This is a genomic window from Paraburkholderia sediminicola, assembly GCF_902859805.1.
Lineage (GTDB): Bacteria > Pseudomonadota > Gammaproteobacteria > Burkholderiales > Burkholderiaceae > Paraburkholderia > Paraburkholderia sediminicola.
Map to the genome: position 1 here is coordinate 1 of NZ_CADIKC010000013.1, position 55593 is coordinate 55593.

At 59.8% G+C, this 55593-nt stretch carries 60 protein-coding genes and 4 tRNA genes (1 of these 64 only partly in view); 59 read left to right on the forward strand and 5 right to left on the reverse strand.

Annotated features, from left to right (window positions below; translation table 11 throughout):
• Positions 1-214: 214 nt before the first annotated feature.
• The 49 genes from R8871_RS32280 (at position 215) to dsbD (ending at position 38197) form a co-directional block, all read left to right on the forward strand.
• Positions 215-300, forward strand: a tRNA-Tyr gene (locus R8871_RS32280).
• A 41-nt stretch (positions 301-341) separates the two neighbouring features.
• Positions 342-415: transfer RNA gene (locus R8871_RS32285), tRNA-Gly, on the forward strand.
• Between the two features lie 16 nt (positions 416-431).
• Positions 432-506 (forward strand) — tRNA-Thr (locus tag R8871_RS32290).
• Between the two features lie 63 nt (positions 507-569).
• Positions 570-1760, forward strand: a complete 1191-nt coding sequence (gene tuf, locus R8871_RS32295) for an elongation factor Tu (protein ID WP_063497539.1) — start codon at positions 570-572, stop codon at positions 1758-1760.
• Positions 1761-1825: 65 nt separating this feature from the next.
• Positions 1826-1901: transfer RNA gene (locus R8871_RS32300), tRNA-Trp, on the forward strand.
• 36 nt (positions 1902-1937) lie between these two features.
• A complete protein-coding gene (gene secE / locus R8871_RS32305; RefSeq protein ID WP_046567533.1) occupies positions 1938-2318 on the forward strand; it encodes a preprotein translocase subunit SecE in 381 nt (126 codons plus the stop codon).
• Position 2319: 1 nt separating this feature from the next.
• Positions 2320-2877 (forward strand): transcription termination/antitermination protein NusG, encoded by a 558-nt coding sequence (nusG, locus tag R8871_RS32310; protein WP_007180147.1) that lies wholly within the window; start codon positions 2320-2322, stop codon positions 2875-2877.
• A gap of 165 nt (positions 2878-3042) precedes the next feature.
• Entirely contained in the window at positions 3043-3474 is a 432-nt protein-coding gene (gene rplK / locus R8871_RS32315) for a 50S ribosomal protein L11 (RefSeq protein WP_025496715.1), read from the forward strand.
• Positions 3475-4173: a 50S ribosomal protein L1 gene (rplA, locus tag R8871_RS32320; RefSeq protein WP_011490061.1), complete on the forward strand. Its 699-nt coding sequence runs from the start codon at positions 3475-3477 to the stop codon at positions 4171-4173. It begins immediately after the preceding gene.
• 302 nt (positions 4174-4475) lie between these two features.
• Entirely contained in the window at positions 4476-4979 is a 504-nt protein-coding gene (gene rplJ, locus R8871_RS32325; RefSeq protein ID WP_054043370.1) for a 50S ribosomal protein L10, read from the forward strand.
• A gap of 63 nt (positions 4980-5042) precedes the next feature.
• Positions 5043-5417 carry a 50S ribosomal protein L7/L12 gene (gene rplL / locus R8871_RS32330; protein WP_054043372.1) on the forward strand — a complete coding sequence of 125 codons (375 nt, stop codon included), beginning with the start codon at positions 5043-5045 and terminating at the stop codon, positions 5415-5417.
• A gap of 370 nt (positions 5418-5787) precedes the next feature.
• The gene (rpoB, locus tag R8871_RS32335; RefSeq protein ID WP_054043374.1) at positions 5788-9894 is read left to right on the forward strand and encodes a DNA-directed RNA polymerase subunit beta; all 4107 of its coding nucleotides are present in this window, start codon (positions 5788-5790) and stop codon (positions 9892-9894) included.
• 21 nt (positions 9895-9915) lie between these two features.
• Positions 9916-14154, forward strand: a complete 4239-nt coding sequence (gene rpoC, locus R8871_RS32340) for a DNA-directed RNA polymerase subunit beta' (RefSeq protein ID WP_175054081.1) — start codon at positions 9916-9918, stop codon at positions 14152-14154.
• Positions 14155-14405: 251 nt separating this feature from the next.
• Positions 14406-16253 carry a DNA helicase RecQ gene (recQ, locus tag R8871_RS32345; RefSeq protein ID WP_093647722.1) on the forward strand — a complete coding sequence of 616 codons (1848 nt, stop codon included), beginning with the start codon at positions 14406-14408 and terminating at the stop codon, positions 16251-16253.
• A gap of 221 nt (positions 16254-16474) precedes the next feature.
• The gene (gene rpsL, locus R8871_RS32350; protein ID WP_006998493.1) at positions 16475-16855 is read left to right on the forward strand and encodes a 30S ribosomal protein S12; all 381 of its coding nucleotides are present in this window, start codon (positions 16475-16477) and stop codon (positions 16853-16855) included.
• Positions 16856-17037: 182 nt separating this feature from the next.
• The gene (rpsG, locus tag R8871_RS32355) at positions 17038-17508 is read left to right on the forward strand and encodes a 30S ribosomal protein S7 (RefSeq protein WP_006053291.1); all 471 of its coding nucleotides are present in this window, start codon (positions 17038-17040) and stop codon (positions 17506-17508) included.
• A gap of 134 nt (positions 17509-17642) precedes the next feature.
• Positions 17643-19745 carry an elongation factor G gene (gene fusA / locus R8871_RS32360; RefSeq protein ID WP_175054082.1) on the forward strand — a complete coding sequence of 701 codons (2103 nt, stop codon included), beginning with the start codon at positions 17643-17645 and terminating at the stop codon, positions 19743-19745.
• Positions 19746-19792: 47 nt separating this feature from the next.
• Positions 19793-20983 carry an elongation factor Tu gene (gene tuf / locus R8871_RS32365; RefSeq protein WP_063497539.1) on the forward strand — a complete coding sequence of 397 codons (1191 nt, stop codon included), beginning with the start codon at positions 19793-19795 and terminating at the stop codon, positions 20981-20983.
• 127 nt (positions 20984-21110) lie between these two features.
• Positions 21111-21422, forward strand: a complete 312-nt coding sequence (gene rpsJ / locus R8871_RS32370; RefSeq protein ID WP_006998489.1) for a 30S ribosomal protein S10 — start codon at positions 21111-21113, stop codon at positions 21420-21422.
• Positions 21423-21623: 201 nt separating this feature from the next.
• Entirely contained in the window at positions 21624-22283 is a 660-nt protein-coding gene (rplC, locus tag R8871_RS32375) for a 50S ribosomal protein L3 (RefSeq protein ID WP_007180137.1), read from the forward strand.
• Positions 22283-22903, forward strand: coding sequence for a 50S ribosomal protein L4 (gene rplD / locus R8871_RS32380; RefSeq protein WP_007180136.1), 621 nt, complete (start codon positions 22283-22285; stop codon positions 22901-22903). The genes rplC and rplD overlap by 1 nt, the downstream gene beginning before the upstream one ends.
• On the forward strand, positions 22900-23214 hold the full coding sequence (rplW, locus tag R8871_RS32385; protein WP_007180135.1) for a 50S ribosomal protein L23: 315 nt from the start codon (positions 22900-22902) through the stop codon (positions 23212-23214). The genes rplD and rplW overlap by 4 nt, the downstream gene beginning before the upstream one ends.
• A 2-nt stretch (positions 23215-23216) precedes the next feature.
• Entirely contained in the window at positions 23217-24044 is an 828-nt protein-coding gene (rplB, locus tag R8871_RS32390) for a 50S ribosomal protein L2 (RefSeq protein WP_063497538.1), read from the forward strand.
• 10 nt (positions 24045-24054) lie between these two features.
• Complete coding sequence (rpsS, locus tag R8871_RS32395; RefSeq protein WP_054036552.1) at positions 24055-24330, forward strand: 30S ribosomal protein S19; 276 nt, start codon at positions 24055-24057, stop codon at positions 24328-24330.
• Positions 24331-24337: 7 nt separating this feature from the next.
• On the forward strand, positions 24338-24670 hold the full coding sequence (gene rplV, locus R8871_RS32400) for a 50S ribosomal protein L22 (protein ID WP_197070230.1): 333 nt from the start codon (positions 24338-24340) through the stop codon (positions 24668-24670).
• 11 nt (positions 24671-24681) lie between these two features.
• Positions 24682-25488 carry a 30S ribosomal protein S3 gene (gene rpsC / locus R8871_RS32405; protein ID WP_012434570.1) on the forward strand — a complete coding sequence of 269 codons (807 nt, stop codon included), beginning with the start codon at positions 24682-24684 and terminating at the stop codon, positions 25486-25488.
• Between the two features lie 2 nt (positions 25489-25490).
• Complete coding sequence (gene rplP, locus R8871_RS32410; RefSeq protein WP_007180131.1) at positions 25491-25907, forward strand: 50S ribosomal protein L16; 417 nt, start codon at positions 25491-25493, stop codon at positions 25905-25907.
• 10 nt (positions 25908-25917) lie between these two features.
• Positions 25918-26112 carry a 50S ribosomal protein L29 gene (rpmC, locus tag R8871_RS32415; RefSeq protein WP_007180130.1) on the forward strand — a complete coding sequence of 65 codons (195 nt, stop codon included), beginning with the start codon at positions 25918-25920 and terminating at the stop codon, positions 26110-26112.
• Positions 26109-26381: a 30S ribosomal protein S17 gene (gene rpsQ, locus R8871_RS32420; protein WP_007180129.1), complete on the forward strand. Its 273-nt coding sequence runs from the start codon at positions 26109-26111 to the stop codon at positions 26379-26381. The genes rpmC and rpsQ overlap by 4 nt, the downstream gene beginning before the upstream one ends.
• Positions 26382-26670: 289 nt before the next feature.
• Positions 26671-27039 (forward strand): 50S ribosomal protein L14, encoded by a 369-nt coding sequence (rplN, locus tag R8871_RS32425; RefSeq protein WP_006052212.1) that lies wholly within the window; start codon positions 26671-26673, stop codon positions 27037-27039.
• Positions 27040-27048: 9 nt separating this feature from the next.
• Complete coding sequence (gene rplX, locus R8871_RS32430; protein WP_028199569.1) at positions 27049-27357, forward strand: 50S ribosomal protein L24; 309 nt, start codon at positions 27049-27051, stop codon at positions 27355-27357.
• Positions 27358-27374: 17 nt separating this feature from the next.
• Positions 27375-27914: a 50S ribosomal protein L5 gene (gene rplE, locus R8871_RS32435; RefSeq protein ID WP_006052214.1), complete on the forward strand. Its 540-nt coding sequence runs from the start codon at positions 27375-27377 to the stop codon at positions 27912-27914.
• A 7-nt stretch (positions 27915-27921) separates the two neighbouring features.
• Complete coding sequence (gene rpsN, locus R8871_RS32440; protein WP_006052215.1) at positions 27922-28227, forward strand: 30S ribosomal protein S14; 306 nt, start codon at positions 27922-27924, stop codon at positions 28225-28227.
• Between the two features lie 14 nt (positions 28228-28241).
• Entirely contained in the window at positions 28242-28637 is a 396-nt protein-coding gene (gene rpsH, locus R8871_RS32445) for a 30S ribosomal protein S8 (RefSeq protein WP_006052216.1), read from the forward strand.
• An 18-nt stretch (positions 28638-28655) separates the two neighbouring features.
• Positions 28656-29186, forward strand: coding sequence for a 50S ribosomal protein L6 (rplF, locus tag R8871_RS32450; protein WP_028199570.1), 531 nt, complete (start codon positions 28656-28658; stop codon positions 29184-29186).
• 12 nt (positions 29187-29198) lie between these two features.
• The gene (rplR, locus tag R8871_RS32455; RefSeq protein WP_006052218.1) at positions 29199-29564 is read left to right on the forward strand and encodes a 50S ribosomal protein L18; all 366 of its coding nucleotides are present in this window, start codon (positions 29199-29201) and stop codon (positions 29562-29564) included.
• A gap of 14 nt (positions 29565-29578) precedes the next feature.
• Complete coding sequence (gene rpsE, locus R8871_RS32460) at positions 29579-30097, forward strand: 30S ribosomal protein S5 (protein WP_006052219.1); 519 nt, start codon at positions 29579-29581, stop codon at positions 30095-30097.
• A 10-nt stretch (positions 30098-30107) separates the two neighbouring features.
• Positions 30108-30290, forward strand: coding sequence for a 50S ribosomal protein L30 (gene rpmD / locus R8871_RS32465; protein WP_007180126.1), 183 nt, complete (start codon positions 30108-30110; stop codon positions 30288-30290).
• A 29-nt stretch (positions 30291-30319) separates the two neighbouring features.
• Positions 30320-30754, forward strand: coding sequence for a 50S ribosomal protein L15 (gene rplO / locus R8871_RS32470; protein WP_175054083.1), 435 nt, complete (start codon positions 30320-30322; stop codon positions 30752-30754).
• 46 nt (positions 30755-30800) lie between these two features.
• The gene (secY, locus tag R8871_RS32475) at positions 30801-32147 is read left to right on the forward strand and encodes a preprotein translocase subunit SecY (protein ID WP_063497536.1); all 1347 of its coding nucleotides are present in this window, start codon (positions 30801-30803) and stop codon (positions 32145-32147) included.
• A gap of 8 nt (positions 32148-32155) precedes the next feature.
• Positions 32156-32374 (forward strand): translation initiation factor IF-1, encoded by a 219-nt coding sequence (gene infA / locus R8871_RS32480; protein ID WP_004521905.1) that lies wholly within the window; start codon positions 32156-32158, stop codon positions 32372-32374.
• 20 nt (positions 32375-32394) lie between these two features.
• Complete coding sequence (gene rpmJ, locus R8871_RS32485) at positions 32395-32511, forward strand: 50S ribosomal protein L36 (RefSeq protein ID WP_004199844.1); 117 nt, start codon at positions 32395-32397, stop codon at positions 32509-32511.
• A gap of 41 nt (positions 32512-32552) precedes the next feature.
• On the forward strand, positions 32553-32918 hold the full coding sequence (rpsM, locus tag R8871_RS32490) for a 30S ribosomal protein S13 (protein ID WP_012434566.1): 366 nt from the start codon (positions 32553-32555) through the stop codon (positions 32916-32918).
• A gap of 28 nt (positions 32919-32946) precedes the next feature.
• Complete coding sequence (rpsK, locus tag R8871_RS32495) at positions 32947-33351, forward strand: 30S ribosomal protein S11 (protein WP_006052224.1); 405 nt, start codon at positions 32947-32949, stop codon at positions 33349-33351.
• A 156-nt stretch (positions 33352-33507) separates the two neighbouring features.
• Positions 33508-34131: a 30S ribosomal protein S4 gene (gene rpsD / locus R8871_RS32500; protein ID WP_007180123.1), complete on the forward strand. Its 624-nt coding sequence runs from the start codon at positions 33508-33510 to the stop codon at positions 34129-34131.
• 124 nt (positions 34132-34255) lie between these two features.
• Entirely contained in the window at positions 34256-35233 is a 978-nt protein-coding gene (locus R8871_RS32505) for a DNA-directed RNA polymerase subunit alpha (RefSeq protein ID WP_006052226.1), read from the forward strand.
• A gap of 181 nt (positions 35234-35414) precedes the next feature.
• Positions 35415-35807: a 50S ribosomal protein L17 gene (gene rplQ, locus R8871_RS32510; protein WP_006052227.1), complete on the forward strand. Its 393-nt coding sequence runs from the start codon at positions 35415-35417 to the stop codon at positions 35805-35807.
• 190 nt (positions 35808-35997) lie between these two features.
• Positions 35998-36330: a divalent-cation tolerance protein CutA gene (gene cutA / locus R8871_RS32515; RefSeq protein WP_407673241.1), complete on the forward strand. Its 333-nt coding sequence runs from the start codon at positions 35998-36000 to the stop codon at positions 36328-36330.
• Positions 36323-38197, forward strand: a complete 1875-nt coding sequence (dsbD, locus tag R8871_RS32520; RefSeq protein ID WP_175054084.1) for a protein-disulfide reductase DsbD — start codon at positions 36323-36325, stop codon at positions 38195-38197. The genes cutA and dsbD overlap by 8 nt, the downstream gene beginning before the upstream one ends.
• Before the next feature lie 167 nt (positions 38198-38364).
• On the opposite strand, the gene hemB is transcribed toward dsbD, so the two are convergent.
• Positions 38365-39363 carry a porphobilinogen synthase gene (hemB, locus tag R8871_RS32525; RefSeq protein WP_175054085.1) on the reverse strand — a complete coding sequence of 333 codons (999 nt, stop codon included), beginning with the start codon at positions 39361-39363 and terminating at the stop codon, positions 38365-38367.
• Between the two features lie 251 nt (positions 39364-39614).
• Complete coding sequence (gene yihA, locus R8871_RS32530) at positions 39615-40268, reverse strand: ribosome biogenesis GTP-binding protein YihA/YsxC (protein WP_175054086.1); 654 nt, start codon at positions 40266-40268, stop codon at positions 39615-39617.
• Between the two features lie 217 nt (positions 40269-40485).
• Between yihA and R8871_RS32535 the strand changes: the two genes are divergently transcribed.
• The 5 genes from R8871_RS32535 to msrQ all read left to right on the forward strand — a co-directional run bounded on the left by R8871_RS32535 (position 40486) and on the right by msrQ (position 46599).
• Positions 40486-41139 (forward strand): c-type cytochrome, encoded by a 654-nt coding sequence (locus R8871_RS32535; protein WP_093643380.1) that lies wholly within the window; start codon positions 40486-40488, stop codon positions 41137-41139.
• Positions 41140-41253: 114 nt separating this feature from the next.
• Positions 41254-43476, forward strand: a complete 2223-nt coding sequence (locus R8871_RS32540; protein WP_175054087.1) for a cytochrome c biogenesis protein ResB — start codon at positions 41254-41256, stop codon at positions 43474-43476.
• A gap of 4 nt (positions 43477-43480) precedes the next feature.
• Positions 43481-44692, forward strand: a complete 1212-nt coding sequence (gene ccsB, locus R8871_RS32545) for a c-type cytochrome biogenesis protein CcsB (RefSeq protein WP_175054088.1) — start codon at positions 43481-43483, stop codon at positions 44690-44692.
• A gap of 198 nt (positions 44693-44890) precedes the next feature.
• Complete coding sequence (gene msrP, locus R8871_RS32550) at positions 44891-45886, forward strand: protein-methionine-sulfoxide reductase catalytic subunit MsrP (protein ID WP_175054089.1); 996 nt, start codon at positions 44891-44893, stop codon at positions 45884-45886.
• An 11-nt stretch (positions 45887-45897) separates the two neighbouring features.
• Positions 45898-46599: a protein-methionine-sulfoxide reductase heme-binding subunit MsrQ gene (gene msrQ / locus R8871_RS32555; protein WP_175054090.1), complete on the forward strand. Its 702-nt coding sequence runs from the start codon at positions 45898-45900 to the stop codon at positions 46597-46599.
• 82 nt (positions 46600-46681) lie between these two features.
• Here msrQ and lysA read toward each other — a convergent pair whose 3' ends face one another.
• Together lysA and lptM are read right to left on the reverse strand one after the other, a co-directional pair.
• Positions 46682-47944, reverse strand: a complete 1263-nt coding sequence (gene lysA, locus R8871_RS32560) for a diaminopimelate decarboxylase (protein ID WP_175054091.1) — start codon at positions 47942-47944, stop codon at positions 46682-46684.
• A 9-nt stretch (positions 47945-47953) separates the two neighbouring features.
• Positions 47954-48298, reverse strand: a complete 345-nt coding sequence (lptM, locus tag R8871_RS32565; RefSeq protein WP_175054092.1) for an LPS translocon maturation chaperone LptM — start codon at positions 48296-48298, stop codon at positions 47954-47956.
• A gap of 35 nt (positions 48299-48333) precedes the next feature.
• On the opposite strand from lptM, the gene cyaY reads away from it, so the two are divergent.
• On the forward strand, positions 48334-48651 hold the full coding sequence (gene cyaY / locus R8871_RS32570) for an iron donor protein CyaY (RefSeq protein ID WP_054036574.1): 318 nt from the start codon (positions 48334-48336) through the stop codon (positions 48649-48651).
• Positions 48652-48848: 197 nt separating this feature from the next.
• On the opposite strand, the gene R8871_RS32575 is transcribed toward cyaY, so the two are convergent.
• Positions 48849-51254, reverse strand: coding sequence for a penicillin-binding protein 1A (locus R8871_RS32575; RefSeq protein ID WP_175054093.1), 2406 nt, complete (start codon positions 51252-51254; stop codon positions 48849-48851).
• A 255-nt stretch (positions 51255-51509) separates the two neighbouring features.
• Here R8871_RS32575 and pilM point away from each other — a divergent pair, with 255 nt between their 5' ends.
• From pilM to R8871_RS32595, 4 genes are all read left to right on the forward strand, one after another.
• Complete coding sequence (gene pilM / locus R8871_RS32580; RefSeq protein WP_175054094.1) at positions 51510-52502, forward strand: type IV pilus biogenesis protein PilM; 993 nt, start codon at positions 51510-51512, stop codon at positions 52500-52502.
• Complete coding sequence (locus tag R8871_RS32585; protein WP_175054172.1) at positions 52502-53224, forward strand: fimbrial assembly protein; 723 nt, start codon at positions 52502-52504, stop codon at positions 53222-53224. Before pilM ends, R8871_RS32585 begins: the two co-directional genes overlap by 1 nt.
• On the forward strand, positions 53221-54144 hold the full coding sequence (locus tag R8871_RS32590; protein WP_175054095.1) for a hypothetical protein: 924 nt from the start codon (positions 53221-53223) through the stop codon (positions 54142-54144). Before R8871_RS32585 ends, R8871_RS32590 begins: the two co-directional genes overlap by 4 nt.
• A 212-nt stretch (positions 54145-54356) precedes the next feature.
• Positions 54357-55593: the 5' portion of a type IV pilus secretin PilQ gene (locus R8871_RS32595; protein WP_175054096.1), read on the forward strand. Its footprint extends 380 nt past the window's final position; only the first 1237 of its 1617 coding nucleotides appear in the window; it begins with the start codon at positions 54357-54359; its stop codon lies beyond the right edge, outside the window.

The window sequence follows — 55593 nt, forward strand, 5'->3', positions numbered from 1 at the left end:
AACGACTCCACGCCGATGATAGTGCGGATTCCCGTGTGAAAGTAGGTAATCGTCAGGCTCCCCTGCAGCATCAGAAACCCCACCCCATAAAGGTGGGGTTTCTGCGTTTACGGTCGGAGCTGGAATCACCATATAAGTGAGAGCTATGAGTTTGGAACGGTCAAGCGAGCCTTGACAGCAAGCGGTTGTTCCCTCATAATCATCAGTTCTCTGCGGAGGGGTGCCCGAGTGGCTAAAGGGGGCAGACTGTAAATCTGTTGGCTTACGCCTACGTTGGTTCGAATCCAACCTCCTCCACCAGAATGCAAGCTGTAGCAGTAGTTGGGAATCCATGGATCCTTGCGGGTGTAGCTCAATGGTAGAGCAGAAGCCTTCCAAGCTTACGACGAGGGTTCGATTCCCTTCACCCGCTCCAGTAACAAAGAAGTAGCGCCCATGTGGCTCAGTGGTAGAGCACTCCCTTGGTAAGGGAGAGGTCGGCAGTTCGATCCTGCCCATGGGCACCAGAAGTACTCGGTGATTGTTTGCGCGCGGCGCAACGTACGGATAAATCCTCTTAGGAGTCGAAAATGGCCAAGGGTAAGTTTGAGCGGACCAAGCCGCACGTGAACGTCGGCACGATCGGTCACGTTGACCACGGCAAGACCACGCTGACGGCAGCGATCACGACGGTGCTGACCAAGAAGTTTGGCGGCGAAGCAAAGGCATACGACCAGATCGACGCGGCGCCGGAAGAAAAGGCACGTGGTATCACGATCAACACGGCGCACGTCGAGTACGAAACGGCTAACCGCCACTACGCACACGTCGACTGCCCGGGCCACGCTGACTATGTGAAGAACATGATCACGGGCGCAGCGCAGATGGACGGCGCGATCCTGGTGTGCTCGGCTGCAGACGGCCCGATGCCGCAAACGCGTGAGCACATCCTGCTGGCGCGTCAGGTTGGCGTTCCGTACATCATCGTGTTCCTGAACAAGTGCGACATGGTGGACGACGCTGAGCTGCTGGAACTCGTCGAGATGGAAGTTCGCGAACTTCTGTCGAAGTACGACTTCCCGGGCGACGACACGCCGATCATCAAGGGTTCGGCCAAGCTGGCGCTGGAAGGCGACACGGGCGAGCTGGGCGAAGTGGCGATCATGAACCTGGCCGACGCGCTGGACACGTACATCCCGACGCCGGAGCGCGCAGTTGACGGTGCGTTCCTGATGCCGGTGGAAGACGTGTTCTCGATCTCGGGTCGCGGCACGGTGGTGACGGGTCGCGTTGAGCGCGGCGTCGTGAAGGTTGGCGAGGAAATCGAAATCGTCGGTATCAAGCCGACGGTGAAGACGACCTGCACGGGCGTGGAAATGTTCCGCAAGCTGCTCGACCAGGGTCAGGCAGGCGACAACGTGGGTATCCTGCTGCGCGGCACGAAGCGTGAAGACGTGGAGCGTGGCCAGGTTCTGGCGAAGCCGGGTTCGATCAACCCGCACACGCACTTCACGGCTGAAGTGTACGTGCTGAGCAAGGACGAAGGCGGCCGCCACACGCCGTTCTTCAACAACTATCGTCCGCAGTTCTACTTCCGTACAACGGACGTGACGGGCTCGATCGAGTTGCCGAAGGACAAGGAAATGGTCATGCCGGGCGACAACGTGTCGATCACGGTGAAGCTGATCAACCCGATCGCGATGGAAGAAGGTCTGCGCTTCGCAATCCGCGAAGGCGGCCGTACGGTCGGCGCAGGTGTGGTTGCCAAGATTCTCGAGTAACGCCAGAAAGTTCTCGTTGATCGGTAGTTTCGGGGTTGGCGGTGTCGTCAACCCCAAAATGGTTTAGGGGTATAGCTCAACTGGCAGAGCGTCGGTCTCCAAAACCGAAGGTTGGGGGTTCGATTCCCTCTGCCCCTGCCAACTCTCGCGTCGTTTATGGCGCTTCGTTAAGGTGTTATGGCGAATCCTTCCGTCGAAACTGTAAATACATCCGGCGACAAGCTGATGCTCGTCGCGGGCGTATTGTTGGTCTTGGCCGGGTTCGTGGGGTTCTTCTGGCTCAGCGGCCAGGAATGGTACGTCCGCGGAGCCGCCTTGGCTGTTGGCGCTATCGCTGGTGTTGCAGTCGGTCTTCTCTCCGCGCCTGGCAAGGGTTTCATCGCTTTCGCCAAAGACTCGTACAAAGAAGTTCGCAAGGTTGTCTGGCCGACTCGTAAAGAGGCCACCCAGACAACGCTCGTAGTGTTCGGCTTCGTGTTCGTCATGGCGATCTTTCTTTGGATCAGCGATAAATCCATCGAATGGGCGATTTTCTCGGTGATTCTGGGTTGGAAATGATATGAGCGATACTCCGGCATCCCCGAGCGGTAAACGTTGGTACGTGGTGCACGCCTACTCCGGCATGGAGAAGAGCGTGCAACGTGCGCTTCAAGAGCGCATCGAACGTGCCGGCATGCAAGACCAGTTTGGTCAAATCCTCGTTCCGACTGAAGAAGTGGTCGAGGTGAAAGGCGGTCACAAATCAGTGACCGAACGTCGTTTCTTCCCGGGTTATGTCCTGGTGGAAATGGAAATGACGGACGAAACGTGGCATCTCGTGAAGAACACGGCAAAGGTGACGGGTTTCGTAGGCGGTGCGCGTAATCGTCCGAGCCCGATTTCCCCGCGGGAAGTCGAGAAGATCATGTCGCAAATGCAGGAAGGCGTGGAAAAGCCGCGTCCGAAGACCCTGTTCGAAGTAGGCGAGATGGTGCGGGTGAAGGACGGTCCGTTCACGGATTTCAACGGCAGCGTCGAGGAAGTGAACTACGAAAAGTCGCGCGTCCGTGTTTCCGTTACAATCTTCGGCCGCGCAACGCCGGTCGAGCTGGAATTCGGCCAGGTCGAAAAGTTGTAATCCAAAATTCTACGGGGCGCACCGGTCGGTGCGTTCCGTATTTCGCGCTTACGGTCCGCGTAATGGCCGTTGAGGAGCGTAAGTAGTCTGTTTTTCGGCGAACGCGCGTTACTACTCACTGAATGTCCGCTTGTACTAGGGCGGCGTTCCTAAGAGGTTTTCAAAATGGCAAAGAAAATCATCGGCTTTATCAAGCTGCAGATTCCTGCAGGTAAAGCCAACCCGTCGCCGCCGGTCGGTCCGGCACTGGGCCAGCGCGGCCTGAACATCATGGAGTTCTGCAAGGCGTTCAACGCGCAGACTCAAGCTATGGAACCGGGTCTGCCGATTCCGGTCGTGATCACCGCGTTCGCGGACAAGAGCTTCACGTTCGTTCTGAAGACGCCGCCGGCTACGGTTCTGATCAAGAAGGCAGCGAAGATCGACAAGGGTTCGGCCAAGCCGCACACCGACAAGGTCGGCAAGATCACCCGCGCTCAAGCTGAAGACATCGCCAAGACCAAGATGCCCGATCTGACGGCAGCTGATCTGGACGCAGCGGTTCGTACGATCGCTGGTAGCGCCCGCTCGATGGGCATCACCGTGGAGGGCGTGTAAATGGCTAAGCTTTCAAAACGTCTGCAAGCATTTGCAGCCAAGGTTGATCGTCAAAAGCTGTACGCGATCGACGAAGCTCTGTCGCTCGTGAAGGAATGCGCAAGCGCGAAGTTCGACGAGTCGATCGACGTTGCAGTGCAACTCGGCATCGACGCGAAGAAGTCGGACCAAGTTGTTCGTGGCTCGGTCGTGCTGCCGGCTGGTACCGGTAAGTCGGTTCGCGTGGCTGTGTTTGCACAAGGCGAAAAGGCTGAGCAAGCTCGTGCAGCTGGCGCAGAAGTCGTCGGTATGGAAGACCTGGCTGAACAAGTCAAGGCTGGTAAGCTGGACTTCGATATCGTGATCGCTTCGCCGGACACGATGCGCGTTGTCGGTACGCTTGGTCAGATCCTCGGCCCGCGCGGCCTGATGCCGAACCCGAAGGTTGGCACGGTTACGCCGGACGTCGCGACTGCAGTCAAGAACGCCAAGGCTGGTCAGGTGCAATTCCGTGTCGACAAGGCCGGTATCATCCACGCCACGATTGGCCGTGCTTCGTTCGAGCCGACGGCTCTGCGCAGCAACCTGAACGCTCTCGTCGACGCGCTGCAAAAGGCGAAGCCGGCAACGAGCAAGGGTGTCTACCTGCGTAAGGTTGCACTGTCGAGCACGATGGGCGTTGGCGTTCGCGTCGACCAGGCATCGCTCGCAGCACAGTAATAAATTTCATCGCCTCGATGTGAGTCGAGGCGGTTTTATGGGCTTTGGGCGGTCGCAAGATGGCAGTCTGCATTGAGCGACCGGTTGTCAAAGACCGTTGGCGGGAACGCAGCAGGTAGGCGAACCCTTAATGCAAAGCCAACGCAGATGGCGAACCCGAAAAGGTTTTGTAGTGATGAAGCTGGTTGAGATTCGCAGCGATGTGGGTTTCAGGCGGTCGAAATACTCCTGACTGGTCGGACGCCGTTATTGAACGCGGTACACAAGGCGCACGCTGCGTGTATCGAATCTGGAGGTTAACCGTGCCACTCAATAAAGAAAGCAAGCAGGCCGTCGTCGCTGAGGTTGCCGCGCAAGTCGCGAAAGCCCAGACCGTGGTTCTGGCTGAGTATCGTGGGATCACGGTTGGCGATCTGACCAAGCTGCGCGCGAAAGCGCGTGAGCAACAGGTTTACCTTCGCGTGTTGAAAAACACGTTGGCGCGTCGCGCTGTCGAAGGTACCCCGTTTGCTTCTTTGGCAGAGCAGATGACCGGTCCCCTGATCTACGGCATCTCGGAAGATGCTATTGCTGCTGCTAAGGTCGTCAACGACTTCGGCAAGAGCAATGACAAGTTGATCATCAAGGCTGGTTCCTACGAAGGCAAGGTGATGGACAAGGCTGGCGTGCAAGCGCTGGCAAACATCCCGAGCCGCGAAGAACTGCTCTCCAAGCTGTTGTACGTTATGCAAGCACCTGTTTCCGGCTTTGCGCGCGCTCTGGCCGCGCTGGCAGAAAAGAAACAAGGCGAAGAAGCTGCTGCTTAACGCACTTCAGTCGAGCGTGATTGATCGCTGGCTGTATCCGAATTCAATTTAGGAGTATTTCAAATGGCAATCGCAAAAGATGACATCCTCGAGGCAGTAAGCTCGATGTCGGTTCTGGAACTGAACGAGCTGGTTAAGGCGTTCGAAGAAAAGTTTGGCGTGTCGGCAGCTGCTGTTGCAGTGGCAGGCCCGGCAGGCGGCGGCGCTGCTGCTGCTGCTGAAGAGCAAACCGAATTCACGGTCAACCTGACGGAAGTCGGCGCGAACAAGGTTTCGGTCATTAAGGCTGTTCGTGAACTGACGGGTCTCGGCCTGAAGGAAGCGAAGGACCTGGTCGACGGTGCACCGAAGCCTGTTAAGGAATCGGTACCGAAGGCTGCTGCTGAAGAAGCCAAGAAGAAGTTGGAAGAAGCCGGCGCGAAGGCTGAAATCAAGTAAGTTTCGGCGCGTTGTGCGAAGGCTGGCGGTTTTCCACCGCCGGCCTTTTTGTGCTTTGTGGGAACCATGTTTTTGTCAGCCAGTTTCGGCAAGAACAGGGATCCCAGAAGCCAAAGAAAATCGCCTATCGGCAATATCGACCGGCGCTTCTCTTTGTCTTCTGAAGCGACTGCAGAAGGCAAGTTTGGTCGGGTAGCGGGCAACATAGGCATCCGCTGCCGTCAGCCAGCGGTTGGTAGCGGCCAACCACCAAGCTTCTAGGCTCGTTCAAGCCATCGGACGGCCATCGGGTCTCAGTCGGTGAACACTCGGGTTGTCTCATCAAGGTATCCTGCCTCGACAACAATGCCCGCCGTGATTCGGAGATCGTATGCAATATTCCTTCACCGAGAAGAAGCGCATTCGCAAGAGTTTTGCGAAGCGCCCCATCGTTCACCAAGTACCTTTCCTGCTGGCTACCCAGCTTGAATCATTCAGCACGTTTCTGCAAGCAGACACGTCGTCCACGCAACGCAAGCCGGAAGGCCTGCAGGCTGCGTTTACATCCGTTTTCCCGATCGTTTCGCACAACGGTTTTGCGCGTCTCGAGTTCGTCAGCTACATGCTGTCGCCGCCGGCATTCAACATCAAGGAATGTCAGCAGCGCGGTTTGACGTACTGCTCCGCACTGCGCGCGAAAGTGCGCCTGGTGCTGCTCGACAAGGAATCGCCGAGCAAGCCGGTCGTCAAGGAAGTGAAGGAACAGGAAGTGTACATGGGCGAAATTCCGCTCATGACGCCGACGGGTTCGTTCGTCATCAACGGCACGGAACGTGTGATCGTTTCGCAGCTGCATCGTTCGCCGGGCGTGTTCTTCGAACACGACAAGGGCAAGACGCACAGCTCGGGCAAGCTCCTGTTCTCGGCCCGTATCATTCCTTACCGCGGTTCGTGGCTCGACTTCGAATTCGATCCGAAGGACGTGCTGTACTTCCGCGTTGACCGCCGTCGCAAGATGCCGGTCACGATCCTGCTGAAGGCGATTGGCCTGACGCCGGAACAGATCCTCGCAAACTTCTTCGTGTTCGACAATTTCACGCTGATGCCGGAAGGCGCGCAGATGGAATTCGTGCCGGAGCGTCTGCGTGGTGAAGTCGCGCGCTTTGACATCACTGATCGTGATGGCAACGTGATCGTCCAGAAGGACAAGCGGATCAACGCCAAGCACATTCGCGATCTCGACAACGCGAAGACGAAGTTCATCTCGGTGCCGGAAGACTATCTGCTCGGCCGCGTGCTCGCGAAGAACGTCGTCGACGGCGACACGGGTGAAGTCATCGCTAACGCGAACGACGAAATCACCGAAACCGTCCTCGAAAAGCTCCGCGAATCGAAGATCAAAGACATCCAGACGCTCTACACGAACGATCTGGATCAAGGTCCGTACATCTCGTCGACGCTGCGTATCGACGAAACCGCGGACAAGATGGCTGCACGCATTGCGATCTACCGCATGATGCGTCCGGGCGAACCGCCGACCGAAGAAGCGGTCGAGGCGCTGTTCAACCGTCTGTTCTACAGCGAAGACGCATACGACCTGTCCAAGGTGGGTCGTATGAAGTTCAACCGCCGTGTCGGTCGCGACGAAATCGTCGGCCCGATGACGCTGCAAGACGACGACATCCTCGCCACGATCAAGATCCTGGTCGAGCTGCGTAACGGCAAGGGCGAAGTGGACGACATCGACCACTTGGGCAATCGTCGTGTGCGTTGCGTCGGCGAACTGGCGGAAAACCAGTTCCGCGCAGGTCTCGTGCGTGTCGAACGTGCTGTGAAGGAACGCCTCGGCCAGGCCGAAAGCGAAAACCTGATGCCGCACGACCTGATCAACTCGAAGCCGATTTCGTCGGCGATTCGCGAGTTCTTCGGTTCGTCGCAGCTGTCGCAGTTTATGGACCAGACCAACCCGCTGTCGGAAATCACCCACAAGCGCCGTGTCTCGGCACTTGGTCCGGGCGGTTTGACGCGTGAGCGCGCCGGCTTTGAAGTTCGCGACGTGCACCCGACCCACTATGGCCGTGTGTGCCCGATTGAAACGCCGGAAGGTCCGAACATCGGCCTGATCAACTCGCTCGCACTGTACGCGCACCTGAACGAATACGGCTTCCTCGAAACGCCGTATCGCAAGGTTGTGGACAGCAAGGTGACCGATCAGATCGACTACCTGTCGGCGATCGAAGAAGGCCGTTACGTGATCGCTCAGGCGAACGCGGCGGTGGCTGCTGATGGCTCGCTGACTGACGAACTGGTGTCGTCGCGTGAAGCAGGCGAAACGCTGATGGTTACGCCGGACCGCATCCAGTACATGGACGTGGCGCCGTCGCAGATCGTCTCGGTCGCAGCTTCGCTGATTCCGTTCCTCGAGCACGATGACGCGAACCGCGCATTGATGGGTTCGAACATGCAGCGTCAGGCTGTGCCGTGTCTGCGTCCTGAAAAGGCCGTGGTCGGTACGGGTATCGAACGCACGGTGGCAGTCGACTCGGGTACGACGGTTCAGGCATTCCGCGGTGGCGTGGTCGATTACGTCGACGCAGGCCGTATGGTGATCCGCGTGAACGACGATGAAGCCGTTGCTGGCGACGTCGGCGTGGACATCTACAACCTGATCAAGTACACGCGTTCGAACCAGAACACGAACATCAACCAGCGCCCGATCGTGAAGGTCGGCGATATCGTGTCGCGTGGCGACGTGCTGGCTGACGGTGCATCGACCGACCTCGGCGAACTGGCTCTCGGCCAGAACATGCTGGTCGCGTTCATGCCGTGGAACGGCTACAACTTCGAAGATTCGATCTTGATCTCGGAGAAGGTGGTTGCTGACGACCGTTACACGTCGATCCACATCGAAGAACTGAACGTCGTAGCTCGCGATACGAAGCTCGGACCGGAAGAAATCACGCGCGACATCTCGAACCTGGCTGAAGTGCAACTCGGCCGTCTCGATGAGTCGGGCATCGTCTACATCGGCGCCGAAGTCGAAGCAGGCGACGTGCTGGTCGGTAAGGTCACGCCGAAGGGCGAAACCCAGCTGACGCCGGAAGAAAAGCTGCTGCGCGCGATCTTCGGTGAAAAGGCTTCGGACGTGAAGGATACGTCGCTGCGCGTGCCGTCGGGCATGAGCGGCACGGTCATCGACGTGCAAGTGTTCACGCGTGAAGGCATTCAGCGCGACAAGCGTGCGCAACAGATCATCGACGATGAACTGAAGCGTTATCGCCTCGACCTGAACGACCAGCTGCGTATCGTTGAAGGCGATGCATTCCAGCGTCTCGCACGTATGCTGACCGGCAAGGTCGCGAACGGCGGTCCGAAGAAGCTCGCGAAGGGTACGAAGATCGAACAGGCTTACCTGGAAGATCTCGACCACTACCATTGGTTCGACATCCGCCTCGCGGACGAAGAAGCAGCGGCACAGCTCGAAGCGATCAAGGACTCGATCGAACAGAAGCGTCACCAGTTCGATCTGGCGTTCGAAGAAAAGCGCAAGAAGCTCACGCAAGGCGACGAACTGCCGCCGGGCGTGCTGAAGATGGTCAAGGTGTATCTGGCTGTGAAGCGTCGTCTGCAGCCCGGCGACAAGATGGCCGGCCGTCACGGTAACAAGGGTGTGGTGTCGAAGATAGTTCCGATCGAAGACATGCCGTACATGGCCGATGGCCGTCCGGCTGACGTCGTTCTGAACCCGCTCGGCGTGCCGTCGCGGATGAACGTGGGTCAGGTTCTCGAAGTGCATCTGGGTTGGGCCGCGAAGGGTCTCGGCTGGCGTATTGCAGAAATGCTGCAACGTCAGGCGAAGATCGCTGAACTCCGCGAATTCCTGACCAAGATCTACAACGAGTCGGGCCGCGCTGAAGAGCTGGACAGCTTCACGGACGACGAAATCGTCGAACTGGCGAAGAACCTGCGCGAAGGCGTTCCGTTTGCCACGCCGGTGTTCGACGGTGCGACGGAAGAAGAAATGTCGCGCGCGCTGGATCTGGCATTCCCGGACGACATCGCGAAGAACCTCGGCATGACGCCGTCGAAGAACCAGGTGCGTCTGTATGACGGCCGCACGGGTGAGATGTTCGAACGTACGGTGACTGTCGGTTACATGCACTACCTGAAGCTGCACCACCTGGTCGACGACAAGATGCACGCGCGTTCCACGGGCCCGTACTCGCTCGTGACGCAGCAGCCGTTGGGCGGTAAGGCGCAGTTCGGTGGCCAGCGTTTCGGTGAAATGGAAGTGTGGGCGCTCGAAGCGTACGGCGCATCGTACGTGTTGCAAGAAATGCTGACGGTGAAGTCGGATGACGTGGCGGGCCGGACCAAGGTGTATGAGAACCTGGTCAAGGGCGATCACGTGATCGACGCCGGCATGCCGGAATCCTTCAACGTGCTCGTGAAGGAAATCCGCTCGCTCGGTATCGATATCGACCTCGACCGCAACTAATCGGACTACGGAGAGAAAGCAATGAAAGCTCTGCTCGATCTATTCAAGCAAGTCCAACAGCCTGAAGTTTTTGACGCGATCAAGATCGGTCTGGCCTCGCCAGACAAGATCCGTTCGTGGTCGTTCGGTGAAGTCAAGAAGCCGGAAACCATCAACTACCGGACGTTCAAGCCGGAACGCGATGGTCTGTTCTGCGCGAAGATTTTCGGCCCGATCAAAGACTACGAATGCCTTTGCGGCAAGTACAAGCGCCTGAAGCATCGTGGCGTGATCTGTGAAAAGTGCGGCGTCGAAGTGACGCTCGCGAAGGTGCGTCGCGAACGGATGGGCCACATTGAGCTGGCCTCGCCGGTCGCTCACATCTGGTTCCTGAAGTCGCTGCCGTCGCGTCTGGGCATGGTGCTCGACATGACGCTGCGCGACATCGAACGCGTGCTGTACTTCGAAGCATACGTGGTGATCGATCCGGGCATGACGCCGCTGAAAGCGCGGCAGATCATGACGGAAGAGGATTACTACAACAAGGTCGAAGAGTACGGTGACGAATTCCGTGCCGAGATGGGCGCGGAAGGCGTTCGCGAACTGCTGCGCGCGATCAACATCGACGAACAGGTCGAGATGCTGCGCACCGAACTCAAGAACACGGGTTCGGAAGCGAAGATCAAGAAGTACGCGAAGCGCCTGAAGGTGCTCGAGGCTTTCCAGCGTTCGGGCATCAAGCCTGACTGGATGGTGCTCGAAGTCCTGCCGGTGCTGCCGCCGGAACTGCGTCCGCTGGTGCCGCTGGATGGCGGCCGCTTCGCGACGTCGGACCTGAACGACCTGTATCGCCGCGTGATCAACCGTAACAACCGGTTGAAGCGTCTGCTCGAACTGAAGGCGCCTGAAATCATCGTCCGCAACGAAAAGCGGATGCTGCAGGAAGCCGTCGATTCGCTGCTCGATAACGGTCGTCGCGGTAAGGCAATGACCGGCGCGAACAAGCGTCCGCTGAAGTCGCTCGCTGACATGATCAAGGGTAAGGGCGGTCGTTTCCGTCAGAACTTGCTCGGTAAGCGCGTTGACTACTCGGGCCGTTCGGTGATCGTGGTCGGCCCGACGCTCAAGCTGCATCAGTGCGGTCTGCCGAAGCTGATGGCGCTCGAACTGTTCAAGCCGTTCATCTTCAACAAGCTCGAAGTGATGGGTGTTGCTACCACCATCAAGGCTGCGAAGAAGGAAGTCGAGAACCAGACGGCCGTGGTGTGGGACATCCTCGAAGAGGTGATCCGCGAGCATCCGGTCATGCTGAACCGTGCGCCGACGCTGCACCGTCTTGGCATTCAGGCTTTCGAGCCGGTGCTGATCGAAGGTAAGGCTATCCAGCTGCACCCGCTCGTTTGCGCGGCGTTCAACGCCGACTTCGACGGTGACCAGATGGCTGTGCACGTGCCGCTGTCGCTCGAAGCGCAGATGGAAGCGCGTACGCTGATGCTGGCGTCGAACAACATCCTGTTCCCGGCTAACGGCGATCCGTCGATCGTGCCGTCGCAGGATATCGTGCTCGGCCTGTACTACGCGACGCGTGAAGCAGTGAACGCCAAGGGCGAAGGCCTGACGTTCACCGGCGTGTCGGAAGCACTGCGTGCTTACGAGAATAAGGAAGTGGAACTGGCCTCACGCGTCAACGTGCGGATCACGGAAATGGTCCACAACGAAGACAAGTCGGAAGGCGCACCGGCATTCGTGCCGAAGATCTCGCTGTACGCGACGACCGTCGGCCGCGCAATCCTGTCGGAAATCCTTCCGCCGGGCCTGCCGTTCTCGGTGCTGAACAAGCCGCTGAAGAAGAAGGAAATTTCGCGCCTCATCAACACCGCATTCCGCAAGTGCGGTCTGCGTGAAACGGTGATTTTCGCCGACCAGTTGATGCAGTCGGGTTTCCGTCTGGCAACGCGCGCCGGTATTTCGATTTGCGTGGACGACATGCTCGTGCCGCCGCAGAAAGAACAGATCGTCGGCGACGCAGCGAAGAAGGTGAAGGAATACGACCGTCAATACATGTCGGGTCTCGTCACGTCGCAAGAACGCTATAACAACGTGGTCGACATCTGGTCGGCAACGTCGGAAGCGGTCGGCAAGGCGATGATGGAGCAGCTGTCGACGGAACCGGTGGTCGATCGCGACGGCAACGAAACGCGTCAGGAGTCGTTCAACTCCATCTACATGATGGCTGACTCGGGTGCTCGTGGTTCCGCAGTTCAGATTCGTCAGCTGGCCGGTATGCGTGGCCTGATGGCGAAGCCGGACGGCTCGATCATCGAGACGCCGATTACGGCGAACTTCCGTGAAGGCCTGAACGTGTTGCAGTACTTCATCTCGACCCACGGTGCACGTAAGGGTCTGGCTGATACGGCACTGAAGACGGCAAACTCGGGTTACCTGACGCGTCGTCTCGTCGACGTGACGCAGGATCTGGTGGTGGTCGAAGACGATTGCGGTACGTCCAACGGCGTCGCCATGAAGGCGTTGGTCGAAGGCGGTGAAGTCGTCGAAGCGCTGCGTGACCGTATCCTCGGTCGCGTGACGGTGGCTGACGTCGTCAACCCGGAAACGCAGGAAACGCTGTACGAAACGGGCACGTTGCTCGACGAAGACGCGGTCGAAGAAATCGAACGCCTCGGCATCGACGAAGTGCGCGTGCGTACGCCGCTGACTTGCGAAACGCGTTACGGTCTGTGCGCAGCCTGCTATGGCCGCGACCTGGGTCGTGGCTCGTCGGTCAACGTTGGTGAAGCAGTTGGCGTGATCGCTGCTCAGTCGATCGGTGAACCGGGCACGCAGCTCACGATGCGTACGTTCCACATCGGTGGTGCGGCATCGCGTGCAGCAGTGGCTTCGTCGGTTGAAGCCAAGTCGAACGGTACGGTTCGTTTCACGGCGACCATGCGTTACGTCACCAACGCGAAGGGCGAGCAGATCGTCATCTCGCGTTCGGGCGAAGCGATGATCACCGACGACCACGGCCGCGAGCGTGAACGTCACAAGGTGCCGTACGGCGCGACGCTGTTGCAACTGGACGGCGCGCAGATCAAGGCCGGCACGCAACTGGCGACGTGGGATCCGATGACGCGTCCGATCATCACCGAGTACGGTGGTACGGTGAAGTTCGAAAACGTCGAAGAAGGCGTGACGGTTGCCAAGCAGATCGACGATGTGACGGGTCTCTCGACGCTGGTCGTGATCGACGTGAAGCGCCGCGGTTCGCAAGCGTCGAAGACGGTGCGTCCGCAGGTCAAGCTGCTCGACGCGAACGGCGAAGAAGTCAAGATCCCGAACACCGAGCACTCGGTGCAGATCGGCTTCCAGGTCGGCGCTCTGATCACCGTGAAGGACGGTCAGCAAGTGCAGGTCGGTGAAGTGCTGGCACGTATCCCGGTTGAATCGCAAAAGACTCGCGACATTACCGGTGGTCTGCCGCGTGTGGCCGAACTGTTCGAAGCGCGCTCGCCGAAGGACGCCGGTATTCTGGCGGAAGTCACGGGCACGACGTCGTTCGGTAAGGACACGAAGGGCAAGCAGCGTCTCGTTATCACGGACCTCGAAGGCAATCAGCACGAGTTCCTGATCGCGAAGGAAAAGCAGGTTCTGGTGCACGATGGTCAGGTCGTCAACAAGGGCGAAATGATTGTCGACGGTCCGGCTGATCCGCACGACATTCTGCGTTTGCAGGGCGTCGAAGCGCTGGCGCGCTACATCGTTGACGAAGTGCAGGACGTGTATCGTCTGCAGGGCGTGAAGATCAATGACAAGCACATTGAAGTGATCGTCCGTCAGATGCTGCGCCGCGTGCAGATCGTCGATAACGGTGACACGCGCTTCATCATGGGCGAACAGGTCGAGCGCTCGGATATGCTCGACGAAAACGACCGGATGGCTGCGGAAGGCAAGATCCCGGCAACCTACGACAACGTGCTGCTCGGTATTACGAAGGCATCGCTGTCGACCGATTCGTTCATCTCCGCTGCGTCGTTCCAGGAAACGACCCGCGTGTTGACCGAAGCGGCGATCATGGGCAAGCGCGACGATCTGCGCGGGCTGAAGGAAAACGTGATCGTTGGTCGTCTGATTCCGGCTGGTACGGGTCTCGCGTTCCACAAGGCACGCAAGAGCAAGGAACTGTCCGACCGCGAGCGTTTCGATCAGATCGCAGCGGAAGAGTCGTTCGAATTCGGTACGCCGGAAACCCCGGCTGCCGAACAGCAGCACTCAGGCGAGTAAGTCCGGGCGGCGCAAGCCGCTTGGGCTCACCAGCCAGCGAAGCCGCTCAGTTTCGACTGAGCGGTTTTTTTTTGTCGGCAGGAGTTCGTGCTTTAGCACTTGCTCCTGTCCCACGTACCGCGGGCGCCTCATTTTGTGCGTTTTTTGCGGATTCGTCGGCCGAACGGCTAACGTTGTCGCAAAGCGCAGGCGCAGCACGAATGCGTTGGTAAAATTCGTGTCACCGGCATCACGCTGCTTCTCTCCAATTCATGTCCCGTCCGCTCGAAATCCTCAACGAAGTTTTTGGCTACCCCGCATTCCGAGGACAGCAGGGCGAAATTGTCGAACACGTCGCCGGCGGCGGCGATTGTCTCGTGCTGATGCCAACGGGCGGCGGCAAATCGTTGTGCTATCAGATCCCATCGTTGGTGCGCCGCGAAGCGGGCTGCGGAGCGGGGATCGTGGTGTCCCCGCTGATCGCACTGATGCAGGACCAGGTCGCTGCACTGAAGGAAGTCGGCGTTAGAGCCGCATATTTGAACTCGACGCTGTCGAGCGCCGAAGCGATGGCCACCGAGCGTGCGCTGCGCGAAGGCGAAATCGATTTGCTGTACGTGGCGCCGGAACGGCTGATGACGCCTCGTTTCCAGGAGTTGCTCGAGCGCACGCGCATCGGGCTGTTCGCTATCGACGAAGCGCATTGCGTGTCGCAATGGGGGCACGATTTCCGTCCTGAATATATTCAGCTGTCGGTGCTGCACGAGCGCTTTCCGAACGTGCCGCGCATCGCGCTCACCGCAACCGCCGACGCGATCACGCGCGACGAAATCATCCACCGTCTCGCACTCGATGACGCGCGCATCTTCGTCTCCAGTTTCGATCGCCCCAACATCCGCTATCGCATCGTCGAAAAGGACAATGCGCGCACGCAATTGCTCGACTTCATTCGCGCCGAACACTCGAAACCGGACGGCACGACCGACGCAGGCGTTGTCTATTGCCTGTCGCGTCGCAAGGTCGAAGAAACCGCGGAGTGGCTGAAAGAGAAGGGAATGCGCGCGTTGCCTTACCACGCCGGCATGGAGTTCGAAATCCGCCAGAAGCATCAGGAGATGTTCCAGCGCGAGGAGGGCATCGTGATGTGCGCGACGATCGCATTCGGCATGGGGATCGACAAGCCGGACGTGCGCTTCGTGGCTCACCTTGATTTACCGAAGAGTGTCGAAGGTTACTACCAGGAAACCGGCCGCGCTGGTCGCGACGGCATGCCGGCGAACGCCTGGATGGCGTACGGTCTGGGCGACGTCGTGCAGCAGCGCAAGATGATTGACGAGTCCGACGCCGACGACGCGCATAAACGCGTGCAGACCGGCAAGCTCGACGCATTGCTCGGGTTGTGCGAAGCGGCGACCTGCCGCCGGGTGCGGCTGCTCGCGTATTTCGGCGAGTCGAGCAAGCCGTGCGGCAACTGTGACAACTGCATCGAGCCGCCGGATACTTGGGACGCGACACGTGAGGCGCAGATGGCGCTGTCATGTGTGTTCCGCGCGCAACGGGCGAGCGGATTTCACTTCGGTGCTGGGCATCTGATCGATATTCTGCGTGGCAACCGTAGCGAGAAGATCCTGCAGCGCGGCCACGAGAAGCTCACAACCTTCGGGATCGGGGCGGCGCTCGGCGAGCCGGAGTGGCGCGCCATTTTTCGCCAGCTGGTCGCATTTGGCTACCTCGCTGTCGACCATGAAGGCTTCGGCTCGCTGGTGCTGACCGAAGCCGCCAAAGCGGTGCTGAAGAGCGAACAGAACGTAACAATGCGCCGCTATGTCAAGCCGACGCGTACCCGCCAGTCTTCCAGCCGCACCAGCGAGCGCGCCGATCCGACGATCGGCATGGGCCCGCGCGAACGTGCACGCTGGGAGCGCCTGCGCGCCTGGCGCACGGAGACTGCGAAAAGCGACGGCGTGCCCGCCTACGTCATCTTCCACGACGCTACGCTGGCCGAAATCGCCCGCAACGGCCCTGATTCCATTGAGGATTTGCGCGGTATTCCAGGCATGGGCGCCCGCAAACTGGACCGTTTCGGCGACGAGTTGCTGGAAGTCGTCGGCGCCGACTGAGCGCCGGCGAGCGCAATTTCAGGTCGGCAGGCGTGCGAAACATCGCAACCTGTTGACTCCCTTAGCATTTTCGGAATATTATGCTAGGTTCCGGTTCTTGGAATGCCTGTGTGCGAAGTCAATTCGTGCGCTGATCCCTCGGTCCGGAAGTTCGATGCGCAATCGTTTCTGCTTTGCCCGGAAACAGATGCGTCGATTTTGTTCAATTTCAGGAATAAACAATGCCAACCATCAATCAACTGGTTCGCAAAGGCCGCGCGTCGGAAACGACGAAGAGCAAGAGCCCGGCTTTGCAGGACTGCCCCCAGCGTCGCGGCGTGTGCACCCGTGTGTACACCACGACGCCGAAGAAGCCTAACTCGGCACTCCGTAAGGTTGCCAAGGTTCGTCTGACGAACGGCTTCGAAGTTATTTCGTACATCGGTGGTGAAGGCCACAACCTGCAGGAACACTCGGTCGTGCTGATTCGCGGCGGCCGTGTTAAGGACTTGCCGGGTGTGCGTTACCACATGGTTCGTGGCTCGCTGGATACCCAGGGCGTCAAGGATCGTAAGCAGGCTCGCTCGAAGTACGGTGCGAAGCGCGCCAAGGCTGGCAAGTAATTAGCCGGTCAGTGTAGTTTCAGGTCGCCTGTAAAGGCGGTAATAGCGGTGGTGCCGGAATCGCCGGTGCTGTCGAGTAAGTGGTCACCCGACCGGGCTGGTAAGTCGTTAGAGATGAATCGGGTTAGTTGGTGGCCGCGGGGCTGATAAACAGCTCCAACTGAAAAGTTAAAGGAAGAAACATGCCGCGTCGTCGCGAAGTCCCCAAGCGGGAAGTGTTGCCGGATCCGAAGTTCGGTAACGTAGATGTAGCTAAGTTCATGAACGTGCTGATGCTCTCCGGCAAGAAGTCGGTTGCTGAGCGCATCGTGTACGGCGCTTTCGAACAGATCCAGACCAAGGGTGGCAAGGACCCGCTGGAAGTGTTCACGGTAGCGCTCAACAACGTCAAGCCGGTGGTCGAAGTTAAGAGCCGCCGCGTTGGTGGTGCGAACTATCAGGTTCCGGTCGAAGTGCGTCCGTCGCGTCGTATGGCATTGGCGATGCGTTGGTTGCGTGAAGCCGCGAAGAAGCGCAGCGAGAAGTCGATGGCCCTGCGTCTGGCAGGTGAACTCTCCGAAGCGGCCGAAGGCCGTGGCGGCGCGATGAAGAAGCGCGACGAAGTTCACCGGATGGCAGAAGCCAACAAGGCGTTCTCGCACTTCCGTTTCTAAGCTTCCCGGACCCGGGTTTAGCAGAAAAAGCGGAAAGAAATTCCGGGCGGGTGCGCTTACAAAGCGCCTCGCCCGTTTGTGTTACAGCGCGATGGGTATTTTCTCGCATCGCGTCATCCCAATAGAGGATCAAAGTGGCTCGCAAGACACCTATCGAGCGCTACCGTAACATCGGTATTAGCGCTCACATCGACGCCGGCAAAACGACGACGACCGAGCGCATCCTGTTCTACACCGGCGTGAACCACAAGATTGGTGAAGTTCACGACGGCGCTGCCACCATGGACTGGATGGAGCAGGAGCAGGAACGCGGCATCACGATCACGTCCGCTGCTACCACGGCATTCTGGAAAGGCATGGCCGGCGATCGCGCCGAGCACCGCATCAACATCATCGACACCCCGGGCCACGTTGACTTCACGATTGAAGTTGAACGCTCGATGCGCGTGCTCGACGGTGCGTGCATGGTGTATTGCGCAGTGGGCGGCGTGCAGCCGCAGTCGGAAACCGTGTGGCGTCAAGCTAACAAGTACAAGGTTCCCCGTCTCGCGTTCATCAACAAGATGGACCGTACCGGCGCGAACTTCTTCAAGGTCTACGACCAGCTCAAGCTGCGTCTGAAGGCGAACCCGGTTCCGGTCGTGGTGCCTATCGGCGCTGAAGAAACGTTCACGGGCGTGGTCGATCTGCTGAAGATGAAAGCGATCATTTGGGACGAAGCGTCCCAAGGCACGAAGTTCTCGTACGAAGACATCCCGGCAGAACTCGTCGACACGTGCAACGAATGGCGCGAGAAGATGGTCGAAGCCGCTGCTGAGTCGAGCGAAGACCTGATGAACAAGTACCTCGAAGAAGGCGAGTTGACGGAAGCGGAAATCGTTAAGGGTCTGCGCGACCGTACGATCGCTTGCGAAATCCAGCCGATGCTGTGCGGTACCGCGTTCAAGAACAAGGGCGTGCAACGGATGCTGGACGCCGTGCTCGACTTCCTGCCGTCGCCGATCGACATTCCGCCGGTTACGGGTGAACTCGAAAACGGTGAAAAGGCTGAGCGTCGCGCAGCTGACGACGAGAAGTTCTCGTCCCTCGCATTCAAGATCATGACCGACCCGTTTGTCGGCCAGCTGATTTTCTTCCGTGTGTACTCCGGCACGACGAAGTCGGGCGACACGCTGCTGAACGCGACCAAGGACAAGAAGGAACGTCTCGGCCGTATTCTGCTGATGCACGCAAACCAGCGTGAAGAAATCAAGGAAGTGCACGCGGGCGACATCGCTGCGGCAGTTGGCCTGAAAGACGCAACCACGGGCGACACGCTGTGCGATCCGCTGCACCCGATCGTGCTGGAACGCATGATTTTCCCGGAACCGGTGATTTCGCAGGCAGTTGAGCCGAAGACGAAGCCGGACCAGGAAAAGATGGGTCTGGCCCTGAACCGTCTGGCTCAGGAAGATCCGTCGTTCCGCGTTCAAACGGACGAAGAATCGGGTCAAACCATTATTTCGGGCATGGGCGAGCTCCACCTCGAAATTCTGGTTGACCGGATGAAGCGTGAATTCGGCGTCGAAGCAACCGTCGGCAAGCCGCAAGTGGCGTATCGTGAAACGATCCGCGGCAAGGCGGAAGACGTTGACGGCAAGTTCGTCAAGCAGTCGGGTGGTCGCGGCCAGTACGGTCACGCGGTCATCACGCTCGAGCCGAATGAGCAGGGCAAGGGCTACGAGTTCCTGGACGAAATCAAGGGCGGTGTGATTCCGCGTGAATACATCCCGGCAGTCGACAAGGGTATCCAGGAAACGCTGAAGGCTGGCGTGCTGGCAGGCTTCCCGGTCGTTGACGTGAAGGTTCACCTGACGTTCGGTTCGTACCACGATGTTGACTCGAACGAAAACGCGTTCCGCATGGCCGGTTCGATGGCGTTCAAGGAAGCAATGCGCAAGGCTCAGCCGGTCATCCTCGAACCGATGATGGCCGTCGAAGTCGAAACGCCGGAAGACTACATGGGCAACGTGATGGGCGATCTGTCGGGCCGTCGCGGTATTGTTCAGGGCATGGAAGACATGATTGGCGGCGGCAAGATCGTTCGCGCCGAAGTCCCGCTGTCGGAAATGTTCGGCTACTCGACCTCGCTGCGCTCGCTGAGCCAAGGTCGTGCAACGTACACGATGGAGTTCAAGCACTACTCCGAAGCACCGCGTAACGTGTCGGAAGCGATCATCAACGCCAAGTCGAAGTAATCGCGCGGCAAGTCATTCAACGATTAACTTTTTGAAAGAAGAGAAACATGGCTAAAGGTAAATTCGAACGGACCAAGCCGCACGTGAACGTCGGCACGATCGGTCACGTTGACCACGGCAAGACCACGCTGACGGCAGCGATCACGACGGTGCTGACCAAGAAGTTTGGCGGCGAAGCAAAGGCATACGACCAGATCGACGCGGCGCCGGAAGAAAAGGCACGTGGTATCACGATCAACACGGCGCACGTCGAGTACGAAACGGCTAACCGCCACTACGCACACGTCGACTGCCCGGGCCACGCTGACTATGTGAAGAACATGATCACGGGCGCAGCGCAGATGGACGGCGCGATCCTGGTGTGCTCGGCTGCAGACGGCCCGATGCCGCAAACGCGTGAGCACATCCTGCTGGCGCGTCAGGTTGGCGTTCCGTACATCATCGTGTTCCTGAACAAGTGCGACATGGTGGACGACGCTGAGCTGCTGGAACTCGTCGAGATGGAAGTTCGCGAACTTCTGTCGAAGTACGACTTCCCGGGCGACGACACGCCGATCATCAAGGGTTCGGCCAAGCTGGCGCTGGAAGGCGACACGGGCGAGCTGGGCGAAGTGGCGATCATGAACCTGGCCGACGCGCTGGACACGTACATCCCGACGCCGGAGCGCGCAGTTGACGGTGCGTTCCTGATGCCGGTGGAAGACGTGTTCTCGATCTCGGGTCGCGGCACGGTGGTGACGGGTCGCGTTGAGCGCGGCGTCGTGAAGGTTGGCGAGGAAATCGAAATCGTCGGTATCAAGCCGACGGTGAAGACGACCTGCACGGGCGTGGAAATGTTCCGCAAGCTGCTCGACCAGGGTCAGGCAGGCGACAACGTGGGTATCCTGCTGCGCGGCACGAAGCGTGAAGACGTGGAGCGTGGCCAGGTTCTGGCGAAGCCGGGTTCGATCAACCCGCACACGCACTTCACGGCTGAAGTGTACGTGCTGAGCAAGGACGAAGGCGGCCGCCACACGCCGTTCTTCAACAACTATCGTCCGCAGTTCTACTTCCGTACAACGGACGTGACGGGCTCGATCGAGTTGCCGAAGGACAAGGAAATGGTCATGCCGGGCGACAACGTGTCGATCACGGTGAAGCTGATCAACCCGATCGCGATGGAAGAAGGTCTGCGCTTCGCAATCCGCGAAGGCGGCCGTACGGTCGGCGCAGGTGTGGTTGCCAAGATTCTCGAGTAAAATCGAGGGTTGAAGTTGCAGTAAGTGGTGCCCGGAGCCGGGCGCCAGCGCCACAGCAGGTGCCCGGCTCTACGTTCTTTTACTATCTGGCGGCGCAATACCGCCTCGCTCTTTCCAAGGAATTGTCATGCAGAACCAGAAAATCCGCATTCGCCTGAAGGCTTTCGACTATCGCCTGATCGATCAATCGGCAGCTGAAATCGTCGACACGGCAAAGCGGACTGGCGCAATCGTTCGTGGTCCGGTGCCCCTGCCGACCCGCATTCAACGTTTCGACATCCTGCGTTCGCCGCACGTCAACAAGACGTCGCGCGATCAGCTCGAAATCCGTACGCACCAACGTCTGATGGACATCGTCGATCCGACGGACAAGACCGTTGACGCACTGATGAAGCTGGACCTGCCGGCTGGCGTGGACGTGGAAATCAAGCTGCAATAAGGCTTCCAAAGGTTGCCTGGCGTGCCGGGCAGCGCTAAGTCATTGATTGCTTGCGGAAAACGAAAAGTCTCGCTATAATAGTGGGCTTTTCGCGCATTTGCGCAAAAAAGTCGGTGTGCTGCAGCATGATTTCATGCCCGAAACGGCACCGGCATTTTGTAAATTAGCCCCGACCAATCGCAGTCGGGAATGGAGAAAACGATGAGCCTTGGACTCGTAGGTCGCAAGGTTGGCATGACCCGTATCTTCACGGCAGAAGGGGATTCGATTCCCGTTACCGTGCTGGACGTGTCCGACAACCGCGTGACGCAGATCAAGACTGTTGAAACCGACGGCTACACGGCCGTGCAGGTTGCATTCGGTACGCGCCGTGCATCGCGTGTGACGAAGCCGTTGGCCGGTCATCTCGCCAAAGCCGGTGTTCAAGCCGGTGAAATCCTCAAAGAATTCCAGATCGATGCTGCCAAGGCTGCCGAGTTGTCGAACGGCACCGTGGTCGGTCCCGACCTGTTCGAAGTAGGCCAGAAGGTCGACGTGCAAGGCGTGTCGATCGGTAAGGGCTACGCCGGTACCATCAAGCGTTACAACTTCGCATCCGGCCGTGCATCGCACGGTAACTCGCGCTCGCACAACGTGCCGGGTTCGATCGGTATGGCGCAGGATCCGGGTCGTGTTTTCCCGGGTAAGCGCATGACCGGTCACATGGGTGACGATACGGTAACCGTGCAAAACCTCGAAATCGCTCGTATCGACGCTGACCGCAAGCTGTTGCTGGTCAAGGGCGCCGTTCCGGGTGCGAAGGGTGGCAAGGTATTCGTTACGCCGGCCGTGAAGACGCGTGCCGTGAAAGGAGCGAAATAATGGAACTTAAGCTCCTGAATGCCAATGGTCAGGAAGGTGCAGGCGTTAGCGCGTCGGACGTAGTGTTCGGCCGCGATTACAACGAAGCCCTGATTCACCAGGTTGTGGTGGCGTATCAAGCGAATGCCCGTAGCGGCAACCGCGCGCAGAAGGACCGTGAGCAAGTCAAGCACACGACCAAGAAGCCGTGGCGCCAGAAGGGTACGGGCCGCGCCCGTGCCGGTATGTCGTCGAGCCCGTTGTGGCGCGGCGGTGGCCGGATCTTCCCGAATTCGCCGGAAGAAAACTTTTCGCACAAGGTCAACAAGAAGATGCATCGCGCAGGTCTCTGCTCGATCTTCTCGCAGCTGGCTCGCGAAGGCCGCATCTCGGTGGTCGACGAGCTGACGCTCGAAGCGCCGAAGACGAAGCTGCTGGCCGAAAAATTCAAGGCGATGGGTCTCGACTCCGTGCTGGTGATTACCGACACGGTTGACGAAAACCTGTACCTCGCGTCGCGCAATCTCGCCCATGTGGCGGTTGTCGAGCCGCGTTACGCCGACCCGCTGTCGCTGATCTACTTCAAGAAGATCCTGATCACGAAGGCTGCGGTCGCCCAGATCGAGGAGTTGCTGTCATGAGCGAGATTCGCAAGAACGATCATCGTTTGATGCAGGTCCTGCTCGCGCCGGTGATCTCCGAAAAGGCGACGCTGGTGGCCGACAAGAACGAGCAGGTTGTGTTCGAAGTCGCGCCCGATGCCACGAAGCAGGAAGTGAAAGCTGCAGTCGAGCTGCTGTTCAAGGTGGAAGTCAATTCCGTCAACGTGCTGGTCTCGAAGGGCAAAGCCAAGCGCTTTGGCCGCTTCATGGGCAAGCGCAAGGACGTGAAGAAGGCGTACGTCTGCCTGAAGCCCGGCCAGGAAATCAACTTTGAAGCGGAGGCCAAGTAATCATGGCAATCGTTAAAGTTAAGCCGACTTCGCCGGGTCGCCGTGCGATGGTCAAGGTGGTCAACAAGGATCTGCATAAGGGCAAGCCGTTCGCACCGCTGCTCGATTCGCAATCCACGACCGCCGGCCGTAATAACAACGGTCACATCACCACGCGTCATAAGGGTGGTGGTCACAAGCATCACTACCGTGTCGTCGATTTCCGTCGCAACAAGGACGGCATTCCGGCAAAGGTCGAACGTCTTGAGTACGATCCGAACCGTAGCGCGAACATCGCGCTGGTTCTGTACGCAGACGGCGAGCGCAAGTACATCATCGCTCCGAAGGGTGTGACGGTTGGTCAGCAACTGATGTCGGGTTCGGAAGCTCCGATCCGCGCAGGTAACACGCTGCCGATCCGCAACATTCCGGTCGGTACGACGATCCACTGCATCGAAATGCTGCCGGGCAAGGGCGCGCAAATGGCGCGTTCGGCTGGCACGTCGGCGATGTTGCTGGCTCGTGAAGGCATCTACGCACAGGTCCGCCTGCGCTCGGGTGAAATCCGCCGCGTTCACGTTGAATGCCGCGCGACGATTGGTGAAGTTGGCAACGAAGAGCATAGCCTCCGTCAAATCGGTAAGGCTGGCGCGAATCGCTGGCGCGGTATCCGCCCGACGGTGCGTGGCGTTGCAATGAACCCGGTCGATCACCCGCACGGCGGTGGTGAAGGCAAGACGGCTGCAGGTCGCGATCCGGTGAGCCCGTGGGGCACGCCTGCTAAGGGTTATCGCACCCGCAGCAACAAGCGCACGACGAGCATGATCGTCCAGCGCCGTCACAAGCGTTAAGGAGTAGGCAATGGCACGTTCTGTAAAAAAAGGTCCGTTCTGCGACGCCCATTTGCTGAAGAAAGTTGAGTCGGCAGCCGCTGCGCGTGACAAGAAGCCGATCAAAACCTGGTCGCGTCGTTCTACGATTCTGCCGGATTTCATCGGTCTGACGATTGCTGTGCACAACGGCCGTCAACACGTCCCGGTGTACATCTCGGAAAACATGGTCGGCCACAAGCTTGGCGAGTTTGCATTGACCCGGACGTTCAAGGGTCACGCAGCCGACAAGAAGGCTAAGAAATAAGGGGCTCATGATGGAAGTGAAAGCAATTCATCGCGGTGCCCGCATCTCGGCGCAGAAAACGCGCCTTGTGGCTGACCAGATCCGCGGTTTGCCGGTCGACAAGGCGCTGAACGTTCTGACGTTCTCGCCGAAGAAGGCTGCGGGAATCGTGAAAAAGGTCGTGCTGTCGGCGATCGCGAATGCGGAGCATAACGAAGGCGCCGATATCGACGAGCTCAAGGTAACGAGCATCATGGTCGACAAGGCTGCATCGCTCAAGCGTTTTACCGCGCGCGCTAAAGGCCGTGGTAACCGCATCGAGAAGCAATCCTGTCACATCACTGTGACGGTCGGGAATTAAGGGGTCATACGATGGGACAGAAAATTCATCCGACTGGCTTCCGTTTGGCCGTCAGCCGCAATTGGGCGTCGCGTTGGTACGCGAACAACAACAATTTCGCGGCGATGTTGCAGGAAGACATCGGTGTTCGTGAATACCTGAAGAAGAAGCTGAAGAACGCGTCCGTCGGCCGCGTTGTGATCGAGCGTCCTGCAAAGAACGCACGCATCACGATTTTCAGCTCGCGTCCGGGTGTCGTGATCGGTAAGAAGGGTGAAGACATTGAACTGCTGAAGTCCGAGCTGCAAAAGCGCATGGGCGTCCCGGTTCACGTCAACATCGAAGAAATCCGCAAGCCGGAAACCGATGCGCAACTGATCGCTGATTCGATCACGCAACAACTCGAGCGTCGGATTATGTTCCGCCGCGCGATGAAGCGTGCAATGCAAAACGCAATGCGTCTGGGTGCTCAAGGCATCAAGATCATGAGCGCAGGCCGCCTGAACGGTATCGAAATCGCTCGTACGGAATGGTATCGCGAAGGTCGCGTGCCCCTTCATACGCTGCGTGCTGATATCGACTACGCAACTTCGGAAGCGAAGACGACGTACGGCATCATCGGCGTGAAGGTGTGGGTCTACAAGGGCGACACGCTCGGCCGCAACGACGCACCGGTGGTTGAAGAAGTCGCCGAAGAAAAGCGTCCGCGCCGCAACGCACGTCCGGGTGGCGATCGCCGTCCGCGTCGTGATGGTGAAGGTGGTGGCCCGGCAGGTGCACGCCGTGGCGCTCCTCGTCGTGCTGGCGGTGCCGGCGGCGACGGGAAGACTGGAGAATAACGATGCTGCAACCGAAACGCAGAAAGTATCGCAAAGAGCAGAAGGGTCGTAACACCGGTATCGCTACCCGCGGCAACGCGGTGTCGTTCGGTGAGTTCGGCCTGAAGGCTATCGGTCGTGGTCGTTTGACCGCGCGCCAGATTGAAGCGGCACGTCGTGCAATGACGCGTCACATCAAGCGTGGTGGCCGTATCTGGATCCGCATCTTCCCGGACAAGCCGATCTCGCACAAGCCGGCTGAAGTACGTATGGGTAACGGTAAAGGTAACCCTGAGTACTACGTCGCAGAGATTCAACCGGGCAAGATGCTGTACGAAATGGACGGCGTAACCGAAGAGCTGGCACGCGAAGCGTTCCGTCTGGCTGCAGCTAAGCTGCCGCTTAAGACGACGTTTATCGTGCGTCAGCTCGGCGCCTAAGGAGCAAATGATGAAGGCTTCCGAACTTCACCAGAAAGATCAGGCCGCGCTCAACAAGGAGCTGTCGGACCTGTTGAAGGCGCAATTCGGCCTGCGCATGCAACTCGCGACCCAGCAGCTCACGAACACGAGCCAGCTGAAGAAGGTTCGTCGCGACATCGCACGTGTGCGGACCGTCCTGACTGAGAAGGCGAACCAGAAATGAACGATAGCGTAAAAACCTCGCTCAAGCGGACGCTGGTCGGCAAGGTCGTCAGCAACAAGATGGACAAGACGGTCACCGTGTTGGTTGAGCACCGCGTGAAGCACCCGATCTACGGCAAGTACGTTGTGCGTTCGAAGAAGTACCACGCGCACGACGATGCAAACACGTACAACGAGGGTGACCTCGTTGAAATCCAGGAAACGCGTCCGATTTCGAAGACGAAAGCCTGGGTTGTGGCTCGCCTGGTTGAGGCTGCTCGCGTCATCTGACGCCGCAAGTTGTAGAAGTAGTTGAAATCGCAGTAAGTTTCGCTTGCAAGACCGAGATTATTTGTTATAATCTCGGTCTTCCCTCTTTTATGGGAGCCCCGTCGCGGGCGAAGTTGGTGGGGGAAGCGGTTCAGGCGCCAGTCTGTTCCGAAGGATTCACCGGATTGCGATGGCGGGTTTCGTTTGCCGTCGCTGCTGTTCATACCCAAGCAGCCGATTGGCTGACGGGACCAAGACTGACCGGGTACGCCATGGTGGTGTGACCGGATTAAGTTGGGATAGATAAACCATGATCCAGACCGAAACTCGGCTTGAAGTGGCCGACAACACCGGTGCGCGTGAAGTCATGTGCATCAAGGTTCTCGGCGGCTCGAAGCGTCGTTATGCCAGCATTGGCGACATCATCAAGGTGACCGTCAAAGAAGCAACGCCGCGCGGGCGCGTGAAGAAAGGCGAAATTTACAACGCCGTGGTGGTTCGCACCGCCAAGGGCGTGCGCCGTCAGGACGGCTCGCTGATCAAGTTCGATGGCAATGCTGCAGTGCTGTTGAATGCCAAGCTCGAACCTATTGGCACCCGTATTTTCGGGCCTGTTACGCGCGAGTTGCGCAGCGAACGATTCATGAAGATCGTTTCGTTGGCACCTGAAGTGCTGTAAGGAGTCGAGATGAACAAGATTCGCAAAGGTGACGAAGTTATCGTCATCACCGGCAAAGATAAAGGCAAGCGCGGCGTCGTGCTGTCCGTTGGCGAAGACAAGGTAATTGTCGAGGGCATCAACCTCGTCAAGAAGCACGTCAAGCCGAACCCGATGAAGGGTACGACGGGTGGCGTGGAAGCCAAGACGATGCCGCTGCAAATTTCGAACGTCGCATTGGTCGACGCGAATGGCAAGGCGTCGCGTGTAGGCATCAAGGTCGAGGGAGACAAGAAAGTCCGTTTCCTTAAGACGACCGGTGCCGTGCTGAGCGCCTGACGCTGCGGAGTAAAAAAATGGCTCGTTTGCAAGAGTTTTACAAAGAGAAGGTTGTACCCGGCCTCATCGAGAAGTTCGGTTACAAGTCCGTGATGGAAGTGCCGCGCATCACCAAGATCACCCTGAACATGGGCCTTGGCGAAGCGGTTGCTGACAAGAAGATCATCGAAAACGCCGTTGGCGACCTGACGAAGATCGCAGGCCAGAAGCCGGTGATCACGAAGGCACGCAAGGCAATCGCTGGCTTCAAGATCCGTCAGGGCTATCCGATCGGTGCAATGGTCACGTTGCGTGGTCAGGCAATGTACGAATTTCTGGACCGTTTCGTGACGGTTGCGCTCCCCCGTGTGCGCGACTTCCGTGGCGTGTCGGGTCGTGCGTTCGATGGTCGCGGCAACTACAACATCGGTGTGAAAGAGCAGATCATTTTCCCCGAAATCGACTACGACAAGATCGACGCACTGCGTGGGCTGAACATCAGCATCACGACAACTGCGAAGACCGACGACGAAGCAAAGGCTCTGCTCGCCAGCTTCAAGTTCCCGTTCAGAAACTGAGGTTACCGTGGCTAAACTGGCACTGATCGAACGTGAAAAGAAGCGTGCTCGCCTGGCCGCTAAGTACGCTCCCAAGCGTGCTGAGCTGAAAGCGATTATCGGCGATATGAGCAAGTCGGACGAAGAGCATTACGCAGCACGTCTGGAACTGCAACAACTGCCGCGCAACTCTAACCCGACCCGTAAGCGCAATCGTTGCGCAATTACCGGTCGCCCGCGTGGCACGTTCCGTAAATTCGGGCTGGCGCGTAACAAGATTCGCGAAATCGCGTTCCGCGGCGAGATCCCTGGCCTGACCAAGGCGAGCTGGTAATAGGAGAAACGTAAATGAGCATGAGTGATCCTATCGCCGATATGCTGACTCGCATCCGCAATGCGCAGATGGTTGAGAAAGTTTCGGTGACAATGCCCTCGTCGAAAGTCAAGGTTGCGATTGCGCAGGTCCTGAAGGACGAAGGCTATATCGATGATTTCGCAGTGAAGTCCGAAGGTGCGAAGTCTGAATTGAACATCGTGTTGAAGTACTACGCTGGCCGTCCGGTGATCGAGCGCATTGAACGCGTTTCGAAGCCTGGTCTGCGTGTGTACCGCGGCCGTAACGACATCCCCGTGGTCATGAATGGCCTCGGCGTGGCAATCGTGTCGACGCCGAAGGGCGTGATGACGGACCGCAAGGCGCGTGCAACGGGCGTTGGCGGCGAAGTCATCTGCTACGTCGCTTAAGGCCGAAAGGAGAGAAACATGTCTCGAGTAGGTAAAAGCCCGATCGCGCTGCAAGGCGCAGAAGTGGCCCTGAGCGACGAACGCATTACCGTCAAGGGCCCGCTGGGTACGATTTCGCAGGCTGCAAACAGCCTCGTGAAGGTGGTGAACGACAACGGCACGCTGAAGTTCGAGCCGGTGGACGAAAGCCGCGAAGCGAATGCGATGTCGGGCACGATGCGCGCACTGGTTGCGAACATGGTGAACGGCGTGACGAAGGGTTTCGAGCGCAAGCTGACGCTGGTTGGCGTCGGTTACCGCGCACAGGCGCAAGGCGACAAGCTGAACCTGTCGCTGGGTTTCTCGCACCCCGTGGTGCACCAGATGCCGGAAGGCGTGAAGGCTGAAACCCCGACGCAAACCGAAATCGTGATCAAGGGGATCAATAAGCAACAAGTTGGCCAAGTCGCTGCAGAAGTGCGCGGCTATCGCCCGCCGGAGCCCTACAAGGGCAAGGGTGTGCGTTACGCCAACGAGGTTGTGATCCTCAAAGAAACGAAGAAGAAGTAAGGGTGCGCAATCATGGATAAGACTCAATCTCGCCTGCGCCGCGCTCGTCAGACGCGTATCAAGATCGCTGAGCTGCAGGTCGCGCGTCTCGCCGTGCATCGCACGAACACGCACATCTATGCGCAAGTGTTCTCGCCGTGCGGCACCAAGGTGCTCGCCAGCGCGTCGACGCTCGAAGCCGAAGTGCGTGCGCAACTGGCTGATCAGACTGGCAAGGGCGGCAACGTCGCCGCTGCGACCCTGATCGGTAAGCGCATTGCAGAAAAGGCTAAGGCTGCCGGCATCGAATCCGTCGCCTTCGACCGTTCGGGTTTCCGTTACCACGGCCGCGTGAAAGCGCTGGCTGATGCGGCGCGCGAAGCCGGACTCAAGTTCTAAGGGAAGAATTCGTCATGGCAAAGATGCAAGCGAAAGTTCAGGCTGACGAACGCGACGACGGCCTGCGCGAAAAGATGATTTCGGTCAACCGCGTGACCAAGGTTGTGAAGGGCGGCCGGATTCTCGGTTTTGCCGCACTGACCGTGGTTGGCGACGGTGATGGCCGCGTCGGTATGGGCAAGGGCAAGGCGAAGGAAGTGCCGGTCGCTGTTCAGAAGGCGATGGAACAGGCTCGCCGCAACATGTTCAAGGTGCCGCTTAAGAACGGTACCCTGCAACACGAAGTGCACGGTAAGCACGGCGCATCGATGGTTCTCCTCGCTCCGGCGAAGGATGGTACCGGTGTGATCGCTGGCGGCCCGATGCGCGCAGTGTTCGACGTGATGGGCGTGCAGAACGTTGTGGCCAAGAGCCACGGTTCGACGAACCCGTACAACCTCGTTCGTGCAACGCTCGACGGTCTGCGTAAGCAGTCGACGCCGGGTGATATCGCGGCGAAGCGCGGCAAGTCCGTCGAAGATATTCTGGGCTAAGGTGGACACCATGTCTGATAAAACTGTCAAGGTCCAGCTCGTCAAGAGCCTGATCGGCACCCGTGAAACGCACCGTGCAACGGTGCGTGGCTTGGGCCTGCGCCGACTCAACTCGGTTAGCGAGTTGCAGGACACGCCGGCTGTGCGCGGCATGATCAACAAGGTTTCGTACCTCGTTAAGGTCATCAGCTAAGCGGCTGACCAGGACTCAAGGAGTTGATAATGGAATTGAATAACCTGAAGCCGGCTGAAGGTTCGAAGCACGCTAAGCGTCGCGTCGGCCGTGGTATCGGCTCCGGTCTGGGTAAGACGGCTGGCCGTGGTCACAAGGGTCAGAAGTCGCGCTCGGGCGGCTTTCACAAGGTTGGCTTCGAAGGCGGTCAAATGCCGCTGCAACGTCGCCTGCCGAAGCGTGGCTTCACCTCGCTGACGAAGGAATTTGTCGGTGAAGTGCGTCTCTCTGATCTGGAAAAGCTGCCGGTCGACGAAATCGATCTGTTGGCTCTGAAGCAAGCCGGTCTGCTCGGCGAGCTGATCAAGAGCGCCAAGATCATCGCGACGGGCGAGCTTACGCGCAAGATCGTTGTGAAGGGTCTGGGTGCGACGAAGGGTGCGCGCGCTGCTATTGAAGCAGCCGGCGGCTCTTTTGCCGAGTAACGAGCAAGTTATTTGCCGTCACTAGCATTTGCATCGGAGAAGGTACTTGGCTAACAGTCCGAGTCTCGCAAAACCCGGTCGCAGCGCGGCGAAGTTTGGCGATCTGCGTCGGCGTGCAGTGTTCCTGCTGCTGGCGTTGATCGTCTACCGTATCGGCGCGCACATTCCGGTGCCGGGTATTGACCCGGACCAGCTGGCAAAGTTGTTCCAAAGCCAGTCGGGCGGCATCCTTGGCATGTTCAACATGTTCTCGGGTGGTGCACTTTCGCGGTTCACGATTTTTGCGCTGGGGATCATGCCGTACATTTCGGCGTCGATCATCATGCAGCTGCTGGCGATTGTCTCGCCGCAGCTGGAAGCGCTGAAAAAGGAAGGGCAGGCGGGTCAACGGAAGATTACGCAGTACACGCGTATCTTTACGGTCCTGCTGGCGACGTTCCAGGCGTTCGGCATCGCCGTCGCACTGGAAAATCAGCCAGGCCTGGTGATCGATCCGGGAATGGTATTTCGGCTGACGACGGTCGTGACGCTGGTGACCGGCACGATGTTCCTGATGTGGCTAGGTGAGCAGATCACGGAACGTGGGCTTGGTAACGGTATCTCGATCATCATTTTCGGCGGTATTGCGGCGGGTTTCCCGAACGCAATCGGTGGTCTTTTCGAACTGGTGCGAACTGGCTCGATGAGCATCATCTCGGCGATTATCGTGGTCGCGCTGATTGCCGGTGTGACGTATCTGGTGGTGTTCATCGAACGCGGCCAGCGCAAGATTCTTGTGAATTACGCCAAGCGGCAGGTCGGTAACAAGATTTACGGCGGACAGTCTTCACATCTGCCGCTGAAGTTGAATATGTCGGGCGTGATTCCGCCGATCTTTGCATCGTCGATCATTCTCTTCCCGGCAACCATCCTGAACTGGTTTAGTTCGGGGTCGCGTACCAGCTGGTTCGCAGACACGTTGCACAATGTGGCCGAAGCCCTTAAGCCCGGCCAACCCGTGTACGTGTTGCTGTACGCGTTGGCGATCGTCTTCTTCTGCTTCTTCTACACCGCACTGGTGTTCAACAGCAGAGAAACGGCCGACAACCTGAAAAAGAGTGGCGCTTTCGTCCCAGGCATCCGCCCGGGCGATCAAACGGCGCGATACATCGACCGTATCCTGACGCGTCTGACGCTGGCTGGTGCGATCTACATCGTGTTTGTTTGTCTGCTGCCTGAATTTTTGGTACTGCGCTGGAACGTGCCGTTTTATTTTGGTGGAACGTCGCTGCTGATCATTGTCGTCGTCACAATGGATTTCATGGCGCAGGTGCAGTCGTACGTTATGTCGCAACAGTATGAATCGCTGCTGAAGAAAGCTAATTTCAAAGGCGGCGGCGTCCCGATGCGTTGAAAGGACTTATGGCCAAAGACGATGTTATCCAGATGCAGGGTGAAGTCATCGAAAACCTGCCTAACGCTACCTTTAGGGTGAAGCTGGAAAACGGCCATGTCGTATTGGGACACATATCCGGCAAGATGCGGATGCACTACATCCGAATCTTGCCGGGCGACAAGGTAACGGTTGAATTGACGCCTTACGATCTGTCGCGTGCGCGGATCGTGTTCCGGGCGAAGTGATTTGAAAAAAGGGTAATATCATGAAAGTGATGGCATCGGTTAAGCGCATTTGCCGCAATTGCAAGATCATCAAGCGCAAAGGCGTTGTGCGCGTGATTTGCAGCTCTGATCCGCGCCACAAACAGCGTCAAGGCTGAACGCCGCGCTTTTTGCTGCGCTTTTTGTTTGAGGAAAAACAATGGCTCGTATCGCAGGGGTTAACATCCCGAATCACCAGCATACCGAAATCGGCCTGACGGCAATTTACGGTGTAGGCCGCACGCGCTCGCGCGACATTTGCGTCGCTGCTGGTGTGGCATTTTCGAAGAAGGTCAAGGACCTGAACGACGCAGACCTCGAAAAGCTGCGTGAAGAAGTCGGCAAGTTCATCGTTGAAGGCGATCTGCGCCGTGAAACGACGATGAACATTAAGCGCCTGATGGATCTCGGCTGCTACCGTGGCGTGCGTCATCGCAAGGGCTTGCCCCTGCGTGGCCAACGCACGCGTACGAATGCCCGTACGCGCAAGGGTCCGCGTCGTGCAGCGCAATCGCTGAAGAAGTAAGCGGAACTGACAGTTACAGGAAAACGTAATGGCTAAGGCTTCGAACAACTCCGCGGCGCAACGCGTTCGCAAGAAGGTCAAGAAGAACGTCGCCGAGGGCGTGGTTCACGTTCACGCGTCGTTCAACAACACCATCATCACGATCACCGATCGTCAAGGCAATGCACTTGCTTGGGCAACGTCGGGTGGTCAGGGCTTCAAGGGTTCGCGTAAATCGACCCCGTTTGCAGCCCAGGTGGCAGCCGAATCGGCTGGCCGCGTGGCGATGGAATACGGCGTGAAGAACCTCGAAGTGCGTATCAAGGGCCCCGGTCCTGGCCGCGAATCGGCGGTGCGCGCGTTGCATGGTCTTGGCATCAAGATCACCGCGATCTCCGACGTGACCCCGGTCCCGCACAACGGCTGCCGTCCGCCGAAGCGTCGTCGTATCTAAGACGCTGTTTTCGCTAGCGCCTGTTGCCGCCGGTGTTCAAGCCGGCGACCACAGGCTGCTTGCGCTATTGAATTGACTAAGCCCACCGTTCGACCCAAAGGGTTCGGACTAGCGCGAGTGCATGCATTCGTGTGATCAATCATAGAAGGAATCAACGTGGCACGTTATATCGGCCCTAAGGCCAAGCTGTCCCGCCGTGAAGGCACTGACCTCTTCCTGAAGAGCGCCCGTCGTTCGCTCGCTGACAAGTGCAAGCTTGACAGCAAGCCCGGCCAACACGGCCGCACGTCGGGTGCACGTACGTCCGACTACGGCACGCAGCTGCGCGAAAAGCAAAAAGTGAAGCGCATCTACGGCGTCCTTGAGCGTCAATTCCGCCGTTACTTCGCTGAAGCCGACCGCCTGAAGGGCAACACGGGTGAAAACCTGCTGCAATTGCTCGAATCGCGTCTCGATAACGTCGTGTATCGCATGGGTTTCGGCTCGACGCGCGCTGAAGCGCGTCAGCTCGTGAGCCACAAGGCGATCACGGTGAATGGCGTGGTGTCGAACATCCCGTCGATGCAAGTGAAGGCAGGCGACGTCGTCGCAGTGCGCGAACAAAAGAAGAAGCAGGCGCGTATTCTCGAAGCGCTGTCGCTGGCCGAGCAAGGCGGTCTGCCGAGCTGGGTCGCTGTCGATTCGAAGAAATTCGAAGGTACGTTCAAGCAGAAGCCGGAACGCAGCGACATCGCTGGCGATATCAACGAAAGCCTGATCGTCGAATTGTATTCGCGGTAATCGGATTAACGGCCGGGGCACCCCGATTGCGTTGCGCAAGGGGGCGTCTCGGCTGTTTATTTTCAGGTTGTTACCGGTCAGCCTTATCGGTGTAACGAGCCGAGGGTATTGAAAAGGAAAACCTATGCAAACCAGTTTGTTGAAGCCCAAGATCATCGCTGTTGAATCGCTTGGTGAGAGCCACGCGAAAGTGGTCATGGAACCGTTTGAACGCGGTTACGGCCACACCTTGGGTAACGCGCTTCGGCGCGTGCTGCTGTCGTCAATGATCGGCTACGCGCCGACCGAAGTGACGATCGCAGGCGTCGTACATGAGTATTCGACGCTCGACGGTGTGCAAGAGGATGTGGTCAACCTGTTGTTGAACCTGAAGGGCGTGGTGTTCAAGCTGCATAACCGTGACGAAGTGACGGTTACGCTGCGCAAGGAAGGCGAAGGCGTTGTCACCGCTGGCGACATCGAACTCGCGCACGATTGCGAAGTGATCAACCCGGATCACGTGATTGCGCATTTGTCGAAGGGCGGTAAGCTCGACGTGCAGATCAAGGTCGAAAAGGGCCGTGGTTATGTGCCGGGCAATGTGCGTCGTTACGGCGAAGAGTCGGCCAAGATCATCGGCCGTATCGTGCTGGATGCGTCGTTCTCGCCGGTTCGCCGCGTGAGCTACGCCGTTGAAAGCGCGCGCGTCGAACAGCGCACCGACCTCGACAAGCTCGTGATGAACATCGAAACCAACGGTGTGATCTCGCCGGAAGAAGCGATCCGTCAATCGGCGCGTATTCTGGTTGATCAGCTGTCGGTGTTCGCTGCACTGGAAGGCACCGAAGCAACGGCGGAAGCGCCGTCGCGTGCGCCGCAGATCGATCCGATCCTGCTGCGTCCGGTTGATGATCTCGAACTGACAGTTCGTTCCGCGAACTGCCTGAAGGCCGAGAACATTTACTACATCGGCGATTTGATCCAGCGCACGGAAAACGAGTTGCTCAAGACCCCGAATCTGGGTCGCAAGTCGTTGAACGAAATCAAGGAAGTACTGGCGTCGCGTGGTTTGACGCTCGGCATGAAACTCGAAAACTGGCCGCCGGCAGGTTTGGACAAGTAAGTCGAGTAGTAGTCTCGGGATAAGACCCGCCGCTGCACTGGCAAAGACGCGGATTTTCCTTTAAAATCCGCGTCTTGTCTTTTTTCACTACCGGCCCGTGCACTCGTCACCGTTGGGAAACCGAGGGTAGACCGAGCGCGATAGAAGAGCTGGACCAAAACTTTGAATCAAAGGAATTAACATGCGTCACCGTCATGGTTTGCGGAAACTGAACCGCACGAGCAGCCACCGTCTGGCAATGCTCCGTAACATGTCCAACTCGTTGATCGAGCACGAAGTCATCAAGACGACGCTGCCGAAGGCGAAAGAACTCCGTAAAGTCGTCGAGCCGCTGATCACGCTCGGCAAGAAGCCGTCGCTGGCAAATCGTCGTCTGGCGTTCAACCGCCTGCGCGATCGTGACTCGGTCACGAAGCTGTTCGAAGTTCTCGGCCCGCGTTACGCTACCCGTCCGGGCGGCTACCTGCGCGTCCTGAAGTTCGGTTTCCGCGTCGGCGACAACGCACCGATGGCACTGGTCGAATTGCTGGACCGTCCGGAAGTCGAAGAAGTTGAAGTGCAAGAAGCTGAGTAAGCTTTTTAGCATCGAAGAAAAAGCCAGGCGCCAAGCCTGGCTTTTTTGTTTATTGCGGCGAGTTTCACTGTGGCATGTCGATCGCGGCGGCTAAATGCCGCATGCTTGTTGCGTGGGCGTCTGCGGCTCCGCAAGGCTAGGTGATACGATATTGGCACTTGAATTGTGCGTGTCTGGAGCCTTCGTGAGCGTGAGCTTGAATGTGACCTTGATTCTGACCACGGTACCGGATGCCGCCGTTGCTCAGAAGCTCGCCACGGATGCATTGGCTTCGCGGCTATGCGCCTGTGTCACGCAGTTGGGCACGGTGCAGTCCAGCTATCACTGGCAGGGCGCGGTCGAAACGGCGCAGGAGATCCAGTTGCTTTTCAAGACCAGCGCGGCACGCGCGCTCGAGCTCGAGCAGTACATTCAGGCGCACCACCCCTACGACACGCCGGAAATCCTCTCGTGGCAAGCCACGGCATCGGCCGCGTACGGCCAATGGATCACTGCTGAAACCCAACGTCCCCTCCATGTTTAACGGTCTCAATCGACGTGCGCGCCACGCGTTGCGCGCAGTCTTCTTCCTGCTCGGCTGCCTGGTCTTTGCGCAGTTCAGCACGCTTGCCCGCGCTGCGGACGACTTTCTTGATCCCGCCGTTGCCTTCAAATTCAGCGCAACCGAGAAGCCAGGCGAAGTCGACGTCACATACAAGATCGCGGACGGTTACTACATGTACCGTGAGCGCTTCGCGTTCGTGACTCGCAACGGCACGACGACGATTGGCGAGCCCCAATTGCCGGCCGGTCATGTCAAGTTCGATCAGACCTTCAACAAGAACGTCGAGACGTATCGCAATGAGCTGACGATCCGTATCCCGGTAAAACAGGCCCAAGGGCCGTTCGACCTGGCCGTCACGTCTCAGGGCTGTGCCGATGCAGGCATCTGCTATCCGCCAATGGAGCGCGTATACCACGTGAGCGGCGAGGCTTTGCAGCCCGCCGGCAGTGCGGCGGCTACCGCCGCCACGCAGCAATCCGCGGCGGCCAGTGCGCCGTGGTATGAGCGCGCCACCAGCGCCGACTATGCGCAATCGCTGCTGCAAGGCGGTGGCTTCTTCGCGATCATCGGGCTCTATTTCGTGGCCGGCGCCGTGCTCAGCCTGCTGCCGTGCTCCTATCCAATGATCCCGATCCTGTCGGCAATCATCATCGGCGAAGGCGCGCGGGTGACGCGTGCCCGAGGTTTTGCTTTGTCGCTGGCCTACGTGATTGGCATGGCGCTCGTGTACACGGCGCTTGGCATTGCGGCAGCGCTCGTCGGGCAGAGTCTTGGTGCGTGGCTGCAGAACCCGTGGGTACTCGGTACGTTCGGCGTATTGCTGACCGTTTTCGCCTTGACGCTAATCGCGGGCTTCGACATCGCGTTGCCGCAGCGCTGGCAGGACGGCGTGTCACGCGCGTCGACCGGGCGTTCCGGCGGCAAGTTTGCCGCTGTTGCAGTAATGGGCGCTCTTTCCGCGCTGGTGGTCGGAGCCTGCATGACGGCGCCGCTTTTCGCCGTGCTGGCATTCATCGCGCATACGGGTGACGCGTTGCTCGGCGGCGCTGCGCTGTTCTCGATGGGACTTGGCCTCGGCGTGCCGCTTATGATCATCGGCCTTGGCGCCGGTACCTTGCTGCCGCGCGCCGGCGCGTGGATGGACGGCGTCAAGGTGTTTTTCGGCGTGGTGCTGCTTGCGGCGGCCCTGTGGATCGTCTGGCCGGTGCTCGGTGCGACGGTGACCATGCTGTTGAGCGCGTTGTGGCTGCTGATCGCCGCCGCCGGGCTCGGTCTTTTCTCGGCCCCAGTCGCGGGCGCTTCGGTGTGGCGTCGGCTCGGCCGTGGTATTGGCGCAGCGCTGGCAATCTGGGCCGCAGTGCTGCTGGTCGGCCTCGCTGCGGGCTCGTCCGATCCTCTGCGTCCGCTAGCGGTTCTGGCCGGGCGTGGCGGCGGGGACGCCAGCGTGGCAAATGTCTCTAACAAGCCCAATGCAGCGTCACAGAGCGATCTGACGTTCGCTTCGGTTCGTTCCTCGACCGAACTCGACGAGGCCGTCAAAACGGCTGCGCAGCCCGCTATGCTCGATTTTTACGCAGACTGGTGCGTGAGTTGCAAAGAGATGGAGAAATTCACGTTCAGCGATCCGCGCGTTCAGGCTAAGTTGAAGCAGATGAACCTGCTGCGCGCTGACGTCACCGCGAACAACGCCGACGATCAGATGCTGCTCAAGCGCTTCAGCCTGTTCGGCCCGCCGGGCATCATCTTCTTCGACCAGGGCGGCAAGGAAGTGCTGCGCGTCGTCGGCTACGAGTCCGCGGACAAGTTTTTGCGCACCCTCGATCGCGCGAGTGCGCCCGGGGCGTAACCCAAAGCAGCTCGCCTGTCCGAGCGCGCAAAGAACCCCGCGCCAACGCGCCCTAAAAACGCGCGCCAGAACACGCATAAAAAACGGAGGCACGACTTAAAAAGTCGGCCTCCGTTTTTTTTGGCGCCTTCAGAAGACTAGCGCCGCCGGCGAAGCGACACGTCAAATCACTTCTGTGAGCGCAAAATCCGCGCGGCATCCAGCGCGAAGTAGGTCAGCACGCCATCTGCGCCTGCCCGCTTGAACGCCAGCAGCGATTCCATCATCGCCTTGTCGTGATCGAGCCAGCCATTTTGCGCGGCCGCCTTCAGCATCGCGTATTCGCCGCTGACCTGATACACGTAGGTCGGGAACTTGAACTCGTCCTTCACGCGTCGCACGATGTCCAGATACGGCATGCCCGGCTTGACCATTACCATGTCCGCGCCTTCTTCGATGTCCGCCTGCACTTCGCGCAGCGCTTCATCCGAGTTGGCCGGGTCCATCTGGTAGGTCATCTTGTTGCCCTTGCCGAGGTTCGTCGCGGAACCGACGGCATCGCGGAACGGGCCGTAAAACGCCGACGCGAACTTGGCTGCATAAGCCATGATGCGCGTGTGGATATGTCCTTCGCTCTCGAGCATTTCGCGGATCGCGCCAATGCGTCCGTCCATCATGTCCGAGGGAGCAACGATATCGACGCCCGCTTCAGCTTGCACACGCGCCTGTTCCACGAGGATCTCGACGGTCTCGTCGTTGATCACGTAGCCAGCTTCGTCCAGAACGCCGTCCTGGCCATGGCTCGTGTACGGATCGAGCGCGACGTCGGTCAGCACGCCGAGGTCGGGAAAATTCTTTTTCAGTTCGCGAACCGCGCGCGGAATCAGGCCGGCCGGGTTGGTCGCCTCGCGGCCATCAGGCGTCTTCAAGGAAGGGGCGATGGCCGGAAAGAGCGCCAGTACCGGCACGCCCAGCTCGACGCATTGCTCAGCCACGCCCATCAGCAGATCCACCGACACACGCTCGACGCCAGGCATTGACGGTACGGCTTGCCGCACGTTGGTGCCTTCGACGATAAACACGGGGTAGATCAGATCGTTGGTGGTGAGGATGTTTTCTCGCATCAGGCGGCGCGAGAAGTCGTCACGGCGCATGCGGCGCGGACGGTAGTGCGGAAAGAAGCTCATAACCGAATCGAAGAAACGTGGATGTGTGGAGTGGACGAGTAACGCGTGCCTCCGCTCCCGGAAACTTTTCGAGACAATGGTATATCATACCGATCGAGCAAGGCGCCCTGCGCTGACCTCCCCGCTTCTCCTCCCTGAGCGGGTGCCTGTCGTTTTTTCGATTAGGCTGTTTGACCCGCCGTTAAAGCGGCGGGTTTTTTTATGGGCGGCCGGAATGGCGTTTTTTGCCTGGGTTCCTACGCCCCGCGCGATTACTGCGGCGCGTCTGTTTCGCCCTTCGCCTCGGGGATCAGCCAGCTTTCGATCAGTTCATGCGCTTCGTCGATGCCGACGCGCTTGAGCGCCGAGAACAGCTGTGCGGTCAGTTCGCCCTGATAGCCGGCGGCGCGATATTCGGCCAGACCCTTCTGCGTCGCGCGCAAGGCGTTGACGCTTTCCTGACGCGTCAATTTGTCGCACTTCGTCAGCAGCGTGTGGATCGGCTTGCCGGTCGGCGCGAACCACTCGATCATCCGCCGGTCCAGATCCGTCAACGGGCGGCGCGAATCCATCATCAGGATCATGCCGCGCAATTGCGAGCGCGATTGCAGGTAAGTGGAGAGCAGCGCTTCCCAGTGGGCCTTGGCTGCACCCGGCACTTCCGCATAACCGTAGCCCGGCAGGTCGACCAGATGCGCAGTCGGCTCATCTTCCTTGCCCACCGAGAAATAATTGATGTGCTGGGTGCGGCCAGGCGTCTTACTGGCGAACGCCAGACGCTTCTGATTGCACAGAATATTGATGGCCGTGGACTTGCCCGCATTCGAGCGTCCCGCAAAGCAGATCTCGGGTTGCGCGGTGGCCGGCAGATCACGCAAGTGATTGACGGTCGTGAAAAAGCGGGATTGGTGGAGCAGGAAGGACATGATCAGGCCGGTATTCGAGACGCCGGGGAACCCGGAGTGGGGACGGGTCAAGCCCGACTGGCGTCTTAGCGATTAGCGAGTTATTGTACAATACGATGGTTTACTGAAAACCTGAGGGGGCCAGCCCGCGTGCCTTGGCGGCTCTTTGTGGTCAACTCAGTCGCTGTCGTATCTTGCAAAACCTCTAAAATCCCACAAGACGAGACAGGGTGTGCGAATGAATCGACTGTGCAAGACTCTGATGGTGCTTCATGTAGCGGCAGGTCTTTCAGGTTTGGCAATTCAGGCACGAGCAGCAGATCCGGCAAAGCCGGACGTCAATCGGGGGCAGGCAATCGCAGTGCAGGTTTGCGCGACATGTCACGGTGCAGACGGCAACAGTGCTGGCGGTGCGTATCCAAAGTTGGCAGGTCAGCATCCCGAATATCTCGTCAAGCAACTGATGGATTTCAAGACGCAGCCCGGCGCCAAGCAGCCCGCGCGCAACAATGCGATCATGGCGGGCATGGCCGCGGCGCTGTCCGATCAGGACGTGGTCAACGTGGCTGCTTATTTTTCGACGCAGACCCCGAAGCCAGGCTACGCGCATAACAAGGACACCGTCCCGCTCGGTCAGAAGATTTACCGTGGCGGTATTGCGGACAAGGGAGTACCGGCGTGCGCAAGCTGCCACGGGCCGACCGGTCAGGGGATTCCGTCGCAGTATCCGCGTCTGTCGGGCCAGTGGGCCGAATACACAGTGGCGCAGTTGACCGCGTTCACGCAGGGTCCGGGCGCACGTAACAACAATGAGGCGATGCACGCTATTGCATCGCGTCTGTCGGACAGCGAGATCAAGGCTGTAGCCGATTACATCGCGGGCTTGCACTAAGAAGTCCGCACGCAAGCAACCGGCCCGGCGAGGCCGGTACAAAACAAGAAAAGGGTGAGGGCGTCGTGTCTACGACAGCCCTTCACCCTTTTTTGCTGTTCAGTCGGAGTATGAATGAGCGTCACCACGTCGGGTTTGCAGTCGAAGTCGGGCAATCGCATCACGCGCAGCATCATCGAGGTATTGAGTTCGATGCGTTTCGCGATTGCGCTGCTCGTGATTCTGTCGATCGCCAGCATCATCGGCACCGTTCTCACGCAGGACGATCCCTATCCCAACTACGTCAATCAGTTCGGCCCGTTCTGGGCGGACATCTTCCGCTCGCTGAGCCTGTACACGGTGTACAGCTCGTGGTGGTTCATGCTGATTCTCGGCTTCCTGATGGTGTCGGTGTCGCTGTGCGTGATCCGCAATGCACCGAAGATGCTCGCCGACGCGAAGAGCTGGAAGGACAAGGTCCGCGAAGGCAGCCTGCGCGCGTTCCATCATAAGGGCGAGTTCGCGGTGCATGGCACGCGCGCGCAGACCTCTGCGGTGCTCGCCAGACTCTCGGCCAAGCTTGGCTACAAGTTCGTCACACGCGAGTCGGACGGCGCGACGCTGATCGCCGCGAAGCGCGGCGCGCTGACCAAGTTCGGCTACATATCCGCGCACATTGCGATCGTGGTGATCTGTCTGGGCGGCCTGCTCGACAGCAATCTGCCGATCAAGCTGCAAATGTGGCTGTTCGACAAGTCGCCGATCCGCGCCAACACGGTGATCAACGACATCCCGCCGGAACATCGCCTGTCGCAATCGAACCCGACTTTCCGCGGCTATGCGTGGGTGCCGGAGGGGCAGCACGTGTCGACGGCGATTCTTAACCAGCCGGACGGCTCGCTGATCCAGGACCTGCCGTTCTCGATCGAGCTGAACAAGTTCATCGTCGATTACTACTCGACGGGTATGCCGAAGCTGTTCGCGAGCGACATCGTCGTGGTCGACCACAAGACGGGCGCACGCGTGCCGGCGCGCGTCGAAGTGAACAAACCGTTCACCTACGACGGCGTGTCGATCTACCAGTCGAGCTTCCAGGACGGCGGCTCGCAGATGCAGATGACCGCGTATCCGATGTCCGGTGCGAGCGCGAAGACCGCGCCGTTCGGGGGCGCGATCGGTGGCAACGCACCGTTGGGCACGGCCTCGCCGCTGGCTGACGGCCAAACCGTCGAATTCACCGACTTCCGCGCGATCAACGTCGAAAACGTCTCCAATGGCAGCGGCCAGAACGACGCTCGTGGCGTCGCCGCGCATCGGTCGTTGAAAGAAGCGTTCGACGAGCGTCTCGGCTCCGGCGCCAAGAGCTCGAAGCCGCTCGATCTGCATAACGTTGGTCCGTCGGTTCAGTACAAGGTGCGCGACAAGGACGGCCAGGCGCGCGAGTACAACAACTACATGCTCCCAGTGGACGTGGCGGGCGAAAAGATGTTCCTCGCCGGCATGCGCCTGAATCCGGACGACCCGTTCCGCTACCTGCGGATTCCCGCCGACACCGGTGGGACCGTCAAGGAATGGATGAACCTGCGCGCCACGCTTGAAAATCCGGCCATGCGTGCGGCCGCCGCTCACCGCTTCGCGTTGCGCTCGGTGCCGGGCTCGAATACCGAACTGCAACAGCACCTGGAGGAAAGTGCATTGCGCGTCCTGACCCTGTTTGCCGGTGCGGACAACAGCATCAAGATGCCGAACGGCCAGACGGTTGGCGGCTTCCAGGCGGTTGCCGGGTTCATCGACCATTCGGTCCCGAAGGGCGAGCAGGAAAAAGCCGCTGGCCTGCTGCTGCGCATGCTGGAAGGCGCCACGTGGGACCTGTGGCAACTGTCGCGTGAGCAGCTGGGCGAGCCGGATGCGCAGCCCAATGCGGACGCCAGCCGCTTCGTCCAGAGCTCGATCAACGCGATATCCGACAGCTTTTTGTATGGTTCGCCGGTCTATTTACAGCTTGACTCATTCAAGCAGGTGCAAGCTTCGGTATTTCAGTTGACGCGCGCGCCGGGCAAAAAAGTCGTGTATCTTGGCAGCCTGCTCCTCGTGTTGGGCATCTTTTCGATGTTCTACGTCCGCGAACGGCGCCTCTGGTTCTGGCTTAAAGATACCGATCACGGCACGAATGTCGTGATGGCGATGTCGAGCGCGCGCAAAACGCTCGATTTCGAAAAGGAGTTCGTTCAAACGCGCGACGCTGTCGGCGCCGCGTTGGGCGCCAAACTCACTGAAGCATCCGACGCCGCCGGCGCCTCCGACAAACCCGGCCCAGCCGGCGCGCCGTCCGCACGCTCACAAGATTCGACCCGGTAAGATCATGGACTTGACTCAGGTTTCCTCATCCTCCTCTTCAGCCTCGCGGCCGCAGAAGTCGTTCGCGAACGAGGCACTCAACGTTGCTCAGTATGACGATCGGCCGTTCCTGAAACGGCTCGGCGTCGTCGACTGGCTGTTCGCCGTCGTGATGGTCGCGGGCGCGGGGTTTGCGCTGTCGCGCTATCACCCGTTCATGAATTACTACGACAAGCTGGTGCTGTGCCTGGCGGTGCCGGTGTTCGTGGTACTCGGCTGGCGCTGGAAGCCGGTGCGTCCGCTGATGGTGGGCATCGCCGCGCTGTCGCTGCTGGCAATCCAGATCTATCACGGCGATCTGACGCGCGCGGATAACGCGTTCTTCCTCAAATATTTCCTGTCGAGCCAGTCCGCGATTCTGTGGATGAGCGCGCTTTTCGTCTTCGCCACCGTCTTCTACTGGATCGGCCTGCTGTCGCGTTCACCGACCGGCGCCGCGATCGGTTCGAAAATGACGTGGGCTGCGGTGGTAATGGGCTTCGTCGGCCTGATGGTGCGCTGGTACGAGTCGTACCTGATCGGCGCGGACGTCGGCCATATTCCAATCTCGAACCTGTACGAAGTGTTCGTGCTGTTCAGCCTGATCACCGCGCTGTTCTATCTGTACTACGAGCAGCACTACAACACGCGTGCGCTCGGCGCATTCGTGCTGCTGGTGATCAGCGCGGCAGTCGGCTTCCTGATGTGGTACTCGGTCGCGCGTGACGCCCAGCAGATCCAGCCGCTCGTGCCGGCGCTGCAGAGCTGGTGGATGAAGATCCACGTGCCGGCTAACTTCATCGGCTATGGCAGCTTCGCGCTGTCGGCCATGGTCGGCGTCGCGTATCTGGCGAAAGAACGCGGTGTGCTGGCAGACCGCCTGCCGCCGCTCGACGTGCTCGACGACCTGATGTACAAGTCGATCGCCGTCGGCTTCGCGTTCTTCACGATCGCGACGATTCTCGGGGCGCTGTGGGCCGCGGAAGCATGGGGCGGTTACTGGAGCTGGGACCCGAAGGAAACGTGGGCGCTGATCGTGTGGCTGAACTACGCGGCCTGGCTGCATATGCGTCTGATGAAGGGCCTGCGCGGTGCGGTGGCGGCATGGTGGGCTCTGACCGGCCTGCTGGTGACGACCTTCGCGTTCCTCGGCGTCAACATGTTCCTGTCGGGGCTGCATAGCTACGGCAAGCTGTAAGATCTGCCGTTCTGAGCCGACTAAAAACCGCCGCGTGTTTTGCACCGGCGGTTTTTTTATGCCCGGCGGAATATTCGCTGCATCCAATGTGTTTGCTAGAGCAGTACCCAAGGATGGCTGGGCGAGTGGCTAAACGAGCCGATCATCAATATGGCCCCGTAAGATAGACAACTCGATGGGCCGGCAAGGAGCAGCACGATGTGGATCAAGCGAAGCGACAGAACTCAACTCGTCGGCGATGACATCGCACGCAGCGAAATCACGCCTCAGCATGTCTTCGAGAACCGGCGGCGCGTATTGCAGGCCGCGGGTGCATTGGCGCTCGGCAGTCTGATCGGCGTGAACGGCGAGGCGCTGGCCGCGTATTCCTCGCCGGATCCGAAGGCGCAGAAGCTCGCGGCGAAAACCAACCCGAAGTTCGTCGCGCTGGACAAGATCACGCCGTACAAGGACATCACCACGTACAACAACTACTACGAGTTCGGCACCGACAAGGCGGACCCCGCGCACAACGCCGGTACGTTGCGTCCGCACCCGTGGAAGGTGAGCGTCGAGGGCGAAATCAAGAATCCGAAGGTGTACGACATCGACGAATTGCTGAAGCTCGCGCCGCTCGAGGAGCGCGTGTACCGGTTGCGTTGTGTCGAGGGCTGGTCGATGGTGATTCCGTGGATCGGCGTGCCGCTCGCGGAGTTGATCAAGCGCGTGCAGCCGACCGGCAACGCCAAATACGTGCAATTCATCACGCTTGCCGATCCGTCGCAAATGCCCGGCCTGTCGACGCCGGTACTCGACTGGCCGTACACCGAAGGTCTGCGGATGGACGAAGCAATGAACCCGCTGACGTTCCTGACGATGGGTCTCTACGGCCAGGTGTTGCCGAATCAGAACGGCGCGCCGATCCGCGTGGTGGTGCCGTGGAAGTACGGCTTCAAAAGTGCGAAGTCGCTGGTGAAGATCCGCTTCCTCGACAAGCAGCCCCCGACCAGCTGGAACACGTATGCTTCGAACGAATACGGTTTCTATTCGAACGTGAATCCGAACGTCGATCACCCGCGCTGGAGTCAGGCCACCGAGCGGCGCATCGGCGAAGATGGTTTCTTCACACCCAAGCGTAAGACGCTGATGTTCAATGGCTACGGTGATCAGGTCGCGTCGCTGTATCAGGGCATGGACCTGAAGAAGAATTTTTGAGCGGCGTAATCATGGCTTCCTCCGACACGCAACCGGTTACCGAAACCCCGCGCACTACGCCGCGTGCCAAAGCGCCGGCGTCAGCGACAACAAAGCGGCCCGCAAGCGGCGCGCGCTGGATCGTGCCCGCGAAAATCCTGGTGTTTGTCGCGGCGTGGTATCCGCTCGCGCGCATCGTGCTGTTCGGCATGACCGATCGGCTGGGCGCGAATCCGATCGAGTTCATCACGCGCTCGACGGGCCTGTGGACGCTTGTCTTTCTTTGCATCACGTTGGCGGTGACGCCGTTGCGTCGATTGACCGGCATCACTGCATTGGGCAGGTTCCGCCGGATGTTGGGTCTGTATGCATTCTTCTACGCGACGCTGCACTTCACCACGTACCTGTGGTTCGACAAGTGGTTCGATGTCGCCGCGATTCTCAAGGACATCGGCAAGCGGCCGTTCATCACCGTGGGTTTCGCGGCGTTCGTGCTGCTGATCGCGTTGGCCGTTACGTCGCCGCGCGCGATGGTTCGCAAACTTGGACGCCGCTGGCAGACGTTGCATCGCGCGATCTATGCGATCGGCGGCCTCGCGATCCTGCATTTCTGGTGGATGAAGGCGGGCAAGCACGACCTGATCTTGCCGAAGATCTACGGCGCGATTATGGTCGCATTGCTGGGATGGCGCCTGCTCGTCTGGCTGCGCGAGCGGACGGTAAAGGCTCGCTGATCACGAGGTACGATGCGCAAATGAAAAAGGCGATGCTGCAGTGGCATCGCCTTTTTTATCGAAGGGTTCTAAGCTCTGACGTTTACGCCGGCAAGATCGTCTCGCCCGCAAACAGCTGCTTCACCTCTTCACGAGCGCGGACCACATACGCTTGTGTACCATCAACCATCACCTCGGCCGCGCGCGGACGGGTGTTGTAGTTCGAGCTCATCACAAAGCCATAGGCGCCAGCCGAGCGAATCGCCAGCAGATCGCCCGGTTCGACCGCCAGCAGACGCTCACGACCCAGCCAATCGCCGCTTTCGCAAACCGGGCCGACCACGTCGTACACGTGGGCGGGCACGTCGCGCTTAACGACAGCCTCGATCGCGTGATACGCCTCGTACATCGCAGGGCGCGCGAGATCGGTCATCGCCGCATCGACGATGGCGAAGTTCTTTTCCGCGCCAGGCTTCAGAAACTCGACGCGCGTGAGCAGTACACCGGCATTACCGACCAGCGAACGGCCCGGCTCGAAATACACTTCACGATGCCCATGACCGCACGCCTCGATGCGATCCAGCACGGTGCGTACGAAGTCGCCGATTTCCGGCGGCGTTTCGTCGTCGTACGTGATGCCGAGACCGCCACCTACGTCGATGTGGCGAATTTTCACGCCGTCCTGTTCGATCTGATCGACCAGTTCGAGAACCTTGTCGACTGCGTCCAGATAAGGCGCGACTTCAGTGATCTGCGAGCCGATATGGCAGTCGATGCCGACCACGTCGAGATGCGTCATCGCCGCGGCGGCGCGATACGTCGCGCGTGCATCTTCGAACGCGACGCCGAACTTGTTCGACTTCAGGCCGGTAGAAATATACGGATGCGTTTTCGCGTCGACGTCCGGATTCACGCGCAGCGAGACGGGAGCCTTTTTGCCCATTTCCGCGGCAACCGCATTCAGGCGGTCGAGCTCGGGAATCGATTCGACGTTGAAGCATTTGACGCCGGCCGCGAGCGCCTGACGCATCTCGTCCGCATGCTTGCCGACGCCGGAAAACACGGTGTTTTCCGCTTTGCCACCGGCGGCCAGCACGCGCGCCAGCTCACCGCCCGACACGATGTCGAAGCCCGCGCCAAGGCGCGCGAACACGTTCAGCACCGCGAGATTGCTATTGGCCTTGACGGCGACGTGCACAGTTGCACGGCGGCCGGCGCAAGCGCTTGCATAGGCATTCCACGCTTCGGTGAGCGCGGCGCGCGAATAGACGTACAGCGGCGTGCCGAACTGTTCGGCGAGTGAGGCGGCGGACACGCCCTCGGCGTGCAACACGCCGTCGACGTAGTCAAATGCGGATCGAGTCATGCGAAAGTCTTATTGAGCGGGAGTGGCGGCGGAGGCAGGTTGCGCAGGCGTAGCAGCCGATGCGGCGGACGCGGGCGGCGCGGCGAGTTCGCTTTCCGGCGACAACGAGAGCGGCGCGCCAGAAGTATCCGGCACCTCACCCATCGGGGAAGGAGTTGCTGTGCCGGATTTCACTGTATCCGGCGACGGCGGTTGCGTGCGATCGATCGGCTTGGCCGGTAGCGGCGGCACGGTTGGCAAATAGAGCGAACCGCGTTGCCCGCAGCCGGCAAGTGCACAACCTGCGAGAATGGCTAAACCCGCTACAATCGCGCGGCCGGGCGCCGCCGCGCGCATCCGAGATACGACTCGCATGACTGTCCCTGAATAAATAATCGATGGAGTTTAGCATGTCCGATAGTGATTACCTGACCCGCGCGGAAGCCGCGCTAGCCGCCATCGAACGCGCGCTCGACGACACGGAAGCCGACATCGAACTCGAGCGCAGTGGCAATGTCCTGACCCTGGAATTCGAGAACCGCACGAAGATCATTGTCAACCTGCAGCCGCCGATGAGCGAGATCTGGATCGCCGCGAAAGCGGGTGGTTTCCACTTCCGTTTCATCGACGGCGAATGGCGCGATACGCGCAGCGGCACGGAGTTTTTCGCCGCGCTGTCGGAGTACGCGACGCAGCAAGCCGGCGAGCCGGTTCACTTCGAAGCGTAAAGCGGTTGTTTCCGAGCGGGATTCCGGAAGGGCCGCTCGGGGGTATCGCTGAGACGGCCAAAGATTCAATCGCCGGATGGGTCGTTTGATCGACTGCTCAGGCGACTGCAGAAGCGACTGCCCAAAAGAAAACCGCCGCGCATCGAGCGCGGCGGTTTTTTTTCTGGCGGAAGTTGCCGCCTCTTTTTAACGCGTTTCTAGTGCCCCTTGAACAGATTCATGATGTCCTGTTTTTCTTGCTCGCCGACCTGCTCGGGCGCTGCGGCTGCCGCGGATGCGCCGCTCGCCTCGGCATCCAGCGCTGCCTGACTGATGCCGACCGTCGAGACGAAACCGTGGCCCGGCGTGAAGTCGTCGAAATACAGTTCTGAGCCGAGCTCGGTCACGCCGTCGGGCATCGGCATCTTGTAGTCCGGCACGCCCTTGAGCGCGCGCGCCATGTATTCGATCCACACCGGCAACGCGAGGCCGCCGCCTGTTTCCTTATCGCCGAGGCTGCGCGGGTTGTCGTAGCCAATCCACGCAATCGCCGTAAGCGTGTGCTGATAGCCGCCGAACCACGCATCGCGCGAGTCGTTGGTCGTGCCGGTCTTGCCGCCGAGGTCGGTACGTTTCAGCACGTTGCTCTTCGCGCCCGTGCCTCGTTGCGCGACGCTTTGCAGCAGGCTGTTCATCACATACGCATTGCGTGGTTCGATCGCGTGCGGTGCGCTCTGTTCGGCGACCAGCGGTTGCGCGTGCGCCACGACGATACCGCGCTGATCGGTGACTTCCGCGATCAGATACGGGTTGATGCGATAGCCGCCGTTAGCAAACACCGAGAACGCGCCGGCCATCTGCAAGGGCGTCACGAGTCCAGCGCCGAGCGCCATCGGCAGATAAGCCGGGTGACGATCCGCGTCGAAGCCGAAACGCGTGATGTATTGCTGGGCGTACTTGGTGCCGATGTGGTTCAGGATCCGAATCGATACGAGGTTCTTGGACTTCTGCAGCGCGGTGCGCATGGTCATCGGACCGTCGAAACCGCCACCGTAGTTCTTCGGCTCCCACGCTTGCCCGCCCGTCTCCGCAGCGCTGAAAAAGAGCGGTGCATCGTTGATCACCGTAGCCGGTCCGAGCCCCTTTTCGAGCGAGGCCGAATAGATAAACGGCTTGAAGCTCGAACCCGGTTGACGCCACGCCTGGGTCACGTGGTTGAACTTGTTCTTGTTGAAGTCGAAACCGCCGACCAGTGCACGAATCGCACCATCCTGCGGCACCACCGAAACGAATGCGCCTTCCACTTGCGGCAGCTGCGTGATCGACCAGTTGCCGTCATCATCCTTCACGACGCGAATGATCGCGCCGGGCCGCACGCGCTGATTCGGCTGCGCGCGCGCGCCGAGCGCGAACTGCGCGAAGCGCAGGCCGTCGCCCTGAATGGTCGCAACGTTGCCGTCGATGAAGGTGGCCAGCACCTGCTTCGGACTCGCCGCCGTGACCACCGCGGCGATGATTTCACCGTTGTCGGGATGTTCGAGCAGCGCGTCGTCGATGGCCTGTTCGCGGTCGTCCGCATCGGACGGCAAATCGATGAACGCTTCCGGCCCGCGATAGCCGTGGCGCCGTTCGTAGTCCATCAGACCTTTGCGCAGGGCCCGGTAAGCGACGTCCTGATCGGCTGAGTCGATGGTGGTCACGACGTTCAGGCCGCGCGTGTACGCCTCTTCGCGATACTGCGCGTACATCATCTGCCGCACCATTTCCGCGACGTATTCCGCGTGCACGCTGAATTCCTTGCCCGCGCCCTTGACGATCAGCGGCTGTCTGCTTGCCTGGTCGTACTGTTCCTGAGTGATGTAGTGCAGTTCGTACATGCGCTGCAGGATGTACTCCTGGCGGATCTTCGCGCGCTTCGGATTGACCACCGGGTTATACGCGGACGGCGCCTTCGGCAAACCTGCCAGCATGGCGGATTCCGCCAGGGTCAGGTCCTTCAGATCTTTACCGAAGTACACCCGTGCCGCGCTCGCGAAGCCATACGCGCGCTGACCGAGATAGATCTGATTCATGTACACCTCGAGAATCTGATCTTTCGTCAGCTTCGACTCGATCTTGTACGCGAGCAGCATCTCGTAGATCTTGCGCGTGTAGGTCTTTTCACTCGACAGGAAGAAGTTGCGCGCCACCTGCATGGTGATCGTGCTGGCGCCTTGTGTAGCGTGGCCATTGGTCAGTGCGACGAAGCCGGCTCGCGCAATGCCTGTCAGATCGACGCCGCCGTGATCGTAGAAGCGTGCGTCTTCGATTGCCAGCACGGCCTTCTTCAGGCTGTCGGGCACGTCCTGGATATGGACGATGTCGCGCCGCTCTTCACCGAATTCGCCGATCAGCACGTGGTCGGCCGTATAGATGCGCAATGGCACCTTCGGCCGGTAGTCGGTCAGCGCATCGAGCGACGGCAGGTTCGGCGTTGCTACCACCAGCGCATAACCGAGCACCAGCAGCACGCACAGGATGCCTGCGACGATCAGACCCACCAGCCCGATGATGAGCTTGAGCCACAGGGGGCGTTTGCGCTTCTGCGGCGCGGGCGGCGGAGACGTTGGAGACGTGGATTGCATATGGGCACCAAAAAACAGTCCCGCGATTATAGCCGCCTCGCTTTTCAGCTTTCGGCATGCTTACTGACAGTTCTTGACAAGTCTGCACGCCGCACGCGGGAATGACTTCACTGTAGACGCTTTGATGGCCGAGAGGGCGTGCGTTGCGCAACGTTAGCCATTCGGCTGAGTGTCGCGCGGCGGCGCGGCTGAGCACAATCCTCACTCGTTACTCGCGTTCGAATGGTTCGTCGCGTGAGTCTGAGGGAGGGCGTGATGACATTCAAAAGTTCGTGGCTTCAAGGTGTGCAACTCGGCGCGCAGCGTTTTGCTGCGGGAATCGATGTGAGTTCGCAGGCGGTGCGGCTGGTGGTGGTGAGTCAGCATTCGCGCGCACGCGCCGCGCTGCATATCGAACATGCGAGCACTGTGCCGCTCGGCGCAGGCGCAATGGTTGGCACGGAGATCGCCGACCGTCATGCGGTGGCGCGTGCGTTGCGCGACGCATTCGCGGGGCTGCCGCGCGCGTGCGCGCCGCATGCATTGCGCTGCGCGATGGCGCTGCCCGCCTCGGCCACGTTGACCACTAGCGTGCCGCTCACAAGGCTCGCCGCGCTCGCAGGTTGTGTGGGAGACGGCGGGCATGAACTAGCCGAACTCGAGCCGGCGGTGATGAGCGAAGTCGAGCGCATCGCAGGTCTCGAGCGCCACGCGTTGGCGGTCGACTGGTTCGTCGACGAAACGCATTCGCCAATCCGTTCGGTGACTATCGCCGCCACCGCACGCCAGCATCTCGAAGCGCGTATCGAATGCGCAGCAACCGCCGGCATCTCGCTCACTGCGATCGATGGCGAGCCGCATGCGGCTTTGCGCGCAATGCGCTACGCGGCGAGTCACGAACTCGATCCGCACGAGCCCTATGTCGCGCTCTGGATCGGCACGGACGGTGTGTACGGTTGGCGCATCGTCGACGACTGCCTCGTCGGCGAGATGCGCTACCCGGCACCCGAACACGCCGATCTTGCCGACGCGTTGCGTGATCTCGTCCACGGCCCCGTACTCGATTGTGCGTTGTTGAGCGGCGAGGTCGATCTGCTCGACAGCGTAGGTTTCTCGGTTGCGGATATCGCCGACGTGTTGGGCTGCACCGTGATGCCTTTCGAGTGCGCGGCGCTGGGAGGGCGCGCACGTGAACTGCACGATCCACTGTTGCACGAGCCCGCTGCCGCGGTCGCATTCGGACTCGCGTTGCGCGGAGTACTCGAATGATGCGCGGCCTGCAGCCCCGTTTGGATCCGGTGGGCCTGGACACGCGTGCTTCCACGCATGGCGTGCGCTTCGCACAGACGTGGCTCGGTGGCTTCAACCTGCTGCCGTACAGGCAACGCAACGCGCGACTCGCGCGTCGGCGGCGTCTGCTCGAATGGCTTGCCGCCGCGCTCGCCGGTTTTGCGGCCGTGTTCGCGTTAGTCGGATGGCAGGCATTCGAAAAGGCAAGGCTGGATGCGCGGCGCGCGTCGATCGAACAATCGCTTGTGCAACTGGCCATGCCGCTCGCGGAGCACGCCAGATTGCTGCGCGTGCAGGACGAACAACGCAAAGGGGTGGCGCGCGCGATGACCCTGTCCGAGCCGCTTACGCATTTGCGTGACCTGCTGGATGCATTGAGTTTTGAACCCGGTGATGGTGTGGTGTTGCAGCAGATGCGGCAGCGCGAGCATGAGACGGAGTTACTCGCGACATCGCGCGGACATATCGCATCGGCCGAGTGGCTCAAACGCTTGAGCGCGATCCGCGGCGTGAAGGACGCCGAGGTGAGCGATCTGCACCGCTCGGCGCCACGCAACAGTCCGGTGGCGGCTAGCGTGAGCGGCCCGATCGAGTTCGGAGCGCATCTGCGCTGGGGGGACCCGCCGAAGAAAACGGCCCATACGTCGGGCCTTGCCGCGCAACCCCACATGAAATCTGAACAATCAGGAGATACGAAATGAGTACGACTTTTGTCGGGTTCGGCGGCGCGGCAAGCGCGCGGCCCGCTTTTTCCCAGTGGATGAAACACGTTCGCGTGCCGCTCGCTGCCTGGAGTCGCCGGCGCCGTTGGGCGGTCGCGTTGCTGATCGCTGCGGTGGTGTTCGGACTTGGCGCGAATGGCTGGCTTGTGGCCGATCTCGGCGGGGTCGAGGCGAGCCGTACGGCATTGGAGGTGGCCGCGCGCCATCTCGCGGATGCGCACCGTGCGCTGGCGCGATTGCCTGCACTGCGTAGGGACGTTGCTGCCGTGTCGGGCGCACAGTTGCCTGCGTCATGGACCTCCGCGGACGACGTGCAGATCGTATCCGAACTCGCGGCGCAGAATAGCGTCTCGTTACTCTCGGTGGAACCGGGCGCCGCCAGCGGCTCAGGTGCCGAAAGCATGCGTCCTGTACAGCTCACCGCGCACACTGATTTCGTTCATCTGATGGCATTTCTGCGCGGTCTGCTGGATCTGCCGGTGCTGATCGTGCCCGTCGACGTGACGGTCAAGCGCGATGCCGATTCGTTAGCGGTAAAGGCCACGCTGCACATATTCAGCGCGCTGAAGCCGATGCCTTCAACGGCGACTGCGGACGTGTTTGCCGATGAAAGCCTCGATTCGGATGACGAAGAAAATATCGTGTTCTTCGACCCGTTCTCGCTTCCGCAGATGCTTGCGTCCGGTGAGCCGCTGCCTGATGCTTCGCAGCTACGCCTCGTCGGCTTGCTGCACGATCGCACACGCGGACTCGCCCTGCTCGATACGCCCGATGGCTCGACCACGGTCGTGTCCGGGCAGCAACTCGGTGCCGAGCGCGTCACGCGGCTCGACGCGTTTGGTATCACGCTGGCCAATGGCGGCGCGACACGCACGCTGGCACTGACGGAGACGTCCTGATGAGGCTGATGAAGCCGTTCGGTCTCGCGCAGTCGCGTGTTGGCGCTCGCGTGTGGTTTGGTTCTGGCATGTGTCGCGGCTTGTCTGGAAAGTCGGGTGGGAATTCAGTTCGCAACGTGGTTCGCGCCTCGGATCACAATCCGCTTCGCTGCCTACTTTGCAACCCGATTTGCAGCCTGATTCGCAACCCGATTCGCAGCCTGGTCGCAGGCATGACGATAAGCGTCGGCATCGCGCACGCTTCGACCCCACCGCTGCCGCCGCTGCCCGCATACATGCAGCTCGACGACGCCAGTGCGCCGCCCGATGCTCGATACGACATACCGCCCGACATACCGCCGCTACCGCGCGGTATCGCTGCCGAAGTACCCAACCCGTTCCGCGACAATTCCGCGGGCGACTTCGGCGTATCGCGAGCGGCGGCAACCGCTGACATCGGACGCGCTGACGACCTGGCCGACGACGCAGACGGTTCGAGGCCGCTACGGAGGCAATCTGCTGCGTCGGCGAGCAATGACGCCACTGGAACCTCGGGGCTCGAAGGGCCCCCGGTGCCGCTGCCTCCACTTGCACGCCTGAGCAGCGCACCGAAAACGCCCGACGACGCCAAACTCGCCGCCGACGACAAACCGATCTCGCTTAACTTCCAGCGCGCGGAACTCGGCGCGGTGCTCAACGCGTTCGCCCAGTTCACCGGCCTGAACATCGTCGCAAGCGAGAAAGTGCGCGGCGCCGTCTCACTACGACTCGACAAGGTTCCGTGGCGCACCGCGTTCGATACCTTGCTCGACGTCAACGGGCTCGCAATGGAGCGCCACGGCAACGTGATCTGGGTCGCGCCGATCGCGGAGCTGGCCGCGCGTGAACGGCAGCGTTTCGAAGCGCACGCGAGAGCCGCCGACCTTGAGCCGCTCGCGAGCCGCACGTTCGAGCTGCACTACGCGCGGGCCGAAGACGTGCGGCGCCTGCTGACCGGCGCCGCCAACCAGCGCGTGCTGTCCAAACGCGGAGCCGCGACGGCCGATCCGCGCACCAATTTGCTGTTCGTCACCGATCTCGAAGGACGCCTCGCGCAAATCACGGCGTTGCTTGCTTCTGTCGACCGGCCGACCCGTCAGGTGTTGATCGAAGCACGAATCGTTGAGGGCGAGCACGGTTTTTCGCGCAATCTCGGCGTGCGGCTTTCCATGGCGGCCGCCAACGCCGACGGCACCGCCCGAGGCCTGACGGGCGGCGCGGACGGCACCGTGTACGATCTGTCGGCGCGGCCGATTTCCGGTTTCGACGCCGCCACCGCCGGGCTGACCTTGTTCGCAGCCGGCGCCACGCGGCTCCTGAATATCGAGCTGAGCGCGCTGGAGGCCGAAGGGCGCGGTGAGATCGTCTCAAGCCCCCGGGTCGTGACGGCGGACCGGATGAAAGCGGTCGTGGAGCAGGGCACCGAGCTGC

Coding starts and splice junctions, on each gene's coding strand:
- tuf (WP_063497539.1), top strand. CDS start 570: ATGGCCAAGGGTAAGTTTGAGCGGACCAAGCCGCACGTGAACGTCGGC.
- secE (WP_046567533.1), top strand. CDS start 1,938: ATGGCGAATCCTTCCGTCGAAACTGTAAATACATCCGGCGACAAGCTG.
- nusG (WP_007180147.1), top strand. CDS start 2,320: ATGAGCGATACTCCGGCATCCCCGAGCGGTAAACGTTGGTACGTGGTG.
- rplK (WP_025496715.1), top strand. CDS start 3,043: ATGGCAAAGAAAATCATCGGCTTTATCAAGCTGCAGATTCCTGCAGGT.
- rplA (WP_011490061.1), top strand. CDS start 3,475: ATGGCTAAGCTTTCAAAACGTCTGCAAGCATTTGCAGCCAAGGTTGAT.
- rplL (WP_054043372.1), top strand. CDS start 5,043: ATGGCAATCGCAAAAGATGACATCCTCGAGGCAGTAAGCTCGATGTCG.
- rpoB (WP_054043374.1), top strand. CDS start 5,788: ATGCAATATTCCTTCACCGAGAAGAAGCGCATTCGCAAGAGTTTTGCG.
- rpoC (WP_175054081.1), top strand. CDS start 9,916: ATGAAAGCTCTGCTCGATCTATTCAAGCAAGTCCAACAGCCTGAAGTT.
- recQ (WP_093647722.1), top strand. CDS start 14,406: ATGTCCCGTCCGCTCGAAATCCTCAACGAAGTTTTTGGCTACCCCGCA.
- rpsL (WP_006998493.1), top strand. CDS start 16,475: ATGCCAACCATCAATCAACTGGTTCGCAAAGGCCGCGCGTCGGAAACG.
- rpsG (WP_006053291.1), top strand. CDS start 17,038: ATGCCGCGTCGTCGCGAAGTCCCCAAGCGGGAAGTGTTGCCGGATCCG.
- tuf (WP_063497539.1), top strand. CDS start 19,793: ATGGCTAAAGGTAAATTCGAACGGACCAAGCCGCACGTGAACGTCGGC.
- rpsJ (WP_006998489.1), top strand. CDS start 21,111: ATGCAGAACCAGAAAATCCGCATTCGCCTGAAGGCTTTCGACTATCGC.
- rplC (WP_007180137.1), top strand. CDS start 21,624: ATGAGCCTTGGACTCGTAGGTCGCAAGGTTGGCATGACCCGTATCTTC.
- rplD (WP_007180136.1), top strand. CDS start 22,283: ATGGAACTTAAGCTCCTGAATGCCAATGGTCAGGAAGGTGCAGGCGTT.
- rplW (WP_007180135.1), top strand. CDS start 22,900: ATGAGCGAGATTCGCAAGAACGATCATCGTTTGATGCAGGTCCTGCTC.
- rplB (WP_063497538.1), top strand. CDS start 23,217: ATGGCAATCGTTAAAGTTAAGCCGACTTCGCCGGGTCGCCGTGCGATG.
- rpsS (WP_054036552.1), top strand. CDS start 24,055: ATGGCACGTTCTGTAAAAAAAGGTCCGTTCTGCGACGCCCATTTGCTG.
- rplV (WP_197070230.1), top strand. CDS start 24,338: ATGATGGAAGTGAAAGCAATTCATCGCGGTGCCCGCATCTCGGCGCAG.
- rpsC (WP_012434570.1), top strand. CDS start 24,682: ATGGGACAGAAAATTCATCCGACTGGCTTCCGTTTGGCCGTCAGCCGC.
- rplP (WP_007180131.1), top strand. CDS start 25,491: ATGCTGCAACCGAAACGCAGAAAGTATCGCAAAGAGCAGAAGGGTCGT.
- rpmC (WP_007180130.1), top strand. CDS start 25,918: ATGAAGGCTTCCGAACTTCACCAGAAAGATCAGGCCGCGCTCAACAAG.
- rpsQ (WP_007180129.1), top strand. CDS start 26,109: ATGAACGATAGCGTAAAAACCTCGCTCAAGCGGACGCTGGTCGGCAAG.
- rplN (WP_006052212.1), top strand. CDS start 26,671: ATGATCCAGACCGAAACTCGGCTTGAAGTGGCCGACAACACCGGTGCG.
- rplX (WP_028199569.1), top strand. CDS start 27,049: ATGAACAAGATTCGCAAAGGTGACGAAGTTATCGTCATCACCGGCAAA.
- rplE (WP_006052214.1), top strand. CDS start 27,375: ATGGCTCGTTTGCAAGAGTTTTACAAAGAGAAGGTTGTACCCGGCCTC.
- rpsH (WP_006052216.1), top strand. CDS start 28,242: ATGAGCATGAGTGATCCTATCGCCGATATGCTGACTCGCATCCGCAAT.
- rplF (WP_028199570.1), top strand. CDS start 28,656: ATGTCTCGAGTAGGTAAAAGCCCGATCGCGCTGCAAGGCGCAGAAGTG.
- rplR (WP_006052218.1), top strand. CDS start 29,199: ATGGATAAGACTCAATCTCGCCTGCGCCGCGCTCGTCAGACGCGTATC.
- rpsE (WP_006052219.1), top strand. CDS start 29,579: ATGGCAAAGATGCAAGCGAAAGTTCAGGCTGACGAACGCGACGACGGC.
- rpmD (WP_007180126.1), top strand. CDS start 30,108: ATGTCTGATAAAACTGTCAAGGTCCAGCTCGTCAAGAGCCTGATCGGC.
- rplO (WP_175054083.1), top strand. CDS start 30,320: ATGGAATTGAATAACCTGAAGCCGGCTGAAGGTTCGAAGCACGCTAAG.
- infA (WP_004521905.1), top strand. CDS start 32,156: ATGGCCAAAGACGATGTTATCCAGATGCAGGGTGAAGTCATCGAAAAC.
- rpmJ (WP_004199844.1), top strand. CDS start 32,395: ATGAAAGTGATGGCATCGGTTAAGCGCATTTGCCGCAATTGCAAGATC.
- rpsM (WP_012434566.1), top strand. CDS start 32,553: ATGGCTCGTATCGCAGGGGTTAACATCCCGAATCACCAGCATACCGAA.
- rpsK (WP_006052224.1), top strand. CDS start 32,947: ATGGCTAAGGCTTCGAACAACTCCGCGGCGCAACGCGTTCGCAAGAAG.
- R8871_RS32505 (WP_006052226.1), top strand. CDS start 34,256: ATGCAAACCAGTTTGTTGAAGCCCAAGATCATCGCTGTTGAATCGCTT.
- rplQ (WP_006052227.1), top strand. CDS start 35,415: ATGCGTCACCGTCATGGTTTGCGGAAACTGAACCGCACGAGCAGCCAC.
- dsbD (WP_175054084.1), top strand. CDS start 36,323: ATGTTTAACGGTCTCAATCGACGTGCGCGCCACGCGTTGCGCGCAGTC.
- hemB (WP_175054085.1), bottom strand. CDS start 39,363: ATGAGCTTCTTTCCGCACTACCGTCCGCGCCGCATGCGCCGTGACGAC.
- yihA (WP_175054086.1), bottom strand. CDS start 40,268: ATGTCCTTCCTGCTCCACCAATCCCGCTTTTTCACGACCGTCAATCAC.
- R8871_RS32535 (WP_093643380.1), top strand. CDS start 40,486: ATGAATCGACTGTGCAAGACTCTGATGGTGCTTCATGTAGCGGCAGGT.
- R8871_RS32540 (WP_175054087.1), top strand. CDS start 41,254: ATGAGCGTCACCACGTCGGGTTTGCAGTCGAAGTCGGGCAATCGCATC.
- ccsB (WP_175054088.1), top strand. CDS start 43,481: ATGGACTTGACTCAGGTTTCCTCATCCTCCTCTTCAGCCTCGCGGCCG.
- msrP (WP_175054089.1), top strand. CDS start 44,891: ATGTGGATCAAGCGAAGCGACAGAACTCAACTCGTCGGCGATGACATC.
- msrQ (WP_175054090.1), top strand. CDS start 45,898: ATGGCTTCCTCCGACACGCAACCGGTTACCGAAACCCCGCGCACTACG.
- lysA (WP_175054091.1), bottom strand. CDS start 47,944: ATGACTCGATCCGCATTTGACTACGTCGACGGCGTGTTGCACGCCGAG.
- lptM (WP_175054092.1), bottom strand. CDS start 48,298: ATGCGAGTCGTATCTCGGATGCGCGCGGCGGCGCCCGGCCGCGCGATT.
- cyaY (WP_054036574.1), top strand. CDS start 48,334: ATGTCCGATAGTGATTACCTGACCCGCGCGGAAGCCGCGCTAGCCGCC.
- R8871_RS32575 (WP_175054093.1), bottom strand. CDS start 51,254: ATGCAATCCACGTCTCCAACGTCTCCGCCGCCCGCGCCGCAGAAGCGC.
- pilM (WP_175054094.1), top strand. CDS start 51,510: ATGACATTCAAAAGTTCGTGGCTTCAAGGTGTGCAACTCGGCGCGCAG.
- R8871_RS32585 (WP_175054172.1), top strand. CDS start 52,502: ATGCGCGGCCTGCAGCCCCGTTTGGATCCGGTGGGCCTGGACACGCGT.
- R8871_RS32590 (WP_175054095.1), top strand. CDS start 53,221: ATGAGTACGACTTTTGTCGGGTTCGGCGGCGCGGCAAGCGCGCGGCCC.